Annotated in this window: 58 protein-coding genes, 2 tRNA genes and 2 pseudogenes (2 of these 62 only partly in view); 23 read left to right on the forward strand and 39 right to left on the reverse strand. The window is 68.3% G+C overall.

Features of this window, described 5'->3' with window-relative positions; genetic code table 11:
* Positions 1 to 131 carry the end of a hypothetical protein gene (locus VGN45_RS07565; RefSeq protein WP_327460960.1) on the forward strand. It extends 1,699 nt beyond the left edge of the window, so 131 of the gene's 1,830 nt are visible here — the last part of the coding sequence; its start codon lies beyond the left edge, outside the window; the stop codon is at positions 129 to 131.
* 70 nt (positions 132 to 201) lie between these two features.
* Here VGN45_RS07565 and VGN45_RS07570 read toward each other — a convergent pair whose 3' ends face one another.
* From VGN45_RS07570 to VGN45_RS07600, 7 genes and pseudogenes are all read right to left on the reverse strand, one after another.
* Positions 202 to 384: a DUF3606 domain-containing protein gene (locus tag VGN45_RS07570; protein WP_327450275.1), complete on the reverse strand. Its 183-nt coding sequence runs from the start codon at positions 382 to 384 to the stop codon at positions 202 to 204.
* A 103-nt stretch (positions 385 to 487) separates the two neighbouring features.
* A complete protein-coding gene (locus VGN45_RS07575) occupies positions 488 to 1,291 on the reverse strand; it encodes an MBL fold metallo-hydrolase (protein ID WP_327460963.1) in 804 nt (267 codons plus the stop codon).
* Complete coding sequence (locus VGN45_RS07580; RefSeq protein WP_327460965.1) at positions 1,288 to 2,076, reverse strand: TatD family hydrolase; 789 nt, start codon at positions 2,074 to 2,076, stop codon at positions 1,288 to 1,290. Before VGN45_RS07580 ends, VGN45_RS07575 begins: the two co-directional genes overlap by 4 nt.
* Positions 2,070 to 3,053, reverse strand: a complete 984-nt coding sequence (locus tag VGN45_RS07585) for a DNA polymerase III subunit delta' (protein ID WP_327460967.1) — start codon at positions 3,051 to 3,053, stop codon at positions 2,070 to 2,072. The genes VGN45_RS07580 and VGN45_RS07585 overlap by 7 nt, the downstream gene beginning before the upstream one ends.
* Entirely contained in the window at positions 3,050 to 3,676 is a 627-nt protein-coding gene (gene tmk / locus VGN45_RS07590; RefSeq protein ID WP_327460969.1) for a dTMP kinase, read from the reverse strand. The genes VGN45_RS07585 and tmk overlap by 4 nt, the downstream gene beginning before the upstream one ends.
* Positions 3,677 to 3,809: 133 nt before the next feature.
* A pseudogene (locus VGN45_RS07595) lies at positions 3,810 to 4,304 on the reverse strand (septal ring lytic transglycosylase RlpA family protein); the annotation flags it as partial.
* 193 nt (positions 4,305 to 4,497) lie between these two features.
* On the reverse strand, positions 4,498 to 5,265 hold the full coding sequence (locus VGN45_RS07600) for an alpha/beta hydrolase (RefSeq protein ID WP_327460971.1): 768 nt from the start codon (positions 5,263 to 5,265) through the stop codon (positions 4,498 to 4,500).
* A gap of 96 nt (positions 5,266 to 5,361) precedes the next feature.
* Here VGN45_RS07600 and VGN45_RS07605 point away from each other — a divergent pair, with 96 nt between their 5' ends.
* On the forward strand, positions 5,362 to 5,697 hold the full coding sequence (locus VGN45_RS07605) for a hypothetical protein (protein WP_327460973.1): 336 nt from the start codon (positions 5,362 to 5,364) through the stop codon (positions 5,695 to 5,697).
* A gap of 146 nt (positions 5,698 to 5,843) precedes the next feature.
* Positions 5,844 to 6,059 carry a hypothetical protein gene (locus tag VGN45_RS07610; protein WP_327460975.1) on the forward strand — a complete coding sequence of 72 codons (216 nt, stop codon included), beginning with the start codon at positions 5,844 to 5,846 and terminating at the stop codon, positions 6,057 to 6,059.
* A gap of 196 nt (positions 6,060 to 6,255) precedes the next feature.
* Here VGN45_RS07610 and VGN45_RS07615 read toward each other — a convergent pair whose 3' ends face one another.
* Together VGN45_RS07615 and VGN45_RS07620 are read right to left on the reverse strand one after the other, a co-directional pair.
* Complete coding sequence (locus VGN45_RS07615) at positions 6,256 to 8,199, reverse strand: response regulator (protein ID WP_327460976.1); 1,944 nt, start codon at positions 8,197 to 8,199, stop codon at positions 6,256 to 6,258.
* Positions 8,200 to 8,243: 44 nt separating this feature from the next.
* Positions 8,244 to 14,024 carry a HAMP domain-containing protein gene (locus VGN45_RS07620; protein ID WP_327461256.1) on the reverse strand — a complete coding sequence of 1,927 codons (5,781 nt, stop codon included), beginning with the start codon at positions 14,022 to 14,024 and terminating at the stop codon, positions 8,244 to 8,246.
* A 238-nt stretch (positions 14,025 to 14,262) separates the two neighbouring features.
* On the opposite strand from VGN45_RS07620, the gene VGN45_RS07625 reads away from it, so the two are divergent.
* From VGN45_RS07625 to VGN45_RS07640, 4 genes are all read left to right on the forward strand, one after another.
* Positions 14,263 to 14,655: a hypothetical protein gene (locus tag VGN45_RS07625; RefSeq protein WP_327460978.1), complete on the forward strand. Its 393-nt coding sequence runs from the start codon at positions 14,263 to 14,265 to the stop codon at positions 14,653 to 14,655.
* Between the two features lie 8 nt (positions 14,656 to 14,663).
* Complete coding sequence (locus tag VGN45_RS07630) at positions 14,664 to 14,924, forward strand: DUF5985 family protein (RefSeq protein ID WP_327460980.1); 261 nt, start codon at positions 14,664 to 14,666, stop codon at positions 14,922 to 14,924.
* The gene (locus tag VGN45_RS07635) at positions 14,921 to 15,187 is read left to right on the forward strand and encodes a DUF5985 family protein (RefSeq protein WP_327460983.1); all 267 of its coding nucleotides are present in this window, start codon (positions 14,921 to 14,923) and stop codon (positions 15,185 to 15,187) included. The genes VGN45_RS07630 and VGN45_RS07635 overlap by 4 nt, the downstream gene beginning before the upstream one ends.
* A gap of 419 nt (positions 15,188 to 15,606) precedes the next feature.
* Complete coding sequence (locus VGN45_RS07640; RefSeq protein ID WP_327460985.1) at positions 15,607 to 16,497, forward strand: OmpA family protein; 891 nt, start codon at positions 15,607 to 15,609, stop codon at positions 16,495 to 16,497.
* Between the two features lie 542 nt (positions 16,498 to 17,039).
* On the opposite strand, the pseudogene VGN45_RS07645 reads toward VGN45_RS07640, so the two are convergent.
* Positions 17,040 to 17,664: pseudogene (locus VGN45_RS07645) on the reverse strand (tyrosine-type recombinase/integrase).
* A 143-nt stretch (positions 17,665 to 17,807) separates the two neighbouring features.
* Here VGN45_RS07645 and VGN45_RS07650 point away from each other — a divergent pair.
* Positions 17,808 to 18,491, forward strand: a complete 684-nt coding sequence (locus VGN45_RS07650; RefSeq protein WP_327460987.1) for a phytanoyl-CoA dioxygenase family protein — start codon at positions 17,808 to 17,810, stop codon at positions 18,489 to 18,491.
* A gap of 114 nt (positions 18,492 to 18,605) precedes the next feature.
* Here the strand turns inward: VGN45_RS07650 and VGN45_RS07655 are convergent, their stop codons facing one another.
* On the reverse strand, positions 18,606 to 19,298 hold the full coding sequence (locus VGN45_RS07655) for a YafY family protein (protein ID WP_327460989.1): 693 nt from the start codon (positions 19,296 to 19,298) through the stop codon (positions 18,606 to 18,608).
* Complete coding sequence (locus VGN45_RS07660; protein WP_327460991.1) at positions 19,299 to 19,604, reverse strand: hypothetical protein; 306 nt, start codon at positions 19,602 to 19,604, stop codon at positions 19,299 to 19,301. It abuts the gene before it with no gap.
* A gap of 179 nt (positions 19,605 to 19,783) precedes the next feature.
* Between VGN45_RS07660 and VGN45_RS07665 the strand changes: the two genes are divergently transcribed.
* The 4 genes from VGN45_RS07665 (at position 19,784) to VGN45_RS07680 (ending at position 23,684) form a co-directional block, all read left to right on the forward strand.
* Positions 19,784 to 20,410 carry an FMN-dependent NADH-azoreductase gene (locus VGN45_RS07665; RefSeq protein WP_327460993.1) on the forward strand — a complete coding sequence of 209 codons (627 nt, stop codon included), beginning with the start codon at positions 19,784 to 19,786 and terminating at the stop codon, positions 20,408 to 20,410.
* 144 nt (positions 20,411 to 20,554) lie between these two features.
* Complete coding sequence (locus tag VGN45_RS07670) at positions 20,555 to 23,041, forward strand: CHASE3 domain-containing protein (RefSeq protein WP_327460995.1); 2,487 nt, start codon at positions 20,555 to 20,557, stop codon at positions 23,039 to 23,041.
* The gene (locus VGN45_RS07675; protein WP_327460997.1) at positions 23,038 to 23,421 is read left to right on the forward strand and encodes a response regulator; all 384 of its coding nucleotides are present in this window, start codon (positions 23,038 to 23,040) and stop codon (positions 23,419 to 23,421) included. Before VGN45_RS07670 ends, VGN45_RS07675 begins: the two co-directional genes overlap by 4 nt.
* Complete coding sequence (locus tag VGN45_RS07680) at positions 23,418 to 23,684, forward strand: Hpt domain-containing protein (RefSeq protein ID WP_327460999.1); 267 nt, start codon at positions 23,418 to 23,420, stop codon at positions 23,682 to 23,684. Before VGN45_RS07675 ends, VGN45_RS07680 begins: the two co-directional genes overlap by 4 nt.
* Here the strand turns inward: VGN45_RS07680 and VGN45_RS07685 are convergent.
* From VGN45_RS07685 to VGN45_RS07715, 7 genes are all read right to left on the reverse strand, one after another.
* Positions 23,668 to 25,089, reverse strand: coding sequence for a glycosyltransferase (locus VGN45_RS07685; RefSeq protein WP_327461001.1), 1,422 nt, complete (start codon positions 25,087 to 25,089; stop codon positions 23,668 to 23,670). The two genes, VGN45_RS07680 and VGN45_RS07685, sit on opposite strands and share 17 nt — an antisense overlap.
* Positions 25,086 to 26,138 carry a HEAT repeat domain-containing protein gene (locus VGN45_RS07690; protein WP_327461003.1) on the reverse strand — a complete coding sequence of 351 codons (1,053 nt, stop codon included), beginning with the start codon at positions 26,136 to 26,138 and terminating at the stop codon, positions 25,086 to 25,088. Before VGN45_RS07690 ends, VGN45_RS07685 begins: the two co-directional genes overlap by 4 nt.
* Complete coding sequence (locus VGN45_RS07695; RefSeq protein WP_327461005.1) at positions 26,135 to 27,196, reverse strand: YaiO family outer membrane beta-barrel protein; 1,062 nt, start codon at positions 27,194 to 27,196, stop codon at positions 26,135 to 26,137. The genes VGN45_RS07690 and VGN45_RS07695 overlap by 4 nt, the downstream gene beginning before the upstream one ends.
* A complete protein-coding gene (locus VGN45_RS07700; RefSeq protein ID WP_327461008.1) occupies positions 27,171 to 27,575 on the reverse strand; it encodes a response regulator transcription factor in 405 nt (134 codons plus the stop codon). The genes VGN45_RS07695 and VGN45_RS07700 overlap by 26 nt, the downstream gene beginning before the upstream one ends.
* Positions 27,576 to 27,686: 111 nt before the next feature.
* On the reverse strand, positions 27,687 to 28,052 hold the full coding sequence (locus VGN45_RS07705; RefSeq protein ID WP_327461010.1) for a response regulator: 366 nt from the start codon (positions 28,050 to 28,052) through the stop codon (positions 27,687 to 27,689).
* A gap of 480 nt (positions 28,053 to 28,532) precedes the next feature.
* A tRNA-Ser gene (locus tag VGN45_RS07710) sits at positions 28,533 to 28,622 on the reverse strand.
* A gap of 41 nt (positions 28,623 to 28,663) precedes the next feature.
* A tRNA-Ser gene (locus VGN45_RS07715) sits at positions 28,664 to 28,755 on the reverse strand.
* 127 nt (positions 28,756 to 28,882) lie between these two features.
* On the opposite strand from VGN45_RS07715, the gene VGN45_RS07720 reads away from it, so the two are divergent.
* The 4 genes from VGN45_RS07720 to VGN45_RS07735 are packed head-to-tail and all read left to right on the forward strand — an operon-like array spanning position 28,883 to position 33,790.
* Entirely contained in the window at positions 28,883 to 30,451 is a 1,569-nt protein-coding gene (locus tag VGN45_RS07720) for an exopolysaccharide biosynthesis polyprenyl glycosylphosphotransferase (protein WP_327461012.1), read from the forward strand.
* A 15-nt stretch (positions 30,452 to 30,466) separates the two neighbouring features.
* The gene (locus VGN45_RS07725) at positions 30,467 to 31,918 is read left to right on the forward strand and encodes a lipopolysaccharide biosynthesis protein (protein WP_327461015.1); all 1,452 of its coding nucleotides are present in this window, start codon (positions 30,467 to 30,469) and stop codon (positions 31,916 to 31,918) included.
* On the forward strand, positions 31,915 to 32,838 hold the full coding sequence (locus tag VGN45_RS07730) for a glycosyltransferase family 2 protein (RefSeq protein WP_327461017.1): 924 nt from the start codon (positions 31,915 to 31,917) through the stop codon (positions 32,836 to 32,838). Before VGN45_RS07725 ends, VGN45_RS07730 begins: the two co-directional genes overlap by 4 nt.
* 1 nt (position 32,839) lies before the next feature.
* Positions 32,840 to 33,790: a glycosyltransferase family 2 protein gene (locus VGN45_RS07735; RefSeq protein WP_327461019.1), complete on the forward strand. Its 951-nt coding sequence runs from the start codon at positions 32,840 to 32,842 to the stop codon at positions 33,788 to 33,790.
* Here VGN45_RS07735 and VGN45_RS07740 read toward each other — a convergent pair.
* Positions 33,771 to 34,496: a hfsB gene (locus VGN45_RS07740; protein WP_327461021.1), complete on the reverse strand. Its 726-nt coding sequence runs from the start codon at positions 34,494 to 34,496 to the stop codon at positions 33,771 to 33,773. The genes VGN45_RS07735 and VGN45_RS07740 overlap by 20 nt on opposite strands.
* A 26-nt stretch (positions 34,497 to 34,522) precedes the next feature.
* Positions 34,523 to 35,968 (reverse strand): chain-length determining protein, encoded by a 1,446-nt coding sequence (locus tag VGN45_RS07745; protein WP_327461023.1) that lies wholly within the window; start codon positions 35,966 to 35,968, stop codon positions 34,523 to 34,525.
* Between the two features lie 124 nt (positions 35,969 to 36,092).
* Here VGN45_RS07745 and VGN45_RS07750 point away from each other — a divergent pair, with 124 nt between their 5' ends.
* Positions 36,093 to 36,821, forward strand: a complete 729-nt coding sequence (locus VGN45_RS07750; RefSeq protein WP_327461025.1) for a polysaccharide biosynthesis/export family protein — start codon at positions 36,093 to 36,095, stop codon at positions 36,819 to 36,821.
* A 12-nt stretch (positions 36,822 to 36,833) separates the two neighbouring features.
* On the opposite strand, the gene VGN45_RS07755 is transcribed toward VGN45_RS07750, so the two are convergent.
* Positions 36,834 to 37,136, reverse strand: a complete 303-nt coding sequence (locus tag VGN45_RS07755) for a sel1 repeat family protein (RefSeq protein ID WP_327461027.1) — start codon at positions 37,134 to 37,136, stop codon at positions 36,834 to 36,836.
* A 171-nt stretch (positions 37,137 to 37,307) separates the two neighbouring features.
* A complete protein-coding gene (locus tag VGN45_RS07760; RefSeq protein ID WP_327461029.1) occupies positions 37,308 to 38,036 on the reverse strand; it encodes a glutathione S-transferase N-terminal domain-containing protein in 729 nt (242 codons plus the stop codon).
* A 161-nt stretch (positions 38,037 to 38,197) separates the two neighbouring features.
* On the opposite strand from VGN45_RS07760, the gene VGN45_RS07765 reads away from it, so the two are divergent.
* A complete protein-coding gene (locus tag VGN45_RS07765; protein ID WP_327461031.1) occupies positions 38,198 to 38,809 on the forward strand; it encodes an RcnB family protein in 612 nt (203 codons plus the stop codon).
* 83 nt (positions 38,810 to 38,892) lie between these two features.
* Here VGN45_RS07765 and VGN45_RS07770 read toward each other — a convergent pair whose 3' ends face one another.
* Positions 38,893 to 39,465, reverse strand: a complete 573-nt coding sequence (locus tag VGN45_RS07770; RefSeq protein ID WP_327461034.1) for a hypothetical protein — start codon at positions 39,463 to 39,465, stop codon at positions 38,893 to 38,895.
* Positions 39,466 to 39,516: 51 nt separating this feature from the next.
* On the opposite strand from VGN45_RS07770, the gene VGN45_RS07775 reads away from it, so the two are divergent.
* Entirely contained in the window at positions 39,517 to 39,771 is a 255-nt protein-coding gene (locus VGN45_RS07775) for an RcnB family protein (RefSeq protein ID WP_327461036.1), read from the forward strand.
* 67 nt (positions 39,772 to 39,838) lie between these two features.
* Here VGN45_RS07775 and hemA read toward each other — a convergent pair whose 3' ends face one another.
* From hemA to VGN45_RS07830, 11 genes are all read right to left on the reverse strand, one after another.
* Positions 39,839 to 41,065, reverse strand: coding sequence for a 5-aminolevulinate synthase (gene hemA / locus VGN45_RS07780; RefSeq protein ID WP_327461038.1), 1,227 nt, complete (start codon positions 41,063 to 41,065; stop codon positions 39,839 to 39,841).
* A 130-nt stretch (positions 41,066 to 41,195) separates the two neighbouring features.
* On the reverse strand, positions 41,196 to 42,098 hold the full coding sequence (gene mmsB / locus VGN45_RS07785; protein ID WP_327461040.1) for a 3-hydroxyisobutyrate dehydrogenase: 903 nt from the start codon (positions 42,096 to 42,098) through the stop codon (positions 41,196 to 41,198).
* 69 nt (positions 42,099 to 42,167) lie between these two features.
* Positions 42,168 to 42,857: a methyltransferase gene (locus VGN45_RS07790; RefSeq protein WP_327461042.1), complete on the reverse strand. Its 690-nt coding sequence runs from the start codon at positions 42,855 to 42,857 to the stop codon at positions 42,168 to 42,170.
* 30 nt (positions 42,858 to 42,887) lie between these two features.
* Positions 42,888 to 43,652 carry a methyltransferase gene (locus tag VGN45_RS07795; RefSeq protein WP_327461044.1) on the reverse strand — a complete coding sequence of 255 codons (765 nt, stop codon included), beginning with the start codon at positions 43,650 to 43,652 and terminating at the stop codon, positions 42,888 to 42,890.
* Between the two features lie 10 nt (positions 43,653 to 43,662).
* Entirely contained in the window at positions 43,663 to 44,442 is a 780-nt protein-coding gene (locus VGN45_RS07800) for a hypothetical protein (RefSeq protein ID WP_327461046.1), read from the reverse strand.
* A gap of 57 nt (positions 44,443 to 44,499) precedes the next feature.
* Complete coding sequence (locus VGN45_RS07805) at positions 44,500 to 45,552, reverse strand: enoyl-CoA hydratase/isomerase family protein (RefSeq protein ID WP_327461048.1); 1,053 nt, start codon at positions 45,550 to 45,552, stop codon at positions 44,500 to 44,502.
* Between the two features lie 9 nt (positions 45,553 to 45,561).
* Positions 45,562 to 45,972 carry a type II toxin-antitoxin system VapC family toxin gene (locus VGN45_RS07810; RefSeq protein ID WP_327461050.1) on the reverse strand — a complete coding sequence of 137 codons (411 nt, stop codon included), beginning with the start codon at positions 45,970 to 45,972 and terminating at the stop codon, positions 45,562 to 45,564.
* Entirely contained in the window at positions 45,963 to 46,229 is a 267-nt protein-coding gene (locus VGN45_RS07815) for a type II toxin-antitoxin system prevent-host-death family antitoxin (protein ID WP_327461052.1), read from the reverse strand. The genes VGN45_RS07810 and VGN45_RS07815 overlap by 10 nt, the downstream gene beginning before the upstream one ends.
* 51 nt (positions 46,230 to 46,280) lie before the next feature.
* Positions 46,281 to 46,982 (reverse strand): hypothetical protein, encoded by a 702-nt coding sequence (locus VGN45_RS07820; RefSeq protein ID WP_327461054.1) that lies wholly within the window; start codon positions 46,980 to 46,982, stop codon positions 46,281 to 46,283.
* 85 nt (positions 46,983 to 47,067) lie between these two features.
* Complete coding sequence (locus tag VGN45_RS07825) at positions 47,068 to 47,430, reverse strand: hypothetical protein (protein WP_327461056.1); 363 nt, start codon at positions 47,428 to 47,430, stop codon at positions 47,068 to 47,070.
* Positions 47,427 to 48,566: an isobutyryl-CoA dehydrogenase gene (locus VGN45_RS07830; protein WP_327461061.1), complete on the reverse strand. Its 1,140-nt coding sequence runs from the start codon at positions 48,564 to 48,566 to the stop codon at positions 47,427 to 47,429. Before VGN45_RS07830 ends, VGN45_RS07825 begins: the two co-directional genes overlap by 4 nt.
* Positions 48,567 to 48,797: 231 nt before the next feature.
* Here VGN45_RS07830 and hemB point away from each other — a divergent pair, with 231 nt between their 5' ends.
* Complete coding sequence (gene hemB, locus VGN45_RS07835) at positions 48,798 to 49,802, forward strand: porphobilinogen synthase (RefSeq protein ID WP_327461063.1); 1,005 nt, start codon at positions 48,798 to 48,800, stop codon at positions 49,800 to 49,802.
* 55 nt (positions 49,803 to 49,857) lie between these two features.
* Positions 49,858 to 50,541, forward strand: a complete 684-nt coding sequence (locus VGN45_RS07840; protein WP_327461065.1) for a carbonic anhydrase — start codon at positions 49,858 to 49,860, stop codon at positions 50,539 to 50,541.
* Positions 50,542 to 50,548: 7 nt separating this feature from the next.
* Here the strand turns inward: VGN45_RS07840 and VGN45_RS07845 are convergent, their stop codons facing one another.
* The 3 genes from VGN45_RS07845 to VGN45_RS07855 are packed head-to-tail and all read right to left on the reverse strand — an operon-like array spanning position 50,549 to position 52,445.
* Positions 50,549 to 51,124: a hypothetical protein gene (locus VGN45_RS07845; RefSeq protein WP_327461067.1), complete on the reverse strand. Its 576-nt coding sequence runs from the start codon at positions 51,122 to 51,124 to the stop codon at positions 50,549 to 50,551.
* A complete protein-coding gene (locus VGN45_RS07850; protein ID WP_327461069.1) occupies positions 51,067 to 51,939 on the reverse strand; it encodes an NAD(P)-dependent oxidoreductase in 873 nt (290 codons plus the stop codon). Before VGN45_RS07850 ends, VGN45_RS07845 begins: the two co-directional genes overlap by 58 nt.
* On the reverse strand, positions 51,936 to 52,445 hold the full coding sequence (locus tag VGN45_RS07855; RefSeq protein ID WP_327461071.1) for a flavin reductase family protein: 510 nt from the start codon (positions 52,443 to 52,445) through the stop codon (positions 51,936 to 51,938). The genes VGN45_RS07850 and VGN45_RS07855 overlap by 4 nt, the downstream gene beginning before the upstream one ends.
* Before the next feature lie 111 nt (positions 52,446 to 52,556).
* On the opposite strand from VGN45_RS07855, the gene VGN45_RS07860 reads away from it, so the two are divergent.
* Both VGN45_RS07860 and VGN45_RS07865 read left to right on the forward strand, forming a co-directional pair.
* Positions 52,557 to 53,459: a flagellar motor protein MotB gene (locus tag VGN45_RS07860; protein WP_327461073.1), complete on the forward strand. Its 903-nt coding sequence runs from the start codon at positions 52,557 to 52,559 to the stop codon at positions 53,457 to 53,459.
* A 97-nt stretch (positions 53,460 to 53,556) separates the two neighbouring features.
* Positions 53,557 to 54,291 (forward strand): arginyltransferase, encoded by a 735-nt coding sequence (locus tag VGN45_RS07865; RefSeq protein ID WP_327461075.1) that lies wholly within the window; start codon positions 53,557 to 53,559, stop codon positions 54,289 to 54,291.
* A 34-nt stretch (positions 54,292 to 54,325) separates the two neighbouring features.
* On the opposite strand, the gene parC is transcribed toward VGN45_RS07865, so the two are convergent.
* On the reverse strand, positions 54,326 to 54,841 hold the 3' portion of the coding sequence (gene parC / locus VGN45_RS07870) for a DNA topoisomerase IV subunit A (protein WP_327461077.1). The gene runs 1,686 nt beyond the window's last position; only the last 516 of its 2,202 coding nucleotides appear in the window; its start codon lies beyond the right edge, outside the window — the gene reads right to left on this strand; its stop codon occupies positions 54,326 to 54,328.

Genomic DNA, 54,841 nt, shown 5'->3' on the forward strand with positions numbered 1-54,841 from the left:
GCTCGGCCGACGCGGCGGCCGGCGACGCGGTGGCGGCCAAGCTGACGGCCGCGGCCGGCGTGCGTGGGGTGAACGCCGTGGACGCCCGTCGCATGCGGGCCTTGGCCGGCGTGTTCGAACGGATCGGCTGATTCAAGCAGCCAGTGTGCCATGACGGCGGCGGGGCGGGCTCTGGCTCACCCCGCCGTCGGCGTTTCGACGTCAGCGCTTCTTGCCCAGCTCGGCGGCGATGTCCTTGGTCAGGCGACCGACCTTGCGATGCGCCGCCGTGATCTGGTCGCGCGTCACGCCCCAGCGCTTCATCCAGTATTCGACGGCCTGGCGTTCCGAGAGGTCGAGCCTGTCCTTGTCGATGAAGCCGCGCTTGTCCTTGAGGCCGGCCATTCGATCTTTCCCTGCTTGTTGAGGGGCAACCTAGGAGGGGCGACGGCCGCGCGCCAGGATGCATTACACGCCTAAGACATATTATGCGAAATATGATGTGCCCCTAGGGACGTACTGAAGCATGCCAGCCATCGTACGCCACTTCCACATTCCTCGGAACGATGGCCGTCAAGACGCTGTAATCCAGATCAATGTGCAAATTCGTCAGCACGACGCGTTCGACGTCGGCGGCGGAGATCCAGTCGAGCGTGCGGTCCAGATGAGCGTGCGTCGGGTGCGGCGTGAACCGCAGGGCGTCGACGATCCAGAGCCTGCTGCCCCGGACGGCGTTCAACGCGGCCTCATCCAGCGCGTCCACGTCGCTGGAATAGCTGACGTCGCCCAGGCGGACGCCCACGCTGCGGATCGGCCCGTGCCCCTGGTCGAAGGTGGTGACCGGAACGACGCCGCCCGGTCCGTCGATGGTCCATGCCGAGCCGTGAGGCGGCAGATTCCGCGCCTCGACGATGGCGGGATAGCCCTGCACGCTTTCGAAGATGTAGCCGAAGCGGCCCGTCAGCGCCTCACGCGTCGCCGCGTCCATCCAGGCCGGAATCCGGCGCCGCGAGCGCATGGCGAAGACGCGCAGGTCGTCGATGCCGTGCGTCTGGTCGGCGTGGTCGTGGGTGTAGATCACCCCATCCAAGCGCGTGATCCCGGCGGCCAGGGCCTGCGTCCGCAGGTCCGGCGAGGTGTCGATCAACACGCTGGTCTCGCCGCCCGGGCCGATCCTCCGGACCCAGGCCGAGCAGCGGGCGCGTCGGTTGCGGGGATCGGTGGGGTCGCAGGCGCCCCAGTCGCCGTCGCCGCGCGGCACCCCGCCGGATGAGCCGCAGCCCAGGATCATGACCTCCAGCGCGTCGCTCATGCGCCCGCCGGTCGCGGAATTCGGTCGAACAGGGAGAAGAAGGCGTCGGTCGTGCGCACCTCCGCCTCCTCCCGCGACCAACCCCGGATCTCCGCAAGCTTGTCCAGCACATGGCCGACGTAGGCGGGTTCGTTGCGTCGCCCGCGATGCGGTACGGGCGCCAGATAGGGACAATCCGTTTCCACGATGATCCGGTCCGCCGGCATGTCCCGGATCACCGCCCGCACGTCCTCGGCCGCCTTGAAGGTGGCGATGCCCGAAACAGAGAACCAGGCTCCCATTTCCGCTGCTTTTTTCGAAAGTTCTGCGCCCGATGTGTAGCAGTGCATCAGGACTCGAAACGGGCCCTCGGCCATTTCCTCTCCAAGTACGCCGGCCATGACGTCGTCGGCCTCGCGCGTATGCACAACAAGCGGCAGGCCCGACGTCCGCGCCGCCGCCACATGCTGACGGAACACCGCTTCCTGGACGCCTCTCGGGCTCAGGTCATAGTGGAAGTCGAGGCCACACTCCCCTATTCCAACGACCTTTTTTCGCTTTGCGAGAGCAACCAGTCGATCCGACGTCAGATCGACGTGATGCCGCGCCTCATGCGGGTGAACCCCCACCGTGCACCAGATGTCGTCGTGCGCCATGGCGAGTCCGTGGGTGGCCTCAAACGTCGACAGCCGGTCGGAAATCTCGACCATCATCCCGACCCCGGCCTGACGCGCGCGGTCGATCACCGCGTCGCGGTCCTCATCGAATTGGGGGGCGTGCAGGTTGACGTGGCTGTCGATCAGCATGCGCGCGCCTTGGTACGCTCCAGATCGTTCAGAGCCGACGCCAGCACCTCTGTCCGATCCAGATTCAGGCCGGCCGCGCGGTCCGGCCATTCGGTCAGGCGGGACCACAGTTCCGCCCAGTCGGAGGCCCCCTCCCCGCCCGCCAGCGCGCGATCGCGCACGGCCGCGGCCAGCCGGTCCACCATGGCGTCGAAGCGCGCGGCGCCCTCCGCGCCACGCAGGGTGCCCAGCAGGGCCAGCCGCTCGGACCGGTCAAGCGGGTCGGAACTCCCGACCCAGCGTCGGGCCAGCTCGTCGGCCGCGCGCGTCTCGTCCCCGATCGCCGCCAGCGCCGCGCCGGGCGAACCGCCGGCCCCCGCCGCCACCGCTTCGGCCTCTCCAACGCCGAGGCCGACGGTGTTCCGCAGCAGCTCGGCGATGGCCGCCTCGGTCCACGGCCGGAACGTCAGCCGGCGGCACCGCGAACGGATGGTCGAGATCAGACGGCCGGGCGCATGGCACACCAGCAGCAGGATGCCGCTGGGCGGCGGCTCTTCCAGGGTCTTGAGGATGGCGTTGGCGGCGTTGGCGTTCAGGTCGTCCGCCGCGTCGATGATCGCCACGCGCCGTCCCGCCTGCGCCGGGCTCTTGGAAAAGAACTCCGGCAGGTCGCGCGCCTGATCGACGGAGATGTTGCGCTTGGTCTTGCCGCCCTCGACGGCCCGCTCCAGCACCAGCAGGTCGGGATGCGACTGGGCCGAGATCAGGCGGCTGACCGGATCGTCCTGCCGCGCGCCGAGCGGGCCGCGCGACGGATCGGCCGCCGCCCCCAGCAGCCGCCGCGCGGCGCGGTGGGCGAAAGTGGCCTTCCCCCGGCCCTCGGGCCCGCACAGGAGCCAGGCGTGGTGAAGCCGACGGCGTTCCAAGGCGTCGAGGAAGGCCAACTCGGCCTCGACGTCGGGGACCAGGTCGAACCGATCGCGCGGATGGTCGGTCACAGGCCGGCGGCCTCCACCGCCGCCAGCACGCGGTCGGCCACGACGTCCACCTCGCCGTCGGCGTCGATCAGGCGGCAGCGCTGTGGGTGGGCGGCGGCGATGGTGCGAAAGGCCTCGGCGAGTCGGGCGTGAAACTCTGCGCCCTTGCCCTCGAACCGCGTCTCCGCCTCGCCGCGGGCCAGGGCCCGCGACAGGCCGCGGTCGGACGGCAGGTCGAAGATCAGAGTCAGGTCCGGCTGATCGGCGCCCACGACGGCGGCGTCCAGCGCCTCGACGAAGGCGGGGTCCACGCCGCCGGCCGCGCCCTGATAGGCGCGGGTGGAATCGCTGAAGCGGTCGCAGATCACCCATTTTCCGGCGTTCAGCGCAGGTCGGACGACGGCGTTCAGATGATCGTCCCGCGCGGCGAACATGAGCAGAGTCTCGGTCATGGGCGACCAGTCCTCCGCGCCGCCGGACACGACCAGCCCGCGGATGCGTTCGCCGCCGGGCGATCCACCGGGCTCACGCGTCAGCACGACGTCGTACCCGCCCGCGCGCAGGACGTCGGCCAGGCGTCGGGCCTGGGTGGACTTGCCGGCCCCCTCCCCGCCTTCGAATGTGATGAACCGTCCGCGCGACACTCGCTCTGTATGGCGGCAGGCGGCGGTGCGGCCAAGGCCCGTGCGGTCAGAAAGCTGGGCTTTCCCCAGCGGCGTCGATCACGCGAGCCATGACCTCGAAGCCGGCGTCGATGGCGGCGCGTTCACGCCTCAGCCGAGGCGCGCGGCCAATATATCGGACGCGCACACGCCCCACGCCGCGTTCCAGCAGGCCCAACTCCTGCGCGGCGCCGCGTGACAGGTCGATGATCCGGCCGTCCACGAACGGCCCCCGGTCGTTGACGCGCAACACGACGGTGCGCCCATTGTCCAGGTTGGTGACCTCGACCAAGCCCGGCAGCGGCAGCGTCTTGTGCGCCGCGGTCAGGGCATTCATGTCGAACGTCTCGCCCGTCGCCGTCGGCCGCCCGTGAAACCGGTCGCCGTACCAGGACGCCAGTCCGACCTCCTCATAATCCGGGTCTTCCTCCGGATGATACCAGCGGCCGCGGATCTGGTACGGCCGCATGGTCCCGCTGACGATCGGGGCTGGATCGGTCACGACCGGCGCATACGGCCCGTGCTCATAACCGAAGCCGAACATCGCACAGCCGCCGGCCCCCAGGGCCAGGGCGGCCACGACCGCCGTCCTGATCATCCGATACGTCATGCGGCGAATGCTTGCCCGCATCGCCTTGGCGCTTGGTTAAGGCGACGGTCGATCGCCGCGAACGGCCCCGTTCGTCACAGTTGATCCAAGACGCTACGGCCTCATTCGTCGGCGCTCCGGAAAGCCTTTCGGAATGTGGCGCAGCTTGCCCGCATCGCCCTGGCGCTTGGTCAACGCCCGTCAGAACTTCGGATCAGTCGACCGCCGCGACAGCCGCGATTATGGCGTCGGCCACCGGTCGGGGTTGGGCCAGCATGATCAGGTGCCCGCCGTCGGCGTGGGTGATGGTCGCCGTCATGGTCGTGGCGAAGTGCATCTGCAGTTGGGCGGGAATGATCTGGTCCGCATCGGCCACGACATAGTGGGTGGGGCGGTTCGACCAGGCCGGCGTCCCGCCGATGGCGCCGTCGTTGACGCCGAAGAAGGTCGGATGCTGGACGGCCGCCAGAACCGCCTGCTGTCGAGCCGGCAGACCGGCCGAGAACCAGCGCGCCATCGGCTCGGCCGGCCATGTCACCCAGCCTTGGGCATCCGCATGCAGGCTGGAGAACCACTCGGGTTGAGGGAAGGCGGACAGGATGGCGTTCACGGACTGGTTCGGACCCGGCGCGAACGCCGCGACATAAACCAGGGACTTCACCTGGGCATGATTGCCCGCCTCGGAAATGACCACGCCGCCATAGGAATGGGCGACCAGGACGACGTCGCCCGACTGGTCCTCGATGGCCCGGGTCACGGTGGCCACGTCGGCCTCCAGGCTGGACAGCGGCAGCTGGACCGCCACGACCTTCAGGCCCGCGTCGTGCAGATGGGGGATGACCTCGGCCCACGACGAGCCGTCGGCCCAGGCGCCGTGGACCAAAACGACCGTCGGCCGATCCTGCGCCATGCCGGGCCCCGCCATGGCCAGACCGGCGGCAGCCATCACCGGCGCGCTCAGGCGAAGAAGAGTTCGCATCATGATCCACCTCCGCGACTATGCGGCCAAGCTAGCCTGCGGTCATGTCGGTTCGATAACACCGTTTCGGCGACATGCCGCTCGCTTATGGCGGACAGGGTGTCCGCCTACATCGAACTGCAGCAGGTCGCCGCGGAGGAAGGCGCAGTCGCGATTTCCTCAGAAGCATCGAAGGCAAAGGACGATCTCAAGCGGATGCTGATCGGTAAGCAGCAGGAACTGTTCCCCCACATGCGGCGCACATACGCAGCCCACCTGTCGGGCGCCGTGGCCGGCCTCCAGGCGAACTTCCCCGCAGTCGGGGCCGGGGGCAAAACCTTGCGCCGCCTCCCCCCAGCTTCACGTCTCGAGAAGTCGTTATGGAAGCTCACTACACGCTCGCGAGCCAAACCAACCGGTTCCGGTTCAGCCGGGCGGAGTATGTTTACTCCCTAACCGGCGCGAGTGACGTGATCGAGATGCGGGAGCGTGAGGACGACGAGATTTTTTAGGAAGTTCCTCGTTGCGCCCACCGGACATTGGCGCAGCGGCGGAAACCGGACCTTAGGTCCAGGGCCCGCTGAAGGACCGCACGCGACCCGTTGCGGACGTTGATTGCTTGGATCACCAACTTCATGATGGGGCGAGCGCAGACATTGGCGATCATGGCCTGTTTAGGCGCGACGCTGCCACTACTTGCTACGCTAGTGGTTCACGCCGATGCGGTGTTCGACGTCGAAGGGGTCAATTTCGAAGCCCTTGTTCCCTTGTTTGGGCCGCTGCCGTTCTTCGGTGCTGTCAACTTAACCGGTCAGTAGAGCTGGAGCGGGGCTAAACAGCTAACGATTTCAGTTGGACAGACTCAGCACGCATTCTTCTCCGCGCGGCGGCCACTTCTCGTGCTGGCGAGAGCCGCCCTTAGGCAAGCGCTTGTTTTGCCATCGCATTTGCGGTTCGCACCTCAACTCGACCGGCGACTACTCACCCGTTAATTTGTCAGCACCGACAGGACTGTCATGATGCGACGGAGAGCTTCCCAGCGTCCAGAAGCCCCCGGAGACGGGCGGCTAGTTCGGCGTGTTCGTAGGGTTTGTCGATGACCGCAAAATCGTGCGGATCGTCCAGCGCCGCCTCACCGACGTAGCCCGACGTCAACAGCACCTCCAGGCCGGGGTGCGCGGCTGTGGCGCGACGAGCGAGTTCAATGCCGTTTACGCCGCCGGGCATGACGACGTCTGAGAACAGGAGATCGAAGCGACGCTCGGCCAGCCGAGCCAGCGCTCCGGCCGCATCTACGGCAACTTCGCAGCGGTACCCGAGGCTCTGCAGCATGTCGAGGCAGACGCTAAGCACCGCCGGATCGTCTTCGACGATCAGCACGCGCTCCGAACCTCCTTGCGCAGCGGCGCTTTCGCAATCCGTTGCGGCGGGCTGGGGACGTCTCTCCGTGACAGGGAGAGTCAGGCGGAAGGTGGACCCCTCTCCCACGACGCTGTCGATTTCCACCGTGCCGCCGGATTGCTTGAGGAACCCATAGACTTGGGACAGGCCCAACCCCGAGCCGCGCCCGACCTCCTTGGTGGTGTAGAAGGGCTCGAAGAGGCGCTGTCGGGTCTCCGCGGTCATCCCGGATCCCGTGTCCGTGACGGCGATCACACCCGCTCCTTCACGCTCGGCGACCGAAATCGTCAACCGGCCCTCGCCGTCCATGGCGTCCCGGGCGTTCACGGCCATGTTCAACAGGGCGTTCTCGAGCTGGTTGGCGTCGACCAGCACATAGACGGGCGCCGCATGAGGCGTGAGGTCTAGGATCACGCCTTCGCCCACCGCTTGTCTCATGAGAGGGGCAAAACCAAGAACGAGCTGATTGAGGTCGACGGGCTCCGGGTTAAGAGTTTGCCGTCGAGAGAAGGCCAGAAGCTGCCGCGTAAGTGTGTGGCCGCGGTCCGCGGCTAGCTTGATCGCTTCCAATTGACGCCGCGCTTTCTCGTCTTCGATGCGACGCATGAGTATGTCCGCGTTGCCGAGAACCACCGTCAGCAGGTTGTTGAAGTCGTGTGCGATGCCGCCGGTCAGCTGGCCGACGGCCTCCATCTTGCGCGCCTGCGAGAGCTGTTCCTCCAAACGGCGCCGATCGGTGACGTCAAGAAGCGTTCCGAGAATCTCGCCCCCTCCCACGGCCTCGCCTGGCACCCAGACGCCTTGATCGAGAAAGCTGCGATACTCTCCATCCGCGCACTGCCACCGGTACTCGCAGGCGTAGGCGCCGGTCTCACTGGCCTTCATAAGGCAGTCCACCACGCCCTGAACGTCGTCCGGATGGATGCGCCCGAGGCCGATCTCCGGTTCGTCGATGAAGCGGGACGGCTCGAAGCCCGTCAGCGGCATGATGCTGTCGCTGACGAACAGGGCCGCAAACGGGTGCAGCGTCGCGCGGGAGGTGAAGACGACGGGCAGTGACTTCAGGATGGCGTCCTGGCGCTCGAGGGTTTGGCGCAGCTCCAGCTCGGCGTTAAGACGCGCTTCCGCGTTGGCGGCGTTCTCCTTTAGGAGCTTGTGTCTTTCCTCGGCGCTGCGAGTGATCTCCAGGTTCTTCAGGTGCAGATCCGCGAGAACCGAAACCTTGGCCCGCAGGATAAAGGGGTCGACCGGCTTGAAGACCACGTCGACAGCGCCGACTTGGTAGGCTTGGAAGATGTGCGCCTCGTCCCGGAACACCGCGGTGACGAAGACGATGGGCGTGTCGCGCGTGCGTGGATGCTCACGGATCAGGCGCGCGGTCTCATAGCCGTCCATGCCGGGCATGTGCAGGTCCAGGAGGATGACCGCGAACTCCTGCGTCAGGAGCAGTCGCAGCGCCTCCTCGCCGGAGCGGGCCACCACCAGTTCGTGACCCAGCACCTCCAACGCCTCGGTGGCGGCGAATGCGTTGCGCTCGTCGTCGTCGACGATGAGCACCCGCGCCCGTGGCGGGGCGGCTGCCGGGGTGCGGCGCGGCGCCATCAGACGGCGGCCGGCTGGGCGGCCGCCAGACGGTGCGCGTCGGCACGCTGGATCGACACCCGCATGACCGAAATCAGGTAGTCGATGTCGACCGGCTTGGAGACGTAGTCGGACGCCCCGGCCTGGATACACTTGGCGCGGTCGCCCTTCATGGCCTTGGCGGTCACGGCGATGATGGGCAGATCAGAGAAGCGCGTGATGGAGCGTATCTCCCGCATCGTCTCGTAGCCGTCCATGTCGGGCATCATGATGTCGACCAAGACGATGTCGATCTCGGGATGCTGGCGCAGCAGGTCCAGCCCCGCCCGGCCGCTTTCCGCGTAGTGCAGGTCGACGCCGAACTCCTCCAAGGCGCTGGCCATGGAGAAGATGTTGCGGATGTCGTCGTCGATCACCAGCGCGGTGCGACCGGTCAGGATGGCGTCATCCTTGCGCGTCTGGGCCAGGCTGGCGCGGGCCGCCTCGGACAGGCGGTCCGTCGGCTCGTGCAGCAGGATGGTGGCCTGCTCCAGCAGCTGCTCGGGTGTTCGGGCGAGGCGGGCGTGGCCGGAGAAGACGGCCAGGCGCAGGCGGCGCTCGTCGTGCGGGTCCAGGGGGCCGCCGGCGTAGATGACCGCCAGACGCTGCGCGGCCTTCAGCCAGTCGATCATCGCGCCGGGAGACGCCATGCCGGCATCCATGATCAGGCCGTCGGTCGGCTTCAACTTGGCCTTGGCCAGGTTCTTCAGATCCTCGACGCGCATGACCTGACCGAACGCCGACTTGAGGGCGCCTGCCGGTTCGCCGGCCGGACCCACGTAAACGAGACGGCGGTCGGGCGCGGCCACGAAGTTGCGCACTTCGTCCAGGCTGGCCGCGACGCCTTCCCGATCGATCGGCTTGGGCGTGAAGCCGAAGGCGCCGATGGCGATGCCCAGGCCCGCCTGATCATCCGCGGAGATGACATGGACCGGGATGTGGCGCGTCTCGGGCGTCCGCTTGAGGAGGTCGAGCAGGGCCAGTCCGTCCATGTCAGGCAGGCCGACGTCCAGCATGATGGCCTGGGGCGCATAGCGCCGCGCCAGCGCGGCCGCGGCCACCCCCTGCTGGGTGATGATGCCCTTGAAGCCGCTGTCGTGGACTAGCGCCAACAGGATCGATCCGAAGCGCGGATCGTCCTCCACGATCAGGATGACGGGATCGCCGGGCGAAAGGTTGTCGCGGTCGTCGGCGACCATCTGCACCACCTCGGCCTCGTCCTCGACCTCCATCTGGCGGACCACGATGGACTTGCCCGCGTCGCGGGCCGCGGCGGGCGCGGCGGGGGCGAAGTTGAGCGGCAGGTAGAGGGTGAAGGTCGAGCCGACTTCAGGCTCGCTTTCGACCTTCAGCTCGCCGCCGAGGGTGCGGGTGATTTCGCGGCTGATCGACAGCCCCAGTCCGGTGCCGCCGTATTTGCGGCTGGTGGTGCCGTCGGCCTGCTGGAACGCCTCGAAGATGATGCGTTGCTTGTCTTCGGGGATGCCGATGCCGCTGTCCTTGACCGAGAAGGCCAGAACCTGACCGGCCTTGTTGAGATGGTCGTTTTCGGGGCTCCAGCCGCCTTGGACCCGTTCGACGCTGAACCGGACCTCGCCGGCGGCCGTGAATTTGAAGGCGTTGGACAACAGGTTCTTGATGATCTGCTGCAGGCGCTTGTCGTCTGTGTACATCGACGGGGGCAGATCGGCGGCCAGGTCGATGCGGAAGTCCAGCTTCTTGTCCTGGGCGATCTGGGCGAAGGTGCGTTCCATCTGGTCGCGTAGGTCGGCGAAGCTGGTTTCGCCGATGTCGAGGGTGACGGTGCCGGACTCGATCTTCGACAGATCCAGAATGTCGTTGATCAGCCCCAGCAGGTCCGAGCCGGCGGCGTGGATGTTCTTGGCGAACTCCACCTGCTTGCCGGTCAGGTTGCCTTGGGTGTTCTCGCTGAGCATCTTGGACAGGATGAGCAGGCTGTTCAGCGGGGTGCGCAGCTCATGGCTCATGTTGGCCAGGAACTCGGACTTGTACTTGGACGTCAGGGCCAGCTGCTCGGCCTTCTCCTCCAGCGCGAAGCGGGCCTGCTCCACCTCAATGTTCTTGGCCTCCACCTGCTTGTTCTGGGCGGACAGAAGCTGCGCCTTCTCCTCCAGTTCGGCGTTGGAGCTCTGCAGCTCCTCCTGTTTGGCGCGCAGGAGCTCCTCGGACTGACGCAGGGAGGCGGCCTGCTGCTCCAGCCGGTCGTTGGTGGTCTTGAGCTCCTCTTGCTGCGCCTGCAGCTCTGCCGTGAGCAGCTGCGACTGGCTAAGCAGGCCCTCGGTCCGCATGTTTGCGGCGATCGTGTTCAACACGATGCCGACGGATTCCATCAGCTGGCTGAGGAAGGACTGGTGCGTTTCGGAGAACTCGCCGAAGGTTGCCAGCTCGATCACCGCCTTCACCTCGCCCTCGAACAGTGCCGGCAGGACGATGATGTTCAGCGGCGCCGCCGCGCCCAGGCCGGAGCCGATCTGGACATAGTCCTTGGGCACGTTGGTCAGAAGGATGCGCTCCTTCTCCTTGGCGCACTGACCGATCAGGCTCTCGCCAAACCGGAAGGTGGGCGACAGGCGGTCCCGCTCGGTCGAGGCGTAGGCGGCGGCCAGCACCAGCAAGGGCTGATCCTCGGCGTCCCGATCGGCCACGTAGAAGACCGCATGCTGGGCGTTGATCAGGGGCGCCAGCTCGGACAGCACCATGTTGGACACCGTCGCCAGGTCGCGCTCGCCCTGCAGCATGCGGGTGAAGCGGGCCAGGTTGGTCTTCAGCCAGTCCTGTTCGGTGTTCTTGAGGGTCTGATCCTTCAGGTTGCGGATCATCTCGTTGATGTTGTCCTTCAGCGCCGCCACCTCGCCCGAGGCCTCGACGGTGATGGACCGCGTCAGGTCGCCCTTCGTCACCGCGGTCGACACCTCGGCGATGGCGCGGACCTGGGTGGTCAGGTTGCCGGCCAGCTGGTTGACGTTGTCGGTCAGGTCGCGCCACAGACCGGCGGCGCCCGGCACCCGGGCCTGGCCGCCCAGCTTGCCTTCCGATCCCACCTCGCGCGCCACGTTGGTGACCTGGTCGGCGAAGATGGCCAGGGTTTCGATCATGCCGTTGATGGTGTCGGCCAGCGAGGCGATCTCGCCCTTGGCGTCCAGCGTCAGCTTGCGCTTCAGATCGCCGTTGGCGACGGCGGTCACGACCTCGGCGATGCCGCGGACCTGACCCGTCAGGTTTGCGGCCATCATGTTCACATTGTCGGTCAGATCCTCCCAGGCCCCGGTCACCCCCGGCACCTGCGCCTGACCGCCCAGCTTGCCCTCCGTGCCGACCTCCTTAGCCACGCGGGTCACTTCCGAGGCAAAGGCGTTGAGCTGGTCCACCATGACGTTGATGGTGTTCTTTAGCTCCAGGATCTCGCCCTTCACGTCCACCGTGATCTTCTTGGACAGGTCGCCCTTGGCCACGGCGGTGGTCACTTCGGCGATGTTGCGGACCTGGCCGGTCAGGTTGCCGGCCATGAAGTTCACGTTGTCGGTCAGGTCCTTCCACGTGCCGGTCACGCCCTTCACCTGAGCCTGACCGCCCAGCTTGCCCTCGGTGCCCACCTCGCGCGCCACGCGGGTCACTTCGGACGCGAAGGCGTTCAGCTGGTCCACCATCGTGTTGATGGTGGACTTGAGCTCGAGGATTTCCCCCTTGACGTCCACGGTGATCTTCTTGGACAGGTCGCCGTTGGCCACGGCGGTGGTGACTTCGGCGATGTTCCGCACCTGACCGGTCAAGTTGTCGGCCATCAGGTTCACGTTGTCCGTGAGGTCCTTCCACGCCCCCGTCACGCCGGTAACCTGGGCCTGACCGCCCAGCTTGCCGTCGGTGCCGACCTCCTTGGCCACGCGGGTCACTTCGCTCGCGAAAGCGTTCAGCTGGTCCACCATGACGTTGATGGTGTTCTTCAGCTCGAGGATTTCCCCCTTGACGTCCACGGTGATCTTCTTGGACAGGTCGCCGTTGGCCACGGCCGTGGTCACCTCGGCGATGTTGCGGACCTGACCCGTTAGGTTCGCCGCCATGAAGTTCACGTTGTCCGTCAGATCCTTCCACGCGCCGCCGACGCCCTTCACGTTGGCCTGACCGCCCAGCTTGCCGTCGGTGCCCACCTCGCGCGCCACGCGCGACACTTCGGACGCGAACGAGTTCAGCTGATCGACCATGACGTTGATGGTCGACTTGAGCTCAAGGATCTCGCCCTTCACGTCGACGGTGATCTTCTTCGACAGGTCCCCGTTGGCGACCGCGGTGGTGACTTCGGCGATTTCACGCACCTGACCGGTCAGGTTGGCCGCCATGGAGTTCACGTTGTCGGTCAGGTCCTTCCAGGCGCCAGTCACGCCCTCCACCTGGGCTTGGCCGCCCAGCTTGCCGTCGGTGCCTACCTCCTTGGCCACGCGGGTCACTTCGGACGCGAAGGCGTTCAGCTGGTCCACCATGACATTGATGGTGTTCTTCAGCTCCAGCACCTCGCCGCGCACCTGCACGGTGATCTTCTTCGACAGGTCCCCCTTGGCCACGGCGGTGGTCACCTCGGCGATGTTCCGGACCTGACCAGTCAGGTTGTCGGCCATGAGGTTCACGTTGTCGGTGAGGTCCTTCCACGTGCCGCCGACGCCTTCCACGCGCGCCTGGCCGCCCAGCTTGCCCTCGGTGCCCACCTCGCGGGCCACGCGCGTCACCTCGCTGGCGAAGGCGTTCAGCTGGTCCACCATGGTGTTGATCGTGACCTTCAGCTCGAGGATCTCGCCCTTCACGTCGACGGTGATCTTCTTCGACAGATCGCCCTTGGCCACGGCGGTCGTCACTTCGGCGATGTTCCGCACCTGACTGGTCAGGTTCGCCGCCATGAAGTTCACGTTGTCGGTCAGGTCCTTCCAGGTGCCGGTTACGCCCTTCACCTGGGCCTGACCGCCAAGCTTGCCTTCGGTGCCGACCTCGCGCGCCATCCGGGTCACTTCGCTGGCGAAGGCGTTCAGCTGATCCACCATGACGTTGATGGTGTTCTTCAGCTCCAGCACCTCCCCCTTCACGTCCACGGTGATCTTGCGGCTGAGGTCGCCATTGGCCACGGCGGTGGTCACCTCGGCGATGTTCCGCACCTGCCCGGTGAGGTTGTCGGCCATGGAGTTGACGTTGTCGGTGAGGTCCTTCCAGGCGCCGGCGACGCCCTTGACGTTGGCTTGGCCGCCCAGCTTGCCCTCGGTGCCGACCTCGCGCGCCACGCGGGTCACTTCCGACGCGAACGAGCCCAGTTGGCCCACCATGGTGTTCACGACGCGGCCGATGCGCAGGAACTCGCCCCGCAGCGGGCGCTCGTCGTCGTCCAGGTCCATCGTCTGCGACAGGTCGCCCTTGGCCACGGCGCCGATCACGCGAGCCATCTCGGCGGTCGGGTGCATCATGTCCGCGATCAGGTCATTCACCGCCTCGACGCTGTCCGCCCAGGCGCCAGAGGCGCCCGGCAGCTTGGCCCGTGCGTTGATCCGTCCCTGCCGTCCCACAGTTTCGGCCAGACGGCCGAACTCGCGGCTCATTCGGTCGTTCATCTCGACGACCTCGTTGAAGGCGTCGGCGAGCTCGCCGTCCACGCCGCTGAGGTTCACGGGCAGGCGGACCGAGAAATCCCCCCTGCGGAAGGCTCTGAGGGCGGCGAGAAGCTGTCGGTTGTCGAGCGAATCATCGGCGATCGAAGCCAGAGACATGGTCAGCACCCGTACGTGATACCGGTCGGGCGTCGCCCGCGCCTCGCGTCGGACGGGCCGTGATCGGCCTGTCCTTACGTCGGCGCCCGCGTTGGCTCCCCCTCAACCTAACCACCCGAAATGTCCGGCGGCGCGGTTCGGTTCCGTACACAAGCGGAGAATTTGACGAGTTGCCATCCAGCCCGGAGAGGCTAGGTTCGCGCGCCATGCAGACCCCCCGCCGACCTTCGGAAGCGCGGTGACCGACCCCGGGCGCACCTCTCTTGATCCGGATCTGACGAGCTTCATCGAAAGCGCGCTGCCGTCGGTCTGGGCGCTCGAAACCCTGTTGGTGATGCGGGGAGGCGGGGACCGCGTCTGGTCCGCCGACGCCTTGGTCGCCGAGACCCGATCCAGCTCCAACGTCATGAGCGACTGCCTGCGCACACTTGAGCGCGCAGGACTGGTGGCCGTGGGACACGACGGTCATCGCTACCAGCCCGCCAGCCTACAACTCGCCGATCTGGTGGAACGCTTGGCCGCCACCTATGCGGAGCGGCCATTCAGCGTTACCGCTGTGATCATGACCAAGCGATCGGATGCTTTAAAAGGCTTCGCTGACTCGTTCCGGCTCGGGAGGTGGAAATCGTGAGCCTTGGCGTGCCTGCACTCGTTTACGGCTTGTGCCTGGTCACGAGCGCGATCTGCGCCGCGCTGCTGATCCGCACTTGGCGAAGCACACGTCAGCCGCTGCTGATGTGGAGCGCAGGGTGTTTCAGCCTCCTGGCGCTGAACGCTGCCTTCGTGGTGCTGGACATGGTTGTGCTGGTGCGGACTGACTTCACCCTCGCGCGGCTGGCGACCTCCTTCGCCGCGGTCAGCGTGCTGATCTACGGCTTCATCTGGGAGGTCGACCGATGACCTTTCAGGTCGTCATGACCGGCGCGATCATCATGGGCTACGGAGTTGCCGCGGTCTTCTTCCTGAAGTTCTGGAGGCGGACGGGCGACGCCCTGTTCCTGGCCTTTTCAACGGCCTTCCTGCTCTTGGGAGCCGTTCCGATGCTGACGCTGGCCCTCGACGTCCCGCGCGAGGAGCAGAGCCCCTTTTACCTTCTGCGCGCCCTTGCCTTCATGATCATAATCGTCGCCATCGTGGCCAAGTCGCGACGGCCGCCTGCGTAAAGGTGCGCGCAGATCCACGAAGTCGACGTCCTTGCCTTTGGCGCGCAGCTTGTCAGCGCGGCGGGTGGCGGCGTCCAGCAGGGCCTTCTTCGACGACGGCATCCCCCAGCGGGCCATGACCAGCTCGCGCCCGCCGCCCTCGGCCGCGCGGACGATCGGCGCCGGATAGTCGAGATGCCGGGCAGGGGTGGCAGGTTGCCGGTCTGATCGGACGTCACGCCGAACAGCCGGCGGATCGCGTCCTGGCCTTTGTGAGGCTGTAGAGGTTGCACATGGCTGCATCCTACAGTGAGCGCGAAGTCGGCCAAGTCGGCTCACCGCGAAGCTTCCTCGCGGCGTCGCGGCGGCGTCAGGACCTGGCGCCTTGCCAATTCCGCACTTCGCGGCCTCACTGCGGCTCACCATCGGGGAGAGATGCCATGACGGACCCTAGGTTCGGGGAGTGCGCGACGCCAAGAACGGCCGAGGCCTCGGCGAAAGGAGGCCATTGGTGCGGGCCGGCGCGTGGCTGGATCGATGAGATACTGCCGGGAATCGTTCTGGCTGCCGCAGTCCTGACCGCGTCCGTCAGCCCGGTTAGGGCACAGGAGTACGTCGGGAGCGTCTATTTCCGGCCGGGCCAGGACATTGTGAGCGCGGGACAAGACGCGGAGCTGGCGCGCATTGCGACCCGCGTCGCCTCGGCACCGACGAGGGCCGTTCTTCTGACGGGCCACGTCTCTGTGCAGAACGACGCCAATCGGAGCCGGGGCCTGAGCGGCGACCGCGGTCGAACCGTGTCGGGTTCCCTGGCAGCGGCGGGCGTATCGACGGATAGGATTACCGTGCAGCCCGAGGGAGAGGACAAGGCGGCGCGCTCCCTTCCTCGCGTCCGAAGCAATCAACTCGACAATCGGGTGGACGTCTTTCTGTCCCGTCGCCTCCACCTCGGGGGCGTGCTGCGGCCCGATTTTGCAGGACAGTTCGAGGTTTTGGCCGGAGGCCCCGACCTGCTGCCGCTCGGGACGGTCTGTCCGGACATCGTGGGCAACCGGTTCCTCCACATCAACGCCGCCGAGCCGGATCTCGTCTTCCGACTAGAGGAGCCCGGGTCCACCGGTCTTCATCTCAACTCCCCGATCGAAACGACCATGGTCTTGAAGGGCCCCGGGGAGCTGACGTCATGCCTGATCGGCCGGCAGGGAACGTCGACGTCGCTGCCCAGCCTGCCGACTGGGGACTACCAGCTCTTCATCGGTCGACCGGAAACAAGCGGCGCCGGTCGGGAGGTTGGTCCCTTCACACTCAGGATCACTCGATCGCCAGGCTGAGCCGAGACCTGGCCGCCGGTCAGGCAGTAAGCGCTCGAAACCGATCAAGAGTCGCGGGCGCGCTGTCGGGAGGCAGAGCCGGCTGTCGGAGCGGAGGCCAGGCAGATCGCGCGGCTCCTTCCTCTGTCCGTCCGCGATCTGGCAGGGAATAGGCGACCGCTTTCGACCCATTGCGGTCGTTGACGGTAGCGGTAGGGTCGCGCATGGACGATCGAGTTCTCACAGTCGATGATCTGTTCGACATTCCGGCATTTGGCGGCCTCTTGGTGGTTCCCGGCCCACTCCAAAAGGATTGGAGCAGCGGACTAAATCATCGTGTGCGCTTAAGGCGACCGGATGGCTCCGTGATCGAAGCAGACCTCACGATGCAGCACGTTTTCCAAACTCCACCGCCGGAAGAACTGCGTTGGACATGTATCCTGCGCGGGGTGGGCAGGGACGATGTGCCTATCGGCACCGAGGTTTGGATCGCTCCGTAGTCATGCCTGCAATCCACCCATAGGCAACGATGACCGGGCCCGCTTTCGCGGCCCGGTCATCAGTCAAAGATCGATCTGTTCTGACATCTCCAGAGCGTCGTCCACCTCGATACCGAGGCACCTGACGGTGCTCTCCAGCTTCCTGTGGCCGAGCAGGAGCTGACAGGCGCGAAGGTTGCCGGTCTTCTTGTAGACGAGCGACACCTTCGTGCGCCTGAGGCTGTGGGTCCCGTAGCCCTGCAGTTCCAGGTCGATCATCCGAACCCACTGATCTACGAGCCGTGCGTATTGCCGGGTGCCGATATGCTGGCCCGGTCGGCTGCGGCTGGGAAACAGCCAGTCATCTGCACGCTCGCCGCGCACTTTAAGCCAGGCCGCGATCGCGTCGCGCTGGCTCCGTGATCTCGAACGGCACCGGCCTCCCCGTCTTCTGCTGGATGACGATCGAGCGGTGGCGAAGCGCGCCGCCGGGAGCCACGGCACTGACCCGAAGCCGAACCAGGTCACAGGCTCGCAGCTTGGCATCCAGGGCGCAGTTGAACATCGCAAGATCGCGAACCCTCTTCGCGACCTTCAACTGCTGTCGGATGGCCCAGATGTGCTTCGGCTTGAGCGGCGCCTTGGGGCCGATCAGACTGCCGGCATTCCATGGGCGCTTAGGTTGCTTGAACAGGTCAGACTGGCGCATGGCCAACCTCCATTGAGGTCGCCTCCCTGCCCGTGGCCCAGTCTACGCTCTCTGGATCTGTTCAGCGCCAACACCGGACAAAGGGATCTCGCCGGCAAGCCGACCTTCGTTGAGCGCGCCACCGCGGAGCAGTATGCAGCAGCATGCCTTCACCGATTGCCCAACTTGAACTCGGTCGGGACGGTGCCGAGCTAGCGCCAAAGGCGCTCGACCGCAGCACACTCGCTGCTTTGGAACAGGTGCTCGCAGGCCAGGCCAGCGACGTCGCGGGCATCAGGCTCTTCGGCGTCGAAGGGCTACCAGGCTTCCTCGCGGCCGACGGCCCGGTCGGCTCTCTTGCCGCGCGGAGGCTGAGTGAGACCGCTCGGCCGGTCCGGGCGATCCTCTTCGACAAGACAGCGTCCGCAAACTGGTCGTTGGCGTGGCATCAAGACCGCGTGGTCGCGGTGCGGGAGCGAAAGGAGGTCGAAGGCTTCGGGCCGTGGAGCCGCAAGCATGGCGCGCTGCATGTTGCGCCACCGTTCGAACTCCTTGCCCGCATGCTTACGCTGCGCGTGCACCTCGACCCTGTACCTCGGACGAACGCTCCGTTGCTCATCGCGCCCGGCTCGCACCGCTTCGGCAGAGTTCCGGAGGTTGATGTTCCGGAGGTGGTGAGCAGGTGCGGCGTGGCCGCGTGTCTGGCTGAAGCGGGCGACGTCTGGACCTACGCCACGCCGATCCTGCACGCGTCCGACAGGGCAGCCGCAGCGACACGCCGTCGAGTTCTCCAGGTGGACTACGCCGTCGACGATCTTCCGGGCGGACTCCAGCGGCTTGGCGTCTGACTCGCGTCAGGAGCGGTCTTTGGCATCGCTCCCCTAAGCGGATGTACAAGGCCCTCGGTCTTCCGGCAGGACCGTAGGCGACACGACGGGGCGCTCTTCGGCGGGCGAAGGGCGTCAAGTTTCGCCGTCTGGCCTGACGCGGATCGACTTCAGATAGTCGGCGTAGGTGCGACCGGGATCGAGCGCGAACACGTCGCCAGTGTCCAGGCAGGTCTCGATGCGGTCGACGCGGAAAACGCGGAAAGCGCTGCGTAGCTCGCACCAGGCCGGACAGGTCCAGATTCGACCCCAGAACTCTGTCTGAAGCGGCCGAATGCGGCGCTGCGTCCTCTGGCCGTCCAAGCTAAGGTAGTCGATCTGGACGACGAGCCGATTGGATACGGCGCGACGGAGCGAGCCGAGGTGTCCGCGAGGTGGCGCTGCGACGGACGCATAGACGGCGAGGTCGCGAAGAGGCTGGAGGGCACATCGGTCGGACGGGAGAACCGCCCCGACTTTGCCGACGAGGTGCTCGGCCGCTGCCGCGAGATCTGCGTCCCCGGTCTGCCGGATCACCTCCACGCCAAGGTGAAGCGCGCGCAGCTCCTCCGGCGTCAGCGTCAGGGGCGGCAAGAAGATCGGTTCGCGCAGCAGGTACCCGACGCCGCGTTCGCCTTCGATCGGCACGCCCGACGCCACGAGGGTCTCGATATCCCGGTAGACGGTCCGTAACGAGACCTCCAGGCGCTCCGCGATCTCGCGGCCGAGGAGCAGTCGGCCGCCGCGGAAAAGCTGGAGGATCTCGAAGAGCCGGTCTGTCCGACGCATCTAGCCGACCGAGATCTGCAGCGCCGAATGCCCCAGCTTCACGCTCGAGCCGTCGATCGCCCGCACGAAGTCGCGCGCCCGTTCATCCTGGCCGATCCGGGCGGCGGCGGCCTCAGCGTCGGAGACGCTGGCCCATTCGACATGCTCGGTCCAAGTTCCGTCGTCGGCGCAGGAAAGACGGCGGCGCAAGAACCCAGGACAGTCCTTCATGAACGCGGTCGCATCGTGAGCCGCCTGGAGAAAGGCGTCCCGCTCGACGCCGTCCAGCACTCTGAAGGTCACAGTTTCGATCACATGATCGGTCATCGGTTCGGCCTCGTGTTGTCGCTGATGCCCGGATACCGCCGCCCAACTGACGACACCCTGTCAGCAGGTAATCGCGGGCTGCTGGGCGACCCGAACCGTCTCCTCCGATCTGCAACTGCCAAACCGTGTCAGTTCGGTGCTGCGAGGCAAGGGCACTCCGTTCGCTCCTGAGGGCCGCCATGAAAATCCTGCACGTCGACGCTTCCGCCCGCATTGATGGCTCGAACTCCCGAGCGCTTTCCCGCCACTTCGTCGAGACACTGCGCAGCCGCGCGCCCGCGCTGAAGGTGGACAGGCTCGATCTCGCGACCCACCCGCCCCGCCACTTCGGCGCGCTGGAGACCGCAGCTGTCTCAATGCCGGAGGCGGACCACACGCCCGCCATGCGTGACGCTATCGCGGATTCCGATGCGATCGTCGCCCGGGTCCTGGCCGCCGATGCGCTGGTGATCGGTACGCCCATCTACAACTTCGGAATGCCTTCGACGCTGAAGGCCTTCTTTGATCACGTCTCGCGGAACGGAAAGACCTTCGTCGCCGACGAGACTGGAATGCGCGGCCTGTTAGGCGACAAGAAAGCGGTCGTCCTTATGGCCGCCGGCGGCGCCTACGGACCAGGCGAGATGTTCGACGGTCTCGACGCGCTTACGCCGCACATCCGCGCAATCCTCAACTTCTTAGGCGTCGCTGACGTGACAGCCATATCTGCGTGGCCCTTGATGTTCGCCGGAGCGGAGGCTGCGAACGCAGCCATGAGCGCGGCCGTGAGGGAGGCAAAAGCGCTGGCCAATGCCTGGACGCGGTGACGACTGAATCGCGCCAAAACCGGACGCATCTCCCCAGGCGGCAACCAGACGCCGGGCGGCACTTCTCCGAAACGAGGCACAGCGTGTAATGCACCGCTTGGCCCGTTGACCAGTCGATAAGCGAGATGGTGGAAATCTCGCGTCATGTTTTCGTCGGCATCCAACCCATCGCGTGCAAGACGCTACAGACGCACGTTTATTTTCGCCGCCCTCGTTCTGCTCGCCTTACTGGCGACCGCGGCGTTCGAGCTGCGCCGCGAGTTCGACGGGGCGGCGCAGCTTCGCACAGAGGTGGCGGCCTCGCATGACACGCGGAGCCGGATCCAGTCCGTGTTCTCGCTGCTGCAGGACGCGGAGACCGGCCAGCGCGGCTTCATCATCACGGGCGACGAGCGGTTTCTGGAACCCTACGACCGGGCTCTGAGCGGCATCGACCCGGCTCTGGCCGAGCTTGAGCGCCGGGCGGCCGGAAATGCGGTTCAGACGGAGGACATGCGCCGGCTCCGCAGCCTGGTCGCCCAAAAGCGGAACACCATGGAGCGGACCGTGGACCTACGCATGGCCGGGGACGCGCAGGCGGCCATCGCCATCGTGTCCAGCGGCGAGGGCAAGCTGGCCATGGACTCCATCCGCGAGGTCGTCGACCGCATGATCCGGCGCGAGGCGGCCTCGCTGGACCGCCTGTCGCACAGGTCCGAGAGCCGGACGCGCCTCACGGAGCTCGTGATGGCGGGTTTGTTAGTTCTCCTGGGGCTGACCATCGCAGTCGTCGGCGTCCTGATCTGGCGGTTCGTGGCGACGCGGACCGCGTTGACGGAAAAGCTGAAGGCCCTGGCCGCCCGCCAGACGGCGACGCTGGACAGCGCCATCGACGCGATCGTGACGCTCAATCCCAGCGGCAGCATCGAAAGCGTCAACGCCGCCGGCGAAAGCATGTTCGGATGGTCGTCCGGCGAGCTGACCCGGCGGGACGTGACGGTGATCATCGACGTGGCCGGCAACGGCGAAGGCGGATTCCTGGCGCGCCTGGGGGCCAGCCAGGGCGCTTTGGACGGCGGCGTGGTGCGGGAACTGACCGCGCGGCGGCGCGACGGATCGACCTTTCCCGTCGACGTCGCCCTGGGCGCCATGGATCTTCCGACGGGCCGACATGTGGTCGCGGTGATCCGCGACATCAGCGAGCGTCGCCGCGTCGAGAGCATGAAGGACGCCTTCGTCTCGACCGTCAGCCACGAACTGCGCACGCCGCTGACGTCCATCGCCGGATCGCTGGGCCTCCTCGCCGGCGGCGCAGCCGGCGCCCTGCCCGAAAAGGCCGCCCGGCTGGTCTGGATCGCCCATGCCAACAGCCAGAGACTGGTGCGGCTGATCAACGACATTCTCGACGTCGAGAAGCTGGAGTCGGGGAAGGTCGACTTCCAGATGGAGCCGCTCGATCTGCGCGACGTCGCGCAGCGCTCGATCGAGGGCGTCAAGGGCTATGCGGACCAGCTGAACGTCGCCCTGACCCTGACTCCCGGCGAGGCGGCGCCCGTGCGCGGCGACGCGGACCGCCTGATACAGGTCGTGACCAACCTGCTGTCGAACGCGGCGAAATTCTCGCCGTCGGGCGGCAGCGTCACCGTTTCGGTGAACCCCGAGGCCCGCACCGCGCGTCTAAGCGTTGAGGATCAGGGACCGGGCATTCCCGACGCCTTCCGGGCCCGGATCTTCAGCAAGTTCGCCCAGGCCGACGGCACGGACGCCCGCGCCAGGGGAGGCACGGGCCTGGGCCTGTCGATCGCGCGGGAAATCGCCGAGCGCCACGGCGGCCGCCTGTGGTTCGAGTCGCGCGAGGGAGAGGGAGCGACCTTCCATCTGGACCTGCCGCTGTGGTCCGACGTCCCTGACGAGGGCGGGCAAGGCCGGCTTCTGATCTGCGAGGACGATCCGGATGCGGCCCAGGTGCTAGCCGAGATGCTGGCGGTCGACGGCTATGCGACCGACGTGACGGGGACCGCGCGCGACGCCTTGGCGGTGGCGCGCGAAGGCCGGCATCAGGCGGCGCTGATCGACCTGAACCTGCCCGACGCCGACGGCGTCAGCCTGATCCGTGCCCTCAAGGCCGACCCGAGGACACGGGGCCTGCCGGTCATCGTTGTGTCGGGCGATGTGGCCCGCGGCCGGGCGCGGGGGCGGTCCCTGGAGGTCGTCGACTGGATGGACAAGCCGTTCGACCAGGACCGCCTGAGGACGGCGATCTCGGCCCTGCACGTGAGCACGCGGCCGCGCGTCCTTCACGTCGACGACGATCCCGACATCCTGGCGGTGGCGGCGGCCGCGCTGGGGCCGACGGCCGATCTGACCCCGGCGCGCAGTCTTGAGGAGGCGCGGGCCTCGCTGGCGCGGGAGCGGCCCGACCTGGTCATTCTGGATCTGGGGCTGCCCGACGGGCACGGGCTCGACCTCTTGCCGGAGTTGAGCCCGCCGGACGGCGGAACGATCCCCGTCGTGGTCTATTCGGCTCAGGAGATGGACGCCGAACTGGCCTCTTCCGTGGACGCCGTGCTGACCAAGTCCCGCATGTCGCTGACGCAGCTCGGCCGCACCGTCCACAGCCTGACCGCCCGTCACAAGGAGAGGGAGCCATGACGCCGCTCAGGGTGCTGCATGTCGACGACGAGGCCGACATCCGCGAGGTGGCCGCGTTCTCGCTGGAGCTTGATCCGGACATTTCGCTTATCTCGGCGGCCTCGGGCGCGGAGGCGCTGCAGGCGCTGTCGACGGGCCGGGAGGTCGACGTGATCCTGCTGGACGTCATGATGCCGGGCATGGACGGCCCGGAAACCCTGGCCCGCCTGCGCCGGCTGCCGGGACATGAAAGGACGCCCGTCGTCTTCATGACCGCGCGGGCGCAGGAGAGCGAGGTCGACAAGTACAGGGCGCTCGGCGCGCTGGACGTCATCGTCAAGCCGTTCGATCCCATCACGCTCGCCCAGGACCTGCGCGCCATACTGGCGGCGGCGTCATGAGCGACCTGCCCGAGACGTTCCGCCTTCGCTTCATCGATCGGTGCAGGGGCGATCTCGCCGAACTCGAAGCCGGCCCGGACGACGCCGCGCTTCGCCGGCTGATCCATGGGCTGGCGGGCGCGGCCGGCACCTTCGGCTTCCCTCGCATCAGCGAGATGGCCGGCGTCATCGACGACGACCTGACCGAGGGGAGAGAGCCCGATCCGGCCCGGCTCGATGCCTTGAGGGCGGCGCTTCGCGACCTGGTCAGGCCTGGGCGCTGAAGCCCTTGCGGGTCATGGTGCCCCACGACTGGCTGCGCCGCAGCCACTGCCACAGCCCGCGCAGACGCCAGACGTTGTTGAGCTGGCGATAGCCGAAGTTCTCCACCACGGCGACGGCCGTCAGGATCAGCAGGTGCCTCGCGCGCGGGAAGCGCCTCAGCTCCGACTCTTCCAGTGCCAGAGCGCCGACCGAGATCACGACCCCGAAGGTGAAGCTGACCGCCAGAAAGGCCAGCAGATAATCGACCGACAGAAGCCCCAGCGCCCAGAAGGCGGGGATCAGCAGATAGCCCACCAGCTCGATCACCGGTCCCAGGATGTCGACCAGCAGGATGTAGGTAAATCCCAGCGCGCCGAGCCGGCCGTAGCGGGGCTTGAACATCACGTCCCAGTGCCGCTCGAAGGTCTCCAGCGCGCCGCGGTGCCAGCGCGACCGCTGACGGCCCAGCACGCGCAGGCTCTCCGGCGCCTCGGTCCAGCAGACCGGCTCCGGCACGAAGCCGACGCGGTAGGGCAGGCGCTTGTCGCGCATCAGCCGGTGCAGCTTGACCACCAGCTCCATGTCCTCGCCCACGGTGCCGCGGGTGTAGCCGCCCGCCTCGATCACCCGCGCGCGGCGGAACAGGCCGAAGGCGCCGGAAATGATCGTCAGGGCGTTGATCCGGCTCCAGGCCAGACGGGCCATCAGGAAGGCGCGCAGATATTCGACCGTCTGCAGCAGCGCCAGGAAGCTGCGCGGCAGGCCGACCTGGATGACCCGTCCGTCACGGATCACGCACCCGTTGGCGATCCGCACCGTGCCGCCGACCGCCACCGTCCGCTCCGGATCCTCGACGAAGGGGCGCACGGCACGCAGCAGGGCGTCGGGCTCCAGCAGGGAGTCGGCGTCCATGGAACAGAAGATCGGCGCGCGCGACACGTTGATGCCGGCGTTCAGGGCGTCCGCCTTGCCGCCGTTGGCCTTATCGACGACGATCAGCCGCGGCTGGTGCTCGGCGCCGTAGATCCCGCGGATGGGCTGATGCTCCAGCGGCTGGTCGAAGTGGCGCTGGATCGGTCGCAGCCCATAGGCGTCGATCAGCGTCTGCAGCGTCGCGTCGGACGAGCCGTCGTTGACGACGATGACCTCGAAGCTGGGGTACCGGAGCGACAGCAGCGACCGCACGCTCTGTACGATGGTCAGGGCCTCGTTGTAGGCGGGGGCCAGCAGGGCGATGGGGGGCGAGGCCTCTGAATAGCGTCGCCACAGCACCGTAGACTGGGGAATCGAGGGCCGCTGGGACAGGGCGACGGCCGCCAGTCCCAGCTGGATCAGGTACAGCAGGTTCTGAAGCGCGCCCGCGCCGATCACGAACCAGGCGATGGCCTGGGCGTAGCCGACCAGCGTCAGGAGCACGTCGTTCATACCGAGACGCCGCGCTCGGCCAGGGCCAGGGAGGCGGCTCGGCGCACCACGTCCTGATCGACGTCGGCTGCGAGCCGCAGGCTGGCCACGCCCTTGTCGCCCAGCGCGTTCAGCGCCTCTCCGGATCGGAAGCGGACCCACCACACGGGGTCGGCCAGCGCCTGGACCAGTCGCGGCGCGGCGGTGACCAGGCCGATGCGGCCGACGGCCTCCGCGGCGGCGGCGCGCACCTCCCACGCCCCGTCGGCCAAGCCCGAGAGGATGGCGGGCTCCGCCGCGGGATGGGCGAGCACGCCCAGGGCGCGGACGCAGGCGATCCGCAGCTCCAGTTCGGCGCCGTCCGCAGCAGCCATCAGGGTGGGCACCGCCCGGTAGTCGCCCGCCCGACCCAGGGCGTCGGCCACGATCGTGCGCATGACGGGAGAGGCGTCGGGATCGGTGAACACCGCCAGCGCCTGGTCCGGGGACCGGGCGACCAGGGTCCGGACGACGGACTCGTAAAGCAGGGAGTCCTGCAGGCCGCGCGACGCGACGTCGGCCAGCAGATCCCAGAGCGGGGGCGCCTCGTCGAGCGCCAGAAGCGCGTTCAGGGCGGCTACCCGGAACTCCGGATCACGGGCCCGCGAGAGAGCCGCCCGGATCGCGGCCGCATTGGCCGGCGCGGGAAAGACGGCGAGCGCTTCGACGGCGGCGATCCGACCCGCCTTGCTGCCGCGGCCCAGCCGGCGGCGCAGGCGCTCCTCGACCCCCAGCCCCGACAGGGCTGCCACCAGGCGCTCCCGTTCGTGCCCGCGGACCAGGCCGGCGATGTCCAGCACAGCCTCCGCCGTCAGGCGCGCGCGCCGCGTCGGCGCCTTCAGCTGCCGCGCCACGTCGACGTGCCCCTCCATGATTTCCAGGAACAGCCGGCGCATCCGGGCCTGGTCCAGGCCGAGGCGGGCGTCGCGCCGGGCGCGCACCAGACGGGCGAGGATCAGCCAGATCATCCACGCCAAGGCCGCCGCCCCGAGCGCGAGCGAACTCCACCACAGGAATCCGAGAAGGGTCACCAGAAGCGCCAGCCAAGGCCGACGGTGACCGCGCGACGGTCATAGGCGCCCCGATCTTCCTCCAGCACGCCCAGGCGCAGGGAGACCCGCTCGGTCAGGTCCCACTCGCCCCCCACGGCCAGGGAGGAGACGTCGACGACCAGGCCCTCGCTGGTTTCCGGCGCGTCCGCGTGATCGACTCGCAGGCGGAAACGATCAGTGAGCGCCCAGCGGGCGGACACGGCATAACCGTCCTCGCGCTCGCCGCTCTCGTCCCAGACGTTGATCCAGCGCGCGGCCAGGGCCACGCGGCCGTCGAAGAGATCGACGGCCAATCCGGGCTGAAGCGCGGTCACTTCTCCCGCCGCGAACCGAGCGACTGATCCGTCGACGGTCACGCTGATCGCCGGCGCCAGTCGCCACGCGCCGCCGGCACGAAGCGCCAATTCCGGTCGATGGTCGGCGTCCGGCGTTCCGCCCAGCGCGATCCAGGCCTCACCGCCGCCGAGCCTGCGGCTCGCCTGGGCTTCCAGATAAAGGTCGGCGCGATCGAACCGCTCGGTCCGCTCCAGCGCCCCGCCCACGGTCCAGCGATCGGTCACGGCGCGGGTGGCGGAGATGCGCGCCTCCGTCCAGTCGGAGAGCCCGCCGCCCAGCCGGCTCCGGGAGACGTCGGCGTCGATCCGCCAGCGCGGCGGACCCGAGGTCGTGTCGAGCAGGGCCCGCACGTCGGCGCGATCCGGGGCCAGCCGCGCCGCCTCCGCCGCCCGTGCCGCCGCGGCCTCGTCGTCGCCCCGGCGGCGGGCGGTCCGGGCGAGGGCGACATGGGCGTCCACATAATCGGGGGACTGTTCGACGACCCGCAGCAGTTCCGCCTCCGCCTCGTCCAGCCGGCCGAGATCCAGCAAGGCCAACCCCAGTTGCAGCCTCGCGTCGACGTCGTCGGGCCGCGCCCTCAGGACGGCGCGCAGCGCCTCCGCGGCCCGGGCCGGTCGCCCAGCTCGGCGATCGGCGACTGCGGCTTCGTAAAGCGCCGTCGGGTCCTGCCGGACCTCAGCGGGGACGTCTTGCGCGATCATCGTTCTGGACCTGTTGCGGCGCCGCCAGCCGGCGCACCCGCTCCAGCAGTTCATCCGGGATGAAGGGCTTAACGAGATAGTCGGCGGCCCCAAGCTGCAGCCCGCCGACCACGTCCGCCTCTCGGCGCAGGGCCGTCAGCATGATCACGGGGACCGAGGCGGCGTCAGGGTCGGCCTTCAGCCGCCGCAGGACCTCGAATCCGTCCATCACCGGCATCATGGCGTCGAGCACGACCAGATCGGGCCTCTGATCGCGCACGAGGTCGAGAACCTCGCCCCCGTGTTCGGCGACGAGAACCAGGTGGCCGTCGGCCGACAGCTTGTGCTGCAGGAGCCCCCTCAGAAGGGCGTCGTCGTCTGCGATGAGGACGCGGGCCATGCGCCGACTCCACTCGAACTCAATCCGGCGCCCCCGCCTCAGCCATGCTAGCCCCCGCTCGGTGAATCAAGCGTCACCGGCCGCGCCACCACATGCTTTTCGTGCAGGGGTTCAGGGCTCCAGGGCCTGGCGCAGATCCTCGAGCCTGACCGGCTTGACCACCGTGGCGTCCGCGCCCAGCCCCTTGGCCATCTGCAGCACGGCGCCGGCGCCCAGCCGCCCGCCGCCGCTGATCGCGACGACCCGTTCGGGCCGGTCGGGCCCCAACTCCATGATGAAGTTCAGCCCGTCCTTGTCCGGCATCAGAATGTCGATCACGGCCGCCCACGGGCTGTGACGCCGCACCAAGGACAGCGCCTCGTCCACCGTCCCGGCCGGAAGCGGCTCGAAGCCCAGCTCCCGAACCATCCCCGCCAGATGTTCCAGCATCAGGGGGTCGTCCTCCAGGACACAAACCTGCTTATCTGTTTGCAACATCACCGCCCCGTCTGTCGCACAATGTCAGGTTGGCGCAAGTCTATGGGCCACAGCCTATCGCGCACGGCCTAAGTGTCCAGCATGAGCCGTGGACGCCTTCTGTTGAGCCTAGAAATACCATCCAGCACTCGTCGGTGAGCGACGCCGAAAGCGGACGTGGCTGACGGCCGATTGGAGTCAGGAACAGACATGCGGCCGCCAACCGACCGGGGCTTCTGACATGCCGCAACATTCAGGACGCCGATTCTTGGGACCGTCTGGAGTGGCCGCCCGCGACGTGTACTGGCCAAGGTCGATCCGCCGTGCTCGACCGGGGTGCCTACGCAGAACACGCTAATAATTTTTCGCGGGGAGGCAGCCAGACCCGAAACACCCCCACCCCCTAAGATTTTCCCGATCATGATCATGTCGAACATTGATGGGCGCATTGATGGGTGTGACGGAACGACCCCCATAGCTTCTAGCGATTAGGAGGGTCGATGGCGGACAGGGTGGGATTCGAACCCACGGTGGGCTTTCACCCACGGCGGTTTTCAAGACCGCTGCCTTAAACCACTCGGCCACCTGTCCGATCGCCGGCCGGACGGATCGACGAAGGGCCGGAAGAAGTCTGGCGGAGACGGAGGGATTCGAACCCTCGGTACCGGTTACCCGGTACGACGATTTAGCAAACCGTTGCCTTCAGCCACTCGGCCACGTCTCCGGCAGACGGCGTCGATAGCGGAGCGATGCGGGCGGCGCAACCGGGCCGTTCCGGCCGGGCCATTAAGGGGATGGTCAGGCCCCGCATGGCAGAGTTCGTCGCCCCTGGAACCCGACCGACGGCCCGCATGACACCGACCGCCGCCCTGCTCTCCGCCGACGACGTCGCCGATGCGCTCGACGATCAGGCCACGCTGAACGCGCGCGGCCTGCGGGATCTGGCGCTGAGGGAACTGGCGGCCGACGGCGCGGCGCGACGCGGGCCGTTTCGACCCGAGGTCTGGCTGAACGCGCGACAGCGTCACGCGACCCGGCTGGCCGCCCATTACTTCCGCGCCATCGACGTGTCGGTGATCCTGGCCGTCACCCTGCTGTGCGCCTGGGCCGCGACGCCTTCCGGACTGGCCGGCGCGCCGGTGGCGGCGGTGGCGCCGCACGCGCTTGGGGCCGTGATCCTGCTGGCGCTGATCCGATCGCTGGATCTGTACCGCTTTCCGAGCGCGCGGCCCGGATTGATCCATCTCGGTGCGCTGGCCGCCATCGCGGGCGTCGCCACGACCGCGGCCGTCGTCTTGAGTCTCGCCCTGACCGGATCGGCTTCGGGGCTTGCCGGCGTGGTGGTGTGGGGCGGTGTCACCCTGGCCTGCCTGTACGGCCTCCATCTGATCTGGCTGGACCGCGTCGCGTCCTGGCGCCGGTCCGGCGCCCTGACGCCCAACATCGTCGTCGTCGGCGCGACGCGCCACGCCGAAGCGCTGATCAAGGCTGCGCTGAAGCGGCGGGACGTCAACGTGCTCGGCGTGTTCGACGACCGGCTGGCGCGCAGCCCGGACACGGTCGAGGGCGTGCCCGTGCTGGGCGATTCCGAGGCCTTGTTGAGCCACCGCATCCTGCCGTTCGTCGACCGCATCGTCATGGCCATCGACCCGAAGGCCGAGGCGCGCGTGCGGCACCTGATGGGTCGTCTCGGCAGCCTTCCCAACGAAGTCACCTTGCTGGTCGATCCGGTTCGCGCCGGGGACCGCGACGACGCTCTGAACCGTCTCGCCGACAGCCGGCTGGCCCCGCTCAACGGCCGCAAGGACGACGACCGGCGCGCCTTCAACAAGCGGATCCTAGACCTGACGGTCGGGGGCTTGGCCTTCGTCGCCCTGCTGCCCGTCATGGGCCTGATCGCCGCCCTGGTGAAGCTGGACAGTCCGGGCCCGGCCCTGTTCCGCCAGCGTCGGCACGGCTTCAATCAGGAAGAGATCGTGGTGTGGAAGTTCCGCACCATGAAGCACGCCGCGGCCGACGCGACCGCCAGCCGTCAGGTCACGCACGACGACGACCGCATCACGCGACTGGGGCGCATCCTGCGCTCCACCAGCCTGGACGAGCTGCCCCAGCTATTGAACGTGCTCACCGGCGAGATGAGCCTGGTCGGGCCCCGCCCCCACGCCATCGGCATGAAGACGGGACAGATCGAGTCCGCGCGCCTGGTCGCCGACTATGCCCACCGCCATCGCATCAAGCCGGGGATGACCGGCTGGGCCGCGATCAAGGGCTCGCGCGGCCCCCTGCATTCCGCGCAGGACGTGCGACGCCGGGTCCAACTGGACGTCGAATACGTCGAGCGTCAGTCGGTGTGGCTGGATCTCTGGATCATGTTCGTGACGGTGCCGGTGCTTCTGGGCGACCGCGCGGCGATACGATGATCCGGGGGCGCTGACATGTTCTGGCGGGGCGTCTGGGGCTATCTGCCGGCCAACGTCGTGCAGGGCGTGGTCGGCTTTCTGGCCATCATCCTTTTCACGCGCCTGCTGTCGCCGGAGGAATTCGGTCGGTACGCGTTGGCCTTCTCCATCCTGACCTTGGCCCACGTCGCCGTCTTCACATGGCTGGAGGCGGCGATGGCACGTTTCTGGGCGGCGTCGAAGCCGGGCGCGGACCTGCAGGGGCACTTCGCCGGCCTGTACCGGACCGCGCTGATCCTGACGGCCGTGTTCGTGCCCGTCGTGGGGCTGATCCTGTGGCTGTGGCCCGCCGATCCGCTGTTCAGATTCGCCGTCGCGGCGGGGGTCATGGGGTGCCCGATCCGCTGCCTTGTCAAGCTGGCGCAGGAGCGTCTGCGCGCCGAGGGCGAGGTGGCGAAGTCCGCCGGCATCGACATGGCGGTGACGATCTGCGGCTTGGCGATCGGCGTGGGCTTCGCCTTGGCCGGCGCGGGCGGCGCCGCGCCTCTGCTGGGGCTCGGACTGGCGCCGCTGCTGGTGCTGCCGTTCGTCCTGCCGGGAGAATGGAAGCGCGGCGCGGGCGCGCGGCTGGAACCCGCCCGGATGCACACCTATGCCGCCTATGGGTATCCCATCGCCGCCTCACTGGCTCTGACCGTCGTCCTGGCCTCGACCGACCGCTTCCTGCTCGCGGCGTTTCTGAACGAAGCGGCGGTGGGCGCCTATCATGCCGGATACTCAATCGCGAACCGGACGCTGGACGTGCTGTTCCTTTGGCTAGGGACGGCGGGCCAGCCGGCGTTGGTCATGGCGCTGGAGCGCGGCGGGCGCGAGCGGCTGGTCGTCGCGGCGCGGGAACAGCTGTCGATTTTCCTGCTGATCGGCATGCCGGCCGCGGCCGGCGTGGCCTTGGTGGCTCAGCCGCTGGCCGACGTCCTGATCGGCGAGGAGCTGCGCGCCGCGGCGGTGACGGTGACGCCGTGGATCGCTCTGTCTGCCCTACTGTATGGACTGACGGCCTACTACTTCGGTCAGGCGTTCACCCTGGGCCGAAAGACGACGGCGTTGCTGGGGGCCATGGCGATTCCGGCGGTGCTGAACGTCGTCCTGAACCTGATCCTGGTACCGCGGTTCGGGCTGATCGGCGCCGCGTGGGCGACGGCGGCCAGCTTCGGCGTCGGCCTGATCGCCACTCTGGTGCTGGGTCGCCGCGTGCTGCCGCTGCCGATGGCGTGGGAGGCCCTGATCCGCTGCGGCCTCGCCACCACCGGCATGGCGCTGGTCGTCGCCGCCCTGCCGGCGCCCGGCGGAGTCCTGGAACTGGCGCTCAAGGCCGGAGTCGGCGGGGCGGTCTATGCTGCGCTGGCCTTGACGATCAACGCGGCCGGAGTGCGCGACACGGCGACGTCCCTGCTGGCGCGACGTCGCGAGGCGAGGGCCGTAGCATGAAGGCCCGCGTCGTCGACAACCCCGCCTGGGCGGGCGTCGCGCCCCGGCTGTCGGTGCTGATCCCGTTCCTGCGGGACGACCCGTCTCGGCTGATCGCGACCTTGGCGGAGGCCGACGCGTCAGGGGCTGAACTCGTAATCATGGATGATGGCACGGGCGACCCGGCGCTGACGCGGCGGCTTGCGGATATGCTGGCCGCACTTCCCCTGCCCGCCCGGCTGATCACCCTGCCCGCCAATGAAGGCCGATCGCGCGGACGCAACCGCCTGGCGCAGGCCGCGCGGGGGCGGCACCTGCTTTTCCTGGACTCCGACATGCTGCCGGACGCACCCAGCTTTCTTGCGGACTGGCTGGCGCTGATCTCGGCGGAGGATCCGGCCGTCGCCTTCGGCGGCTTCTCGCTGAAGCAGGCCTCGACTGAGACGCGCTTCGCCGTGCATCGCGCGATGGCGGCGCGTACGGAGTGCCTGGACGCCGCCGCACGGTCCTTGGCCCCGGAGAAATACGTCTATACCTCCAACCTTCTTGTCCGCCGCGACGTGTTCGAGGCTGAAGCGTTCGACCCGGCCTTCACCGGCTGGGGTTGGGAAGACGTGGAGTGGGCCATGCGGGTGGCCCGCCAGTGGCCCGTGCGTCACGTGGATGTGCCCGCGACCCACATGGGGCTGGACGAAACCGCCGAGCTGGCCGGCAAGTATGAGCAGTCGGCCGCCAACTTCGCGCGCGTGGTGGAGCGGCATTTCGAGGTCGTGTCGACCTATCCCAGTTATCGCGCCGCGTGCCGGCTGAAGCGCCTGCCCGGGCTGAAGACGATCCGGCCCTGGTTCAAGCGGCTGGCGCTGACGGAGGTCGCGCCGGTCGCGGCGCGGGCCTTCTCCCTGCGCCTTTATCGCGCCGCCCTGTATGCGGATCGGGTGTGACATGGCCCAGGTCGCCGTCGTCATCCCGACCCTGCGCCGTCCCGAAAGCCTGACGCGCGCTCTGCGCTCGGTCTTCGCCCAGAAGGGGGTGGAGGGGCATGCGGTCGAAATCGTCGTCGTCGACAACGACCCGGCCGGCACCGCCACCGCGCCGGTCGAGGCTTTGAAGCCGGTCAGCCCCTTCCCGCTCCACTACGCCACGGCGCCGCACCCCGGCGTGGCGACCGCCCGGAACGCCGGCCTGGCCGCCACCGACGCGCCGCTGATCGCCTTCCTCGACGACGATCAGGAGGCCGGGCCCGGCTGGCTGGCGGCGCTGCTGGCGGCCCAGGCCAGGACCGGCGCGGACGTGGTTTTCGGCCCCATCACCGGTGTGGCCGAGGGTGCCCCGGCATGGGCCCGGGCCCATCTGGACGCCTTCTTCGGGCGCGAGGGGCCCCAGGAAGATCGTCTGATCGACAAGCCCTGGGGCTGCGGCAACGCTCTGCTGGTCCGCGCGACCGCCCTGCCCGGCCCCGCGCCCTTCGACGTGGCCGCAGATCAGCAGGGCGGCGAGGACGACGTCCTGTTCGCGCGGGTCAAGGCGTCCGGCGGCCGCTTCGGCTGGGCGGCCAACGCCAGGGTGTCCGAGATCGCGCCCCCCCATCGCGCCACGATGGCCTATGCCCTGCGCCGTGCCTTCGCCTATGGCCAGGGGCCGAGCCAAGAGGCGCGGGCGCGCGGCGACTGGCCCGGCGTGATCCGGTGGATGGCCGTCGGGGTGGTCCAGACCGTCGTCTGGTCGACGGCTTCCGCCGGCCTTTGGCTGCTGCGCCGGCCGGCGCGCGCGCGCGCCATGGACAGGGCGGCCCGAGGCCTCGGCAAGGTGCTGTGGGCGCCGATGTTCGAGCCCAGATTTTACGGCGCGCAGGAACTGGCGCGGCTGGAGAGGCTCAGCCCGTCAGGCGCTTGAGGAAGGACGGCGGCGACCACGCCGTGCGGTTCAGCACCACGCCGGCGATCCGTCCGCCCACGGCCTCGACCTCATGCCTCAGGGCGCCCGCGGCGTCCGCGCCCGTGGATTCGGCGGCGACCACCAGCACGACCGCGTCCGCCAAGGGCGCGAGGATCAGGGCGGCGTCGGAGCGGTCGGCCGACGGACAGTCCACCACGACGGTCTCCGCATGGGGGCGCAGGGCGTTCCAGTAGGCCGGATCCGGCGAAGCTTCGACCCGCTGGCCCACCCGCAGCGTCTCGGCGGCGAAGCGCGACACCCACAGACGTCCGCCCAGGCACGATCGCGCCGTCAGCAGTCGCGCGGTCGGCACGATGCGCCCATCGCGGCTCTTCACCGGAGGATGCACGTCGAAGAAGCAGGAGCCGTCGGGAGAGGCCAGCGCCGCCTTGCTCAGTCGGCCGAACCGCTCCGGCGCCTGGGCCACCGCCTCCATCTGACCCGGCTGATCCAGGTCGGCGTCGATCAGCCAGACGGGGCGACGGGCGCGCACGGCGGCCAGGCGCGCATACTCCCGGGCGACGGTGGAGGCCCCCTCCCCCGACACCGCGGAGACGATCAGGACCATCCGGCCGCCGCGCGACGGCGCCGGACCGAGTCCGGCCCAGAGCGCGCTCATCTCTGACGTCAGATCGACCATCGAATCGGCGGAAGTCCGGGACACGGGCGAAAGGCTACCACGCCCGCGGGTCACCGAGCCGCCTTGACCGGAGCGGCGGCGAGTACCGGCAGGTCGAGCGTGCGCCCCACCGAGGCGGGGGTCGAGAAGCCCCGGCGCGAGAAGATGCGGATCAGCCCCACCGACAGCGCCGTCAGCCCCGCGAACAGGATGACCGCGGCCAGCAGCGGCAGCTTCAGGCTCCGCCCCCGCAGCGGCGGCGAGGCCCGCTCCATGATCCGCACGTCGTCGGCGCCGGCCCGGACCAGACCCTGATCGGCCAGGGCCTGGGCCTCGCGCTGCTGGAACTCGCGCACCGTCGCGCTTTGCACGTCGCGGGCGCCGGCCAAGGTGGCGTTCTCGGATTCGATCGCGGTCAACCGCGCCTGCCGGGACCGAAGTTCGCCCAACTGCCCATCCAGCACGGCGAGGCGCGCCACCAGCGAGTCCCGCTGGGCCAGGGTGGTGGCCCGCGTAGTCTCCAGCTCGACCCAGATCGGGTTTGGTCCGGTGCGGACCTCCTTCACGCCGACGCCCTGGCCGGAGCCCACATAGGCTTCAAGCCCGGCGATGCGGGCCTCGATGTCCTGGATCGGCTGGCTGTCGGGCAGGTACCGCACCAGCAGCTGCTCGCGCTCCGTGCGCAGCTGCAGGATCTGGTCGCGCGCCGCGACGTTCAGATCCTGCTGCAGGGCGATCTCCGGTGGCGTCACCGCAAGTTGGGCCTCCAGCGTCGCCAGCTGACGGGTCAGCTGATTCACCTGGGCCTGCGTCGACAGCCGGTCGGCCGAGACGGTCTGCCAGTTGGCCGCCAGCGCCGTCTTGTAGGCCGCGAAGTCCCCGATGTTCTCGGTCCGGAGGAACTGCTCATAGGCCGCGTCCGCCTTGGCCAGCTCGTCCTCGAACACCAGCCGCTGGGCGGTCAGGGCGGGCGCGGTGGCATCGGCGAACACCTCGCGGCGGTGGATCAGATACTGGTCGATGACGGCGTTCAGCACCTTCGCGGCCCGCTGCGGGTCGTCGGCCTCATAGGTCACGCCGATGATGGGGCTGCCGGTCACGGCCCCCGCTTCCAGTCCCGACTCCAGCGCCCGGATGGCGGCGACGCGCTGCTGGTCCGGCGTGCCCTTGGCGTCGGGACCCAGGATGGCCGGGGCGCCCAGCACGTCGACGACGCGGTCCTTCACGGCCCGGCTGTTCAGCAGCGCCGCCTCGGACTGGGTGACGGTGTCGACGTCCGGCGTCTGGCCGCGTTCGGCCACGCCCACGCGCGGCTGATAGACGTACTCCTGCCCCACGCCGGCATAGACGCTGCCGCGCGCCGTATAGGTCTTGCCCATGGTCAGGACGAGCGCCGTGCCGATCGCCACCACGGCCAGGAAGATCACCAGCATGATCCAGAACTCGCGGAACAGCAGGCCGATCACGTCCAGCAGACCGTAGCGCGGTCGGGCGATGACTGTGGCCGTCGTGCGCATGGGCCTGGACGCGAATCCGTGAGACTGAACCGGAGCCTCAGCCTTCGCCCCTCGGCGTTAACCATCGGTTACCCATGACGCCGCACCCTGCCCTCACAGTGATCCGTCGCGTCGGGATTCGCCCATGAGCTTCAGCCGCCGGCATCTGATGCTTGGCCTCGTCGCCCTGCCGCTGGCGGCTTGCGGCGGCGTGAGCGTGCCCCGCATGGCCTCGCCCCTGGCCGGGCCGGCGACCACGGCGGGCTTTCCGGACATCCCCTTCGCCGACTGGACGGACGCGGAGCCGGAGTACGTCCTCTATCCCAATGACGAGATCGAGGTCGCCACGCCCACCGCGCCGGAGCTGACGCGCACGCTGAAGGTCGGGCCGGACGGCCGCATCTCCCTGCCCCTGCTGGGCCAGGTCATGGCGGCGGACCGCACCCTGGCGGAGCTGGAGCAGGACGTGTCCGACGGCTACGCCACGCAGCTGGTGCGGCCGGTCGTCGAGATCACGCTGAAACAGGCCGGGCCGATCCGCGTGTGGGTGGACGGTGAGGTCCGCACGCCCGGCGTCTATGAGATGACCGGCGACATCGACGCCTATCAGGCCGTGATCCAGGCTGGGGGCTTCCTGCCGACGGCCCGGACGCAGGAAGTGGCCCTGATCCGCCGCGGGCCCGGCGGACGGCGCATGCTGCGCGTCTTGGATCTGCGGCCCCGTCGGGGGATGGCGGTGGCCATGCGGCGCGGCGACGTGATCTTCGTGCCGCGCTCCACCCTGGGCGAGCTGGCCAACTTCTTCACCCAGATCCGCAACGCCCTGCCGATCGGCTTCAACTACACGATCAACGGCCAGTATCAGCAGTTCTGACCGCAGCCGGAATCAGGCGGCCAGTCGGGTCGTGCCGGCGTCGATCCAGCGGCGGGCGGCCCGCTGGGCCTCGCCGATCTCTTCGCGATCCATCTCCTGCGACAGCTCGCGGCGATAGTCGCGGGCGGCCTCCGACCCCTTCATGGCGGCCAGATTCAGGATCATGTGCGCCGAGACCCGATCCATCGGGCATCCGCCCGTGCCGGTCGAGTACATCAGGCCCAATCGGAACAGCTGGTCGCCGTCCATGTCCGGGGTGGGCAACGGCAGGGCGCCGTCTTCCGCAACGTCGTGCGCCAGTTCTTGCGCGTTCATCACCAGTCCTCCAGGCCGAGGCCGTTCTGGCCCCGCTTCCTTGAGCGCGATGAAATACCGCCGGTTTGAAGTTAAAGTTAATGGCGGAAACGCGGCCGAATCTTTTTCGCCAACGAAGCGTGAATACTCAAAACCGCGTTCAAATCTTGGAAACGGCTCGGAAATCTCGTCTTAAGACTTGCGCGCCCGCTGACCGAACAGCACGGCACGCTGGGCGTCCGCCTCGCGTCCGGCCTTGGCCAGATCCCGCGACAGATCCTTGCCCAGCCACCGCCCCTTCTGCACCGCCGGCCGCACCTCGACAGTCTCGAACCAGCGCTTCAGGTTGGGGAACTCCGCCAGATCCTGCCCCTGCCGTTCCCACGGCACGATCCACGGCCAGATCGCCATGTCGGCGATGGAATAGTCGCCGGCCACGAACTCTCTGTCCGCCAAACGGCGGTCAAGCACGCCATAAAGCCGGTGGGTCTCGTCGGTGTAGCGGCGCACGCCATAGGCCAGGTGACGCTGGTCGGACGTCAGCGCAGGCGCGTACTGGCGGAAGTGATGCGTCTGTCCCGCCATGGGGCCCAAGCCTCCGACTTGCCAGAACAGCCACTGATCCACCTCGGCCTTGCTCCGCGCGTCCTGAGGATAAAAGCGGCCGGATTTGGCGCCGAGGTACTGCAGGATGGCGCCGCTCTCGAAGATCGACAGCGGCCTTCCGCCAGGTCCGTCCGGGTCGACGATGGCAGGCATGCGGCCGTTGGGGCTGAGGGCCTGAAATGCCGGATCGAACTGCTCACCCGTGCCGATGTTCACCGGCTTGAGATCATAGGGCAGTTCCATCTCCTCCAGGGCGATGGAGATCTTCCACCCGTTGGGCGTAGGCCAGTACCAGAGTTCGATCGGGGAGGTCATGAGGGTTCTCTTCGGCTGCGCCGCACAGGTGGGATGGCGGCCACGCCTCCGCAACGGCCGACCTGACCGTCTCATTCAGGGACGGTTCATGCGCGGGGGCTGAGCGTCGGGCATCCCCAGATCGCGGCCCCAGTGGGTCCGCCCAGCAACGAGATCCGTTCATGAACCGCCTGACCAAAGCCGCCATCGTCGCCGTCGCCCTGTCGACGACGGCCGTGCCGCTGGCCGCCGAAGCCCAGAGCCGCCGGGACCGCAATGAGCGCCGCGACGACCGCCGCGACTACCGCCAGGACCGTCGCGACGACCGGCGCGACTTCCGCGACGAACGCCGGGACGACCGCCGCGATTGGCGCCGCGGCGAGTACGACGACCGCCGCGACTATCGGGAGGACCGCCGGGACGACCGGCGCGATTTCCGGGCCGAGCGCCGTGACGACCGCCGCGACTTCCGGAACGACCGTCGCTGGGACCGCAACAATCGCGACTGGTGGCGCGGTCGGTCGGAGTTCCGCGATTATCGCGGCGCCCGCAACGGCTACTGGTATGCGCCGGGCCACGGCTACTACCGCGTCGAACCGCGCTACTATGGCCAGAGCTGGAGGCGCGGTGCGTATCTGCCGTCCACCTATCACCGCTACTATGTGAACGACCCCTATTTCTACGGCCTGCGCCCGGCGCCGCGCGGACACCGCTGGGTGCACGCGGACAACGACATCCTGCTGGTGGCCCTGGCCACCGGCGTGATCGCCGACGTCCTGTTCGACGTTTTCTGACGCGACGGGACGTGTGTGGGGAGAAGGGCCTCGCGGCGCGGTCGCGGGGCCTTTTTCCTGTCCGCCGGTTGAGCGAACATGGTTCACATGCCGTTCAGCTTGGCGGGATCAGCTTCGACCTCAAGCCGCCCGCGAGGGGCGTGCAGGAACCCGCGAGAATGAAGAGAACCCTTCTGGTCTTCTCCGCCCTGACGGCCTTCGCCGTCCCGGCGGCGGCCCCGGCCATCGCCGCGGCGCAGGACCCCGAACGCCGACGCGATCGCACTGAGGTGCGCGAAGAGCGCCGCGAACAGCGCCGAGAGGCACGCGAAGACCGCAGTGGCGGAGGTGGCGGTGGTGGCGACGAGCAGCGCCCGGATCGTCCTGAGCGTCCCGATCGTCCCGATCGTCCCGAACGTCCGGACAGGCCGGATCAACCCCGTCCCGACAGACCGGATCGGCCTGACAGGCCGGATCGTCCTGATCGTCCGGACACGCGGGACGACCGGCGTGATCGTCGGGATGACCGCCGCGACGATCGTCGTGAGCGCCGGGACGACCGGCGCGACGATCGCCGGGACGACCGTTGGGAACGCCGGGAAGATCGCCGCGATTACCGTGAGTTCCGCCGCAGCTGGAACCGGGATTCCTGGAACCGCGACTGGAGCCGGCGTCACGGGCGCAGCGACTGGTGGCGCAACGACCGCCACTTCCGCGGCTGGTCGGGCGTGCGGGTCGGCTTCTACTTCTCGCCGGGATACGGCTACTACAGCGTGCCGCGTTCCTACTGGGGTCGGAGATACCACGAGGGCCAGTACCTGCCGTCGCTGTTCTGGCGGTACGAGATCACCGATCCGGGCTACTGGGGCTTGCCGTGGCCGCAGCCGGGCACGATGTGGGTCTGGGTGGACAACAACATCTACCTGGTCGACCGGTTCGACGGCTATGTCATCGAAGCCATCCACGACGCCTGGCGCTGGTAGGCGGCGCCGGAACGAGAAAGGCCCCGGAGCGATCCGGGCCTTTTTTCACGTCCGAGTTCTGCTCCGATCAGGCGACGGCGGGTAGGCGCGCCACGTTGCAGTGGGTCCACAGCTTGTCCATGGCCGTGACCAGGGCGTCCATCATGCCGTCGTCGTGGTCCGGCGACGGGGTGAAGCGCAGGCGTTCGGTGCCTTTGGGCACAGTCGGATAGTTGATCGGCTGGACGTAGATGCCGTGGTCTTCCAGCAGCATGTCCGAGATCATCTTGGCGTGCACCGGATCGCCCACGAACACCGGCACGATGTGGCTCTCGGACGGCATGACGGGGATCCCCGCCGCCTCGAACCGCGCCTTCAGGGCCGCGGCCCGCTCCTGGTGCTTCTCTCGCAGTTCCGGATGCGCCTTCAGGTGACGCACAGAAGCCAGGGCGCCGGCCGTCAGCGTCGGGGGCAGCGACGTCGTGAAGATGAAGCCCGAGGCCCAGCTGCGGATCGCGTCCACGATGACCGCGTCGGCGGCGATGTAGCCGCCCATGACGCCGATCGCCTTGCCCAGGGTGCACTCGATCACGTCGATCTGGTCCAGCACCCCGTCGCGCTCGGCGATGCCGGCGCCGCGAGCGCCGTACAGGCCGACTGCGTGAACCTCGTCGAGATAGGTCAGGGCGCCATACTTCCTGGCCAGCGCGATCGTGCCCTTCAGGTCGGCGACGTCGCCGTCCATCGAATAGACGCTCTCGAAGGCGATCAGCTTGGGCGCGTCGACGGGGGCGGCGGCCAGCAGCTGCTCCAGATGCGTCAGATCGTTGTGCAGGAACACATGTCGCTCGCACCCGCCGTGGCGGATGCCGGCGATCATCGAGGCGTGGTTCAGGCTGTCGGAGAAGATGATCAGGCCCGGCAGAATCCGCTGCAGCGTAGTCAGCGTCGCCTCATTGGCCACATAGCCCGAGGTGAACAGCAGCGCCGCCTCCTTGCCGTGCCAGTCGGCCAACTCGGCCTCCAGGTCCACGGCCGAGCGCGTCGTGCCCGAGATGTTGCGCGTGCCGCCGGCCCCAGCGCCCGCCGCGTCTATCTCGGCCTTCATGGCCTCCAGCACGACCGGATTCTGACCCATGCCGAGATAGTCGTTCGAGCACCAGACGACGACGTCCTGCTCCGTCCCGTCGGCCCGACGGCGCACGGCGCGCGGAAACCTGCCGCGCACGCGTTTCAGATCGGCGAAGACGCGATAGCGGCCCTCGCCCTTCACCTGCTCGACGGCGGACTGGAATGCGGCGCGGTAGTCGTACAACCCGGCGATCTCGGACGGCTGATGAACGGCCCGTGTTTGACTCCCGCGACGGCGAAAGTCCACCTCAGGCTGGCGCTAAATGGTCGCAAGCTTTCACTTGCGAACCATTCTCAGGCAAGATCGTGCGCGATCACCGCGGCAGCTCGTCCAGCTTGCCGCGCAGCAGTTGCAGGATGGCCGAGAAGTCGCGCCCCCCGAACCCCAGTCGATCGAACATCTGGTACAGCGCCTCCGTCTGGGCCCCCAGCGGAGTCGAGGCGCCGGCGGCGGCGGCGGCCTGCTGCGCCAGCTTGAGGTCCTTCAGCATCATCGCCGTGGCGAAGCCGCCGTCATAGTTGCGGTTCGACGGCGCGGTCGGCACCGGGCCGGGCCAAGGATAATAGGTCGTCACCGACCAGCTCTGGCCCGACGCCTTGGACACGATGTCGAACATCTTGACCGGATCCAGGCCCAGCTTTTCGGCCAGGGCGATCGCCTCGCACGTCCCCAGCATGGTGATGCCCAGGATCATGTTGTTGCAGATCTTGGCCGCCTGCCCCGCCCCGTGGTCGCCGGCGCGGAACGTTGCCCGGCTCATCGGCTCCAGCGCCGCCTCGATGCGCGCGAACTCAGGCTCGTCGCAACCCACCATGAAGGCCAGAGTCCCCGCATCCGCCGCCATCGTCCCGCCCGACACCGGTGCGTCGGCGAAGACGTATCCGGCCTCGCGGGCCAGCCCGGCCACCTTGCGACAGGTCTCCACGTCGATGGTCGAGCAGTCCAGCAGCAGGGCGCCGGTCGGCGCGGCCCCGATGATCTGTTCGGAATAGACCTTCAGCACGTGGGGCCCGGCCGGCAGCATGGTGATCACCACGTCCGCGTCCTTGACCGCGTCGGCCACAGAGGACGCCGCCTGACAGCCTGCCGTCACGGCGCGATCCACCGCTTCCTTCGACAGGTCGAACGCCTTCACGACGCGGCCGGTCTTGGCCTGGTTGGCGGCCATCCCCCCGCCCATGTTGCCAAGGCCGATGAAGGCGACGGTCTGCGTCATGACGAACTCTCTCCCTGCGATTTTGCGGGGAGGGTTAGCGGGTTCGCCGCGTCGTCGCCAGCGCACGGTTCAGCCAGGCTTGCGGAACAGCAGCATGAACTGGCTCGTCTTACCCTGAATCGAAGGATCGAAGACGCTGGCGGTCAATGGATCGTCGGGATTCGCCAGAAGCTCGCTCTGCGCCTCAAGCTCGAATCCGGCTTCGGTCACGGCGGCGATCACCGCGTCGCGTTCGATGCGGTGGAGCGCACCACCCCCTGAAAGGCCCACCCCCTCGGCCGCATGGTGGTCGATGATCAGATATATCCCGCCGGGCCTGAGCGCCGCGAACACCGCCCGATCGAAGGCCTCGCCCGTCCCCGGAGCCGCGAAGGGTCCATAGAGATCGTGATAGTTTTGGGCGGTGAAGACCACGTCGACGGGCCCGGGCGGCGCAAAGGCCGACGTGGCTCCGGTCAGAACCGTGACGTTCTCCAGACCGGGCTCGGCGGCGACCGCGCGGATCCCCGTCAGGAATTCGGGGCGCAGTCTCACGATTTCGTCAGGCTGATACGCCCAGATCCGTCCACCCGACCCGACGGCGATCGAGAGGATGCGGGTGAAGTAACCGCCCCCAGGCATGTATTCGGCTACCGTCATGTCCGGCTCAATGCCTGCGAATTCCATGACGGCGTACGGTTTGCGGACGTCGTCTCGCGCTAGGTCCGCGGCCGGTCGGGCGACCTCCTGCGCATGAATCCCGCCGACCGCTGCGGACATGGCCAAGGCGAGGATGAAGGACCTCATCGCTCAGCCCGGCTTCCTGAACCGCAGCATGAACTGGCTGGTGTTCCCGCGGATCGAGTCATCGAACACGTTGGCCGTCATCGGGTCGGCGGGGCGCAGCAGAAGATCGCTCTCGGCCTCCAGCACGAAGCCCGCGGCGGTCACCTCGCGCTTCACCTGCTCGACGTCGATCCGGTGAAGGGTGTTGGAGGCCGAAAGCCCCGACCCCACCGTTGCGTGGTGATCGATGACGACGTAGTGGCCGCCCGGCTTCAGCGCGGCGAACGCGGCGGCGTTGACGCGCCGGGCCGTGTCGTCGGGGAAGTGGCTCAGGTGCAGATCGTGATAATTCTGCGCCGTGAATATCAGGTCGACGCCCGAGGGCCAGACCGGCGCGGCGATCGGCGAGGTCAGCCCCTCCACGTCGTCCAGCGCGTCGGCCGCCCGCACCGCCTCTCCATAGCTGGCTTGGAAGGCGATGAACTCGTCCGGCTGCCAGGCCGTGACCCGACCCTCCGGCCCCACGGCAGCCGAAAAGGCCCGGGTGAAGAAGCCGCCGCCGATGATCATGTCGATCACATGATCGCCGGGCTCCACCCGCGCGAAGGCCAGGGTCTCGGCGGTCATCCGCGCAACGTCCCGGCCCCGATCCTCCTCCGTGCGCGGCGCCCCGGCCAGGGCGGCGGAATAGCTCTCCGGCGACGGCCCACCCGTGAGGCCGACGCACGCCGACGCGCCCAGCGCCGCCGCGATCGCCGCGACGGCCAGTCCCCTCTTCAGTCCACGCATATTCGGCTCCTCAGCCCGGTTTGCGGAAGCGGTAGACGAACTGGTCCGTGCGATGGCGGATGCGCTCGTCGAACACGTTGATGGTGCGGTCGTCCTGCGGGTTGCGGATCGCGTCGCTCTCCCCGTCGAAGACGAAGCCGGCGGCCTCGACCTCGCGCTTCAGGAACTCGCCCTCGATCCGGTGCAACGACTGCACCTCGGCATTGCCCGTGCCCGCCCGTCCGGCGTGGTCGATGACGACGTAGTATCCGCCCGGCTTCAGCGCGTCGTAGATCGCCTTGTTCATCCGGTTCACGTCCACGCCGAAGGCCGGGATGTGGAAGTCGTGGTACTCCTGCACCATGAAGACCGCGTCCAGCGGCTCGGAAAAGGTCATCGCGTCCAGCGCCCCTTCCATCGCCACCACGTTCGGATAGGTCGCGGCCAGACCTTGGGCCAGCGGCGTCTCCCGCGTCGCAGTGCGGGTCGGCACGAAGGCGTAGACCCGTCCGTTCGGGCCGACGACGCCGGCGAACAGTCGGGTGAAATATCCCTCTTCCGGCCGGATGTCGGCGACCTTGTCGCCGGGGCGCAACTCGACGAACTCCATCATGGCGATCGGCGCGCGGGCCGCGTCGCGCGCCACCTCGTCGGCAGGCCGCCGGGGATCGGCCAGGGCTGCGGCATAGGTCGCGTCGGAATCGAAATGCGACACGTGCCGGCCGGGGGCGCCGTCGTCCTCGGTCACGTTGATCATCACGCAACCCGCCAGGGTCACGGCCGCGCCGACGGCGAGGATGAGGGTGCGCATCGAAATCTCCTGAACGGCCCGCGTCATCTGCGCGCCATTCGCGGCCCGGAGCAAGCCTCAGCTCAGCGGCGTCCACTCCTGATCGGCCGGAAGGGGCGCGAATAGGGCCTCCACGTCGGCGTCCGAAACCTCCGTGAGGGTTGCAGGCCGCCACATCGGCCGGCCGTCCTTGTCGACGATCACCGACCGCACGCCTTCCTGGAAGTCGTGGCTGCGCACCACGCGGCCGCCCAGCCGGTATTCCATGGCCATATTCGCCGCGAAGTCTGCCATGCCACGTCCCAGACGGAGCTGGCGCAGGGTGACCTTCAGCGACTGCGGCGACTTCGTTTTCAGCGTCGCCAGCTGGGCCGCTGCCCACTCCGTGCCCTCTGCCTCCAGCGCCGCGAAGATCGCCTCGACCCTGTCGTGGGCGAACAGCCGGTCGATGGCTTCGACATGCGGCGCGATCGTCGGCTCGCCCGGATCGTCCTCCAGCCCGTCGGCCACGTCGGCCGGGTGCGCCGGATCCGTCTTCAGGATCGCGCGGAAGGCCTCGATCGCATCGGACGGCAGATAGTGGCTGTGGATGCCCAGAAACACCGTGTCCGCCGCCTTCAGCCGCGCCCCGCTCAGGGCCAGCCATGTCCCCGTCTCGCCCGGTAGACGCGGCAGGAACCAGCCCCCACCCACGTCGGGGAACAGGCCGATCCCCGTCTCCGGCATGGCGTAGGTCGTCCGCTCGGTGGCGATCCGGACCTCTGCCGGTTCGCTGATGCCCACGCCGCCGCCCATGACGATGCCGTCCACGATCGCCGTGATCGGCTTGGGGTATTCGAACATCAGGTGGTTCAGGCGGTATTCGGTCAGGAAGAAGGCCCGGGCCTCCGCCGCGTCTCCCGCCCCGCTCTCGGCGATCATGCGGATGTCGCCGCCGGCGCAAAAGCCGCGCTCGCCCGCATGGTCTATCAGCACCGACTTCACCGCCGGATCCTCGCGCCACGCCAGCAGCGCCGCCGTCATCGCCTCGCACATGGCCTTGTTCAACGCGTGCAGCGCCTTCGGCCGGTTCATGGTGATGCGTCCGACCCCGGACTGGACGCGGGTCAGGACTTCAGGCTCGTCGATCATGGCGCGGGATTAGCGACGCGCGTCGAAGACGTCCACGCCGACCGCCATGGCCGCGGTCAAAAGTTGGCCGTCTCGCGACGCCAGCGACATTCCGTCCCTCAGCGCCTTGGCCAGATAGATGGCGTCGTAGAGCTTGAGGCCGGTTTGGCGGGCGATCTCCAGCGCGCCGTCGGCTTCCACCGCCGCGTCGCCGCGTTCGATGTCCACCAATACGCCAAGCTTCGTCATCAAGACGTTCGTCTCACCCGGTGCAAGCGTGCCTCTGCGCTCGCCCAACAAGAGGACATTGCGCATCTCCACGGCGAAATGGATCGGCGCAAAAAATTGCTCGCTTTCACCTCGGCGGTACAGCGCGGTCGCGGACGCCGTGGCCTGCGACCTGAGATACCAAGCTGCCGCGACGGAAGCGTCTATGACCACTCTTCGCCCCGATCACGGCCCAAGGCTTCCCGGATGTCGAACGGCTCGCCCTCAGGCTGGCGATCCCGCATCGCCAGGGTTTCCTCGATCAGCGCGCGGCGCGCGGCGCGGTCGAGGGGCGCCTTCGCCCTCGCCGGAACGATCCGGACGGCGGCCTTTCCATGACGGGTGACGGTCACCTCTTCGCCGGTTCTTTCGACTTCGGCGATCAGGCTCGTGAACTTCGTCTTGGCCTCCAGGACCCCGACTTCACGCATGGCTCGCTCCTCTGACCATTATGGTCAGAATAGCACGGCGGCTTCCTTCGGTCACCCCGCCGGCGTGACGCTCAGCTGGTAAGGAATGTAGAGCATCAGCTCCAGCGGCCCCGCCTGGCGCCAGGTCACCTGCCGCGACAGGCCCGTCACTTCCACGCCATAGGCCGGGCCGAACGCCGCCGCCGTGGTCCCCGCGTCCGCCGCGATCGCGGCCAGCACGACCGGGCGGTATTGATCGGGCCGGATCACCGTCGGCTCCCAGTCGTCCATCAGGCGCAGTTCGGTGCGGCCGACGCGCTGGGTCGATTCTACGAAGGCCCGGATGCGGGCCGAGGCGGCCTCCAGCGTGTCGCCTTCCGCGATGGGGGTCTTGATGACGAGAGTCACGGCGCTGGTGTCCGGACGGCCGTCATCGCTGTGGAAGCGCAGGGTCGGGATCATGCGCGCGTCGAAGTCGGCGACGTTGCCCCCCGAATCCAGCCCCAGCTCGATCGACGCGTCCAGTCCCGCCGCCCGCGCCATGGCGGCCAGGGTCTGGGTGATCTCGCTGCGGCGCTGGGCCGCGTCGCGCGTGTCGCACGCGACGCGGACCGACACGACCAGATTGTCGGCCCGTAGCGACACCTGCACGTTCGGGAACTCCGCCTGGCTCGTATAGCCCCGGCCGGCGTTGGCGCTGAAGCGGTATTCCTGAGCCTGGGCTGCCCCGGCGATCAGGGCGGCGACGGCGACGAGCGGGATCAGCAGACGCATGGCGGTGGCTCCGTTCTGTTGGAGCCATAAGGTCACGCCGGAGCGTCGCCGTATGCCGTCGGAACCTGACGAGGGATTTAGGTCCCTATACGGGGCCAGCCAGCCAGTTCAGTCGGATGAACATCGGGCCCAGGCCGATGTCGATCGGCTGCGGCTCTCCTTCTGCCGCGCCGGGGGCCAGCAACAGATCGGCCTCCAGCCGCTGGTCGGCGACCAGTGTGGAGCCGTCCGGCATCTGGCTGCCCGCCTTGAAGTCGTAGATCAACCGCATTGCGACCCGGTCGTCAGAGTCGAACTCGTACTCGCCGGAAACCTTGCAGCCGCCCTGATCGACCCCGACGAACCGCCCGTCCTTGAAATGCGCGAGGATGGCCAGCCCATAGGCCTCACCGTCGTCGGGATCCTGATCGCCGCCTGCCTGAAACAGGCTGTAGAAGCCACTCTTCATTGCCGCATCATCTCCCGCGCCGTGATGACGCGCATGATCTCGTTGGTGCCTTCCAGGATGCGATGCACCCGCAGGTCGCGGACGATGCGCTCCAATGGATAGTCCTTCAGATAGCCATAGCCGCCGTGCATCTGCAGGGCCTCGTCGGCGATCTCGAAGCACAGGTCCGTGGTCATGCGCTTGGCCATGGCGCACCATTTGGTCTTCTCGGGATGGCCCGTGTCGATGGCCCAGGCGCCGCGCAGGACCAGCAGGCGGCAGGCCTCCAGCTGGGTCGCCATGTCGGCCAGCTTGAACTGGATGTTCTGAAACTCGTTCAACGCCTTGCCGAACTGCTTTCGCGTGGCGACGTAGTCCTGCGCCGTCTCCAGCGCCAGCCGCGCCCCGCCCAGCGAGCATGCGGCGATGTTCAGCCGCCCGCCGTCCAGCCCCATCATGGCGTAGCGGAAGCCATCGCCCTCCTTGCCCAGCAGGTTGGCCGCCGGGATGCGGCAGTCGTCGAAGCTGACGATGGCCGTGGGCTGGCTGTTCCAGCCCATCTTCTTCTCCTGAGCTCCGAACGACAGGCCGGGCGTGCCCAGATCGACGACGAAGGCGGAAATCCCCTTCGGCCCCGCCTCCCCCGTCCGCGCCATCACCACATAGACGTCGCTGGTCCCCGCGCCGGAGATGAAGGCCTTCGACCCGTTCAGCACGTAAGTGTCGCCTTCGCGCGTCGCCGTGGTGCGCATCGCCGCGGCGTCGGAGCCCGAGCCCGGCTCGGTCAGGCAATAGCTGGCGATCTTCTCCATCGTCGTCAGCTGCGGCACGTAACGGGCGCGCAGGTCGTCGGAGCCGAAGCCGTCGATCATCCACGTCGCCATGTTGTGGATCGAGATGAAGGCCGCCGTAGACACGTCGCCGCGCGACAGCTCCTCGAAGATCACCGCCGCCTCGACCCGGCCCAGCGCCATGCCGCCGTGCTCCTCGCCCGCATAGATGGCGGCGAAGCCCATCTCGGCCGCCTGCCGCATGACGTCGACGGGGAAATGCTTGGTCTCGTCCCACTCGGCCGAATGCGGGGCCAGTTCGGCCTCGGCGAAGGCGCGCGCCGCGTCCTGAATGGCGCGCTGGTCGTCGGTGAGGGCGAAGTCCATGTCTGCTCCCAAAGCCTTCGGCCTCTGCCCGGGCCGTCGGCGCGCTTCTATCGTCCGCAGGTCCCCCCGTCACGTCCGCACCTGACGCAGGCGCATGCTTCACTCCCGTGCATGGCCATTCCGGTTGGACTCGCTGGACTGTTTGGACCGCTTGGACTTGGTTTTTCCGGGGCCGTCGATCCGGCCTCTCGCAGGATTTCCCCGCCGCCCGCTTCGGACTATGCATCTTCCATGACCGTGCCGTTCCAGCCCGCCGCCTTCCCCTTCGCCCGCCCGCGTCGCCTGCGCGCCAGTCCGTGGGTGCGGCGCCTGGTCGCCGAGACCGTACTGACGCCCGCCGACCTGGTCTGGCCGCTCATCGTGCATGACGGCCCCGACGACCGCGTGCCGGTGCCGTCCATGCCCGGCGTCTTCCGCCTGTCGCCCAAGGCCGCCGCGTCGGCCGCGAAGGAGGCGCGCGACCTGGGCATCCCGGCCGTCGCCCTGTTCCCAAACGTCGATCCGTCGATCAAGGACGGCGTCGGCACGGGCGCGACCGACCCCGACGGTCTGGTCCCCGACTGCATCAAGGCCATCAAGGACGCGTCGCCGGAGATCGGCGTGATCACCGACGTGGCGCTGGACTGCTACACCGACCACGGCCACGACGGAGTGCTGGAGGACGGCCGCGTCGTCAACGATCCGACGCTGGAGCGGCTGGCCGAGCAGGCCTTCATCCACGCCCACGCCGGCGCCGACGTCGTGGCGCCGTCCGACATGATGGACGGCCGGGTCCAGGCGATCCGGGAGGCACTGGAAGCCAATGGATTTCAGGATGTTCTGATCCTGTCGTACGCCGCAAAATACGCTTCGGCCTTTTACGGCCCCTATCGGGACGCCGTCGGTTCGGCAAAGGCGCTGACGGGCGACAAGAAGACGTATCAGATGGACTTCGCCAACACCGACGAGGCCCTGCGCGAGGTGGCCATGGACCTGTCCGAAGGCGCCGACGCCGTGATGGTCAAGCCGGGTATGCTGTATCTCGACATCGTCCGGCGCGTGTCCGAGACCTTCAGGATCCCGACCTTCGCCTACCAGGTGTCCGGCGAATACGCGATGATGAAGGCCTCTGCCGCGAACGGCTGGCTGGACGAGGAACGCGCCATCCTGGAAAGCCTGCACGCCTTCAAGCGCGCGGGGGCCGCGGGGGTCCTGACCTACTTCGCGCCCCAGGCGGCTCGCCTGCTCGGCGCTTGACGCCTCAGCTCGCCGCTGGGATGACGGCGCTCGCTCTGAACTCAAGGGGATGCGCATGTTCGGGTTCGCAAAGAAGAAATCCGGCGGCGCTGCGCCCTCGGTCGAGCCCTCCGCGCCGACCGGTGAGGCGCCCGTCACTGCGGCTCCGACCGCCGAGATCGCGGCGGCCGGGCCCGTGACGCCCGATCTGGCGCTTCAGCAGTTGCGAGACGGCAACGCGGCCTTCCTGCGGGGAGAGCCCGCGACCGTCTCCGCCGCCGATCTCGCGCCGCTGGAAGCGGGTCAGAGTCCCGTCGCCGTGGTGGTCGGATGCGCCGACAGCCGCACCTCGCCTGAGTTGCTGTTCGGCCAGGGGTTCGGCCGGTTGTTCGTCGTACGCGTGGCTGGAAATACCGTGGACGAGCGTGGGCTGGCCTCGATCACCTATGCCGTCGAACATCTGAAGGCGCCTTTGGTCGTGGTTCTCGGCCACACAGGCTGCGGCGCCGTGGCCGCCGCCGGGGCCGTGGTCGATGGGGCTCCCCCCGATCCGGCGCTGGAGGCCATGCTCACGCCCATTCTGCCCGCCGTCATCTCCGCGCGTGCTGCCGGCGGCGACCCGGTGGAAGCCAATGCACACCGCGTGGCGGCTCGGTTGGCCCAGGAAACCAGTCTGGCCCCCGCCGTATCTTCGCAGCGCCTCAGAATCGTGCCGGCCGTGATGGCGCTGGGCAGCGGCCAGGTCACCTTCCTCGACTGAGCCTCGCCTAAGCCTGTCGCTCTATCCGCGCCATCTGCAGCAGGCTCAGAAACGCGCGGGCGCGCCAGTCGGCCGCGAATCGGACGGCCACGATGGTGGCGAGGCCCGCAATGCCGCCCGCGAACGCCGGCTGCGCCCCCTCCCCGGCCATGAAGGCCGAGATGCCTTCCGGCGACAGCTGGGCCCAGATCGCGCCGATCGTCAGCGGCACGGTGACGTAGGCCAGAATCACGCTGCGGAAGAAATGCTCCTGGCGTTTCACGTTCACCTCGCCCAGGGCGATGACGCCGTCCAGCATGGCGTCGTCGACGGTCTCCAGTCGGGTCAGAACCCGGCGCGACACGCCCATGGCGCGCAAGCCCTGGATCACGTCGAACCGGAACATCTGGTTCTCGGACTGGAACAGTCCGAACGGGCGCATCGATTCCAGCAGCGAGCGCCAGGCGGGATAAAGGGTGATCAGGTCGCGCCAGAGGGCCCACAATCGACTGTCGGCCAGAATTTCCGCCGCGCTGAGGCGCAGCTTCAGCCGCGCGGGGCCGGCGGCGTCTTCAGCCGCGCCGCCAGGCTCGACGTGTCCCATCGCGATCCCCCCATCGCCTGCACCTCGGCGTAGAACTGATCGACCAGGGCGGTCAGCGCAAGCGTGCCGCCGTTCCGTCGCGCCTCATCCAGCACGAGGCCCAGATCCTTGCGCATCCAGTCGACGGCGAAGCCGAAGTCGAACTCGCCCCGGCTCATGGTCGCCCAGCGATTGTCCATCTGCCAGCTTTGTGCCGCGCCCTGGGAGATCGCGCCCAGGACCGCCTCCGGATCCAGCCCGGCGCGCTCGGTGAACTGCACGGCCTCGGCCAGCCCCTGCACCACGCCGGCGATGCAGATCTGGTTGACCATCTTGGTCAGTTGGCCCGCCCCGGCCGGCCCCATGTGCCGGATCGACTTCGAATAGGCCTCCAGCGCCGGGCGCGCCCGCTCCAGGGCTGCGGCGTCGCCTCCGACCATGACGCTGAGCTTGCCCGCCTCCGCCCCCGCCTGCCCGCCCGAGACCGGCGCGTCCAGAAAGCGGCGGCCCCCCGTCGCGGCCAATTCCGCCATCTCTCGCGCCACTACGGCCGAGGTCGTCGTGTGGTCGATCACCGTCGCACCGGCCGCCGTCGCTTCCAGCCCGGCGGTCACCGTAGCCCGCACGTCGTCGTCATTGCCGACGCAAAGGATCAGCAGGTCCGCGCTGGCCGCCGCCTCGCCCACGGACGCCGCCACGCGCCCCCCGGCGTTCTTCGCCCAGCGCACGGCCTTTTCCGGCGAGCGGTTGAATCCGACCACCTCATGCCCGGCCCGCAAGAGATGCCCGGCCATCGGGGCGCCCATGACGCCCAGTCCGACGAAACCGATCTTCACGCCTGTTCCCCCTCGACGCCCAGACGGCCGAAGCCGCCGCGGAAATAGGTCAGGGCCGGCCCCGGTTCGCCCTGAAACTCCACGACGCGCCCGATGATGACGGTGTGGTCCCCGACCTCGTGTCGCTCGTGGGTCAGGCACTCCAGCCGCGCCAGCACGTCGCGCAGCCGGGGCGCCCCGTGGGCGTCGGTCAGATCGTCTGGGGCCAGCCTCGGCTCTCCGAAGGCGAACCGTTCGGCGCGGGCGCGGTCGTCGGCCCCCAGCACATGCACGCCGAACCGTTCGGCCGAGGCGAAGGCGGCGTGGCGTTCGGCGTCGTGGGCGATCGACCACAGGATCAGCCTCGGATCCAGCGACACCGAGGCGAAGGAGTTGGCGGTCAGTCCGACGCCGCCATCGGGCGTCCAGGCCGTCATGACGCAGACCCCCGTCGCGAACGTCCCCAGCGTGCGGCGATAGGCGCGCGAGGCGGCGACCAGGTCGTCGGGCACGGGTTCGAGGCTCATCCGTCGCACCTAGCTATCTTCGCCGCGCGGCGAAAGCCGGCTCGGGATAAGGGCCCCTTAACCCTGTTTCCCCGATCCTGCCCCGCGACTCTCCGTCCGTGCTGGAAATCCATGTCCGTCAGCGACCGTCCCATCCTGATCAAGAAGGTCAAAAAAGTCGCCGGCCACGGCCACCACGGTGGCGCGTGGAAGGTGGCCTACGCCGATTTCGTGACCGCCATGATGGCCTTCTTCCTGCTGATGTGGCTGATCAACACGACCGATCCGGAGCAGAAGCGCGGCATTGCGGAATATTTCGCGCCCGCCAGCGTCTCGGCCACGACGTCGGGCTCAGGCGGCATTCTTGGCGGGACGTCCCTGGGCGACGACGGGGCCAAGAGTTCCGGCTCGATGTCGGTCATCACCGAACTGGCGCCCGAGGCGCCGCCGGACGCGCCGCAGGAGGTGGGTCAGAACTCCAATCTGGCCGCCGCCAGCGAGGAGGAGCTTCGCGACGAGATCGCCCGGCGCGAGGCCGCCGAGTTCGCGTCTGCGGCCGCCTCGCTGCGCCAGGCGATGCAGTCCATGCCGGAACTGGCGGAGCTGTCGAAACAGCTGATCATCGACCAGACGCCCGAGGGTCTGCGCATCCAGATCGTGGATCAGGAGGGCCGGTCCATGTTCGAGCAGAACTCCGCCCGGCCGAACGCACGGGCCCAGCTGCTGCTCCGTGCGGTGGCCAAGGTCATCGTGCAGTTGCCTAACCGCATTTCCATCACCGGCCACACCAGCGCCGTGGCGGGATCCAGCCGCGCCAGTGCGCCGGGCGACTGGCAGCTGTCGGCCCAGCGGGCCGACGCGTCGCGCCTAATCCTCCAGGCCGCCGGCGTCGATCCGGACCGCGTCTACTCCGTGACCGGCAAGGCCGGTTCAGATCCGCTCTATCCCGACGATCCCAGCCTGGCGGGCAATCGCCGCATCTCGATCGTGTTGCTGAGAGAGGCGCCGGTTCTGCCGCAGGACACCAGCCTGTGACCCCACGTCGCCGCGCGAAACGCCTTGCGGGCGCCGCGCGCGGCGGGTCAGATTGGGGCATGGACGTCGACTCCCGCCTTCGCTCGCGGACCCTGCCGTGACCCAGCACCTCCCGCGTCGTCAGCTGCGGTTCTACATGACGGCGACGGCGCCCTGCCCCTATCTGCCGGGCCGGACCGAGCGGAAGGTGTTCGCCAACCTGCCCTTTTCGGACGGCGCCTGGGTCAACGACGAGCTGACGCAGGCCGGGTTCCGGCGCAGCCAGAACATAGCCTATCGCCCGGCCTGCGACGCCTGCGACGCCTGCGTGTCGGTGCGCATCCCGCTGGACGGCTTCGACCTGTCGAAGGGCCGTCGGCGCGTGCTTCGCCGCAACGGCGACCTGGTCCGCCACTTCGTCGAGGCGGAGGCGACGGTCGAGCAGTTCGACCTGCTGCGCCGCTATCTGCTGGCCCGGCATCCCGTCGGCGGCATGCGCGACATGGGCTGGCTGGACTACGTCGCCATGGTCGAGGACACGGCCGTGCGGACCCATCTGGTCGAGTATCGCCTGCCCTCGATCGACGGCGGGCCCGGAAGGCTGATGGGCGTGGCCCTGACGGACGTGCTCTCGGACGGCCTGTCGATGGTCTACAGCTTCTTCGAGCCGGACGAAGAGAGACGTGGGCTCGGCGTCTTCGCCGTGCTGGATCACGTGGTTCAGGCCCAAGCCCTCAGCTTGCCCTTCGTCTACCTCGGCTACTGGGTCGAGGGGTCGCGCGCCATGGACTACAAGGCGCGCTTCCGCCCGCTGGAGGCTCTGACCAAACTGGGCTGGGCGCCGCTGGACTGATACGTTTCCTTCTCCCCCGGGGGAGAAGGAAAGTTCACCGAAACTTCCTGAGTCCCCGCGGACCCTGGCGGCCCGCCTGGGCGCGCTTGCCCAGCCAGTCCTTCCAGTCCGGCCAGTTGCGGCGACGGCCGCCGCCGTCGACCCATTCCGGACCGTGCGCGCCATCGAAGACCGTCACGTCGGCCAGGCCGCCTTGTTTGAAGTTCTGCAGCCTCACGCCCTTGCCGCGCCCCATTTCCGGAAGTTCTTCAAGGGGGAAGACCAAGGCCTTGATGTTGTCTCCGATGGTGGCGACGTGGTCGCCCGCCACGCGGATCGCGGCCAGCATCTCGCCGTTCAGCACCTGTTTCCCGCCGCGCTTTTGGGCCAGCAACTCATCTTCCGGCGCGACGAAGCCGTAGCCGGCCTTAGACGCCACCAGCAACTTGCCGCCGGGCCGGTGCGCCAGCAGGTTCACGATGTCGGCATTCTCGTCCAGGTCGATCATCAGACGCAGCGGCTCGCCGTGCCCGCGCCCGGACGCCAGCTTGTCGGCGCCGACCGTGAAGAT

It is taken from the genome of Brevundimonas sp. (assembly GCF_035999125.1).
GTDB lineage: Bacteria > Pseudomonadota > Alphaproteobacteria > Caulobacterales > Caulobacteraceae > Brevundimonas.

Bases quoted from the DNA above. Each gene is read 5' to 3' on its own strand.
- VGN45_RS07570 (WP_327450275.1), bottom strand. From the start codon at position 384: ATGGCCGGCCTCAAGGACAAGCGCGGCTTCATCGACAAGGACAGGCTC.
- VGN45_RS07575 (WP_327460963.1), bottom strand. From the start codon at position 1,291: ATGAGCGACGCGCTGGAGGTCATGATCCTGGGCTGCGGCTCATCCGGC.
- VGN45_RS07580 (WP_327460965.1), bottom strand. From the start codon at position 2,076: ATGCTGATCGACAGCCACGTCAACCTGCACGCCCCCCAATTCGATGAG.
- VGN45_RS07600 (WP_327460971.1), bottom strand. From the start codon at position 5,265: ATGATGCGAACTCTTCTTCGCCTGAGCGCGCCGGTGATGGCTGCCGCC.
- VGN45_RS07620 (WP_327461256.1), bottom strand. From the start codon at position 14,024: ATGTCTCTGGCTTCGATCGCCGATGATTCGCTCGACAACCGACAGCTT.
- VGN45_RS07635 (WP_327460983.1), top strand. From the start codon at position 14,921: ATGACCTTTCAGGTCGTCATGACCGGCGCGATCATCATGGGCTACGGA.
- VGN45_RS07640 (WP_327460985.1), top strand. From the start codon at position 15,607: ATGACGGACCCTAGGTTCGGGGAGTGCGCGACGCCAAGAACGGCCGAG.
- VGN45_RS07650 (WP_327460987.1), top strand. From the start codon at position 17,808: ATGCCTTCACCGATTGCCCAACTTGAACTCGGTCGGGACGGTGCCGAG.
- VGN45_RS07655 (WP_327460989.1), bottom strand. From the start codon at position 19,298: ATGCGTCGGACAGACCGGCTCTTCGAGATCCTCCAGCTTTTCCGCGGC.
- VGN45_RS07660 (WP_327460991.1), bottom strand. From the start codon at position 19,604: ATGACCGATCATGTGATCGAAACTGTGACCTTCAGAGTGCTGGACGGC.
- VGN45_RS07665 (WP_327460993.1), top strand. From the start codon at position 19,784: ATGAAAATCCTGCACGTCGACGCTTCCGCCCGCATTGATGGCTCGAAC.
- VGN45_RS07670 (WP_327460995.1), top strand. From the start codon at position 20,555: ATGTTTTCGTCGGCATCCAACCCATCGCGTGCAAGACGCTACAGACGC.
- VGN45_RS07675 (WP_327460997.1), top strand. From the start codon at position 23,038: ATGACGCCGCTCAGGGTGCTGCATGTCGACGACGAGGCCGACATCCGC.
- VGN45_RS07680 (WP_327460999.1), top strand. From the start codon at position 23,418: ATGAGCGACCTGCCCGAGACGTTCCGCCTTCGCTTCATCGATCGGTGC.
- VGN45_RS07685 (WP_327461001.1), bottom strand. From the start codon at position 25,089: ATGAACGACGTGCTCCTGACGCTGGTCGGCTACGCCCAGGCCATCGCC.
- VGN45_RS07695 (WP_327461005.1), bottom strand. From the start codon at position 27,196: ATGATCGCGCAAGACGTCCCCGCTGAGGTCCGGCAGGACCCGACGGCG.
- VGN45_RS07700 (WP_327461008.1), bottom strand. From the start codon at position 27,575: ATGGCCCGCGTCCTCATCGCAGACGACGACGCCCTTCTGAGGGGGCTC.
- VGN45_RS07705 (WP_327461010.1), bottom strand. From the start codon at position 28,052: ATGTTGCAAACAGATAAGCAGGTTTGTGTCCTGGAGGACGACCCCCTG.
- VGN45_RS07720 (WP_327461012.1), top strand. From the start codon at position 28,883: ATGACACCGACCGCCGCCCTGCTCTCCGCCGACGACGTCGCCGATGCG.
- VGN45_RS07725 (WP_327461015.1), top strand. From the start codon at position 30,467: ATGTTCTGGCGGGGCGTCTGGGGCTATCTGCCGGCCAACGTCGTGCAG.
- VGN45_RS07730 (WP_327461017.1), top strand. From the start codon at position 31,915: ATGAAGGCCCGCGTCGTCGACAACCCCGCCTGGGCGGGCGTCGCGCCC.
- VGN45_RS07735 (WP_327461019.1), top strand. From the start codon at position 32,840: ATGGCCCAGGTCGCCGTCGTCATCCCGACCCTGCGCCGTCCCGAAAGC.
- VGN45_RS07745 (WP_327461023.1), bottom strand. From the start codon at position 35,968: ATGCGCACGACGGCCACAGTCATCGCCCGACCGCGCTACGGTCTGCTG.
- VGN45_RS07750 (WP_327461025.1), top strand. From the start codon at position 36,093: ATGAGCTTCAGCCGCCGGCATCTGATGCTTGGCCTCGTCGCCCTGCCG.
- VGN45_RS07755 (WP_327461027.1), bottom strand. From the start codon at position 37,136: ATGAACGCGCAAGAACTGGCGCACGACGTTGCGGAAGACGGCGCCCTG.
- VGN45_RS07760 (WP_327461029.1), bottom strand. From the start codon at position 38,036: ATGACCTCCCCGATCGAACTCTGGTACTGGCCTACGCCCAACGGGTGG.
- VGN45_RS07765 (WP_327461031.1), top strand. From the start codon at position 38,198: ATGAACCGCCTGACCAAAGCCGCCATCGTCGCCGTCGCCCTGTCGACG.
- mmsB (WP_327461040.1), bottom strand. From the start codon at position 42,098: ATGACGCAGACCGTCGCCTTCATCGGCCTTGGCAACATGGGCGGGGGG.
- VGN45_RS07790 (WP_327461042.1), bottom strand. From the start codon at position 42,857: ATGTCCGCAGCGGTCGGCGGGATTCATGCGCAGGAGGTCGCCCGACCG.
- VGN45_RS07795 (WP_327461044.1), bottom strand. From the start codon at position 43,652: ATGCGTGGACTGAAGAGGGGACTGGCCGTCGCGGCGATCGCGGCGGCG.
- VGN45_RS07800 (WP_327461046.1), bottom strand. From the start codon at position 44,442: ATGCGCACCCTCATCCTCGCCGTCGGCGCGGCCGTGACCCTGGCGGGT.
- VGN45_RS07805 (WP_327461048.1), bottom strand. From the start codon at position 45,552: ATGATCGACGAGCCTGAAGTCCTGACCCGCGTCCAGTCCGGGGTCGGA.
- VGN45_RS07815 (WP_327461052.1), bottom strand. From the start codon at position 46,229: ATGCGTGAAGTCGGGGTCCTGGAGGCCAAGACGAAGTTCACGAGCCTG.
- VGN45_RS07820 (WP_327461054.1), bottom strand. From the start codon at position 46,982: ATGCGTCTGCTGATCCCGCTCGTCGCCGTCGCCGCCCTGATCGCCGGG.
- VGN45_RS07825 (WP_327461056.1), bottom strand. From the start codon at position 47,430: ATGAAGAGTGGCTTCTACAGCCTGTTTCAGGCAGGCGGCGATCAGGAT.
- VGN45_RS07830 (WP_327461061.1), bottom strand. From the start codon at position 48,566: ATGGACTTCGCCCTCACCGACGACCAGCGCGCCATTCAGGACGCGGCG.
- hemB (WP_327461063.1), top strand. From the start codon at position 48,798: ATGACCGTGCCGTTCCAGCCCGCCGCCTTCCCCTTCGCCCGCCCGCGT.
- VGN45_RS07840 (WP_327461065.1), top strand. From the start codon at position 49,858: ATGTTCGGGTTCGCAAAGAAGAAATCCGGCGGCGCTGCGCCCTCGGTC.
- VGN45_RS07845 (WP_327461067.1), bottom strand. From the start codon at position 51,124: ATGGGACACGTCGAGCCTGGCGGCGCGGCTGAAGACGCCGCCGGCCCC.
- VGN45_RS07855 (WP_327461071.1), bottom strand. From the start codon at position 52,445: ATGAGCCTCGAACCCGTGCCCGACGACCTGGTCGCCGCCTCGCGCGCC.
- VGN45_RS07860 (WP_327461073.1), top strand. From the start codon at position 52,557: ATGTCCGTCAGCGACCGTCCCATCCTGATCAAGAAGGTCAAAAAAGTC.